Annotated in this window: 44 protein-coding genes (2 of these 44 cut by a window edge); 5 read left to right on the top strand and 39 right to left on the bottom strand. The window is 61.5% G+C overall.

Annotated elements, in window-relative coordinates; genetic code table 11:
• From B7E11_RS16490 to B7E11_RS16420, 15 genes are all read right to left on the bottom strand, one after another.
• A protein-coding gene (locus B7E11_RS16490; protein WP_080836590.1) for a four-carbon acid sugar kinase family protein crosses the window boundary here: on the bottom strand, positions 1–769 show its 5' portion. It extends 692 nt beyond the left edge of the window; only the first 769 of its 1,461 coding nucleotides appear in the window; it begins with the start codon at positions 767–769; its stop codon lies off the left edge, out of view.
• Positions 770–776: 7 nt separating this feature from the next.
• Entirely contained in the window at positions 777–2,036 is a 1,260-nt protein-coding gene (locus tag B7E11_RS16485) for a ribulose-bisphosphate carboxylase large subunit family protein (RefSeq protein ID WP_080836587.1), read from the bottom strand.
• Positions 2,037–2,986: 950 nt separating this feature from the next.
• Positions 2,987–3,775, bottom strand: coding sequence for an aspartate/glutamate racemase family protein (locus tag B7E11_RS16480; RefSeq protein ID WP_080836586.1), 789 nt, complete (start codon positions 3,773–3,775; stop codon positions 2,987–2,989).
• A 402-nt stretch (positions 3,776–4,177) separates the two neighbouring features.
• On the bottom strand, positions 4,178–5,902 hold the full coding sequence (locus tag B7E11_RS16475) for a glycoside hydrolase family protein (RefSeq protein ID WP_080836584.1): 1,725 nt from the start codon (positions 5,900–5,902) through the stop codon (positions 4,178–4,180).
• Positions 5,903–6,044: 142 nt separating this feature from the next.
• Positions 6,045–7,772, bottom strand: a complete 1,728-nt coding sequence (locus B7E11_RS16470) for a response regulator transcription factor (RefSeq protein WP_176220792.1) — start codon at positions 7,770–7,772, stop codon at positions 6,045–6,047.
• A gap of 150 nt (positions 7,773–7,922) precedes the next feature.
• Entirely contained in the window at positions 7,923–8,741 is an 819-nt protein-coding gene (locus B7E11_RS16465; RefSeq protein ID WP_080836581.1) for a carbohydrate ABC transporter permease, read from the bottom strand.
• Positions 8,741–9,610 carry a carbohydrate ABC transporter permease gene (locus B7E11_RS16460; protein WP_176220791.1) on the bottom strand — a complete coding sequence of 290 codons (870 nt, stop codon included), beginning with the start codon at positions 9,608–9,610 and terminating at the stop codon, positions 8,741–8,743. The genes B7E11_RS16465 and B7E11_RS16460 overlap by 1 nt, the downstream gene beginning before the upstream one ends.
• A gap of 99 nt (positions 9,611–9,709) precedes the next feature.
• The gene (locus tag B7E11_RS16455) at positions 9,710–11,053 is read right to left on the bottom strand and encodes an ABC transporter substrate-binding protein (RefSeq protein ID WP_080836578.1); all 1,344 of its coding nucleotides are present in this window, start codon (positions 11,051–11,053) and stop codon (positions 9,710–9,712) included.
• A 75-nt stretch (positions 11,054–11,128) separates the two neighbouring features.
• Positions 11,129–13,015, bottom strand: coding sequence for a cache domain-containing sensor histidine kinase (locus B7E11_RS16450; protein ID WP_080836576.1), 1,887 nt, complete (start codon positions 13,013–13,015; stop codon positions 11,129–11,131).
• 111 nt (positions 13,016–13,126) lie between these two features.
• Entirely contained in the window at positions 13,127–15,820 is a 2,694-nt protein-coding gene (locus B7E11_RS16445; protein WP_080836574.1) for a glycoside hydrolase family 78 protein, read from the bottom strand.
• 101 nt (positions 15,821–15,921) lie between these two features.
• Entirely contained in the window at positions 15,922–16,824 is a 903-nt protein-coding gene (locus B7E11_RS16440) for a nucleoside hydrolase (protein ID WP_080836572.1), read from the bottom strand.
• A gap of 126 nt (positions 16,825–16,950) precedes the next feature.
• The gene (locus B7E11_RS16435) at positions 16,951–18,444 is read right to left on the bottom strand and encodes an FGGY family carbohydrate kinase (RefSeq protein WP_080836570.1); all 1,494 of its coding nucleotides are present in this window, start codon (positions 18,442–18,444) and stop codon (positions 16,951–16,953) included.
• The gene (locus B7E11_RS16430) at positions 18,441–19,400 is read right to left on the bottom strand and encodes a transketolase family protein (protein ID WP_080836568.1); all 960 of its coding nucleotides are present in this window, start codon (positions 19,398–19,400) and stop codon (positions 18,441–18,443) included. Before B7E11_RS16430 ends, B7E11_RS16435 begins: the two co-directional genes overlap by 4 nt.
• Complete coding sequence (locus B7E11_RS16425; RefSeq protein ID WP_080836567.1) at positions 19,393–20,253, bottom strand: transketolase; 861 nt, start codon at positions 20,251–20,253, stop codon at positions 19,393–19,395. The genes B7E11_RS16430 and B7E11_RS16425 overlap by 8 nt, the downstream gene beginning before the upstream one ends.
• Before the next feature lies 1 nt (position 20,254).
• Complete coding sequence (locus tag B7E11_RS16420) at positions 20,255–21,685, bottom strand: L-fucose/L-arabinose isomerase family protein (protein WP_080836566.1); 1,431 nt, start codon at positions 21,683–21,685, stop codon at positions 20,255–20,257.
• A gap of 314 nt (positions 21,686–21,999) precedes the next feature.
• On the opposite strand from B7E11_RS16420, the gene B7E11_RS16415 reads away from it, so the two are divergent.
• Positions 22,000–23,136 carry a LacI family DNA-binding transcriptional regulator gene (locus B7E11_RS16415; protein WP_176220790.1) on the top strand — a complete coding sequence of 379 codons (1,137 nt, stop codon included), beginning with the start codon at positions 22,000–22,002 and terminating at the stop codon, positions 23,134–23,136.
• Between the two features lie 1,149 nt (positions 23,137–24,285).
• On the opposite strand, the gene B7E11_RS16410 is transcribed toward B7E11_RS16415, so the two are convergent.
• Both B7E11_RS16410 and B7E11_RS16405 read right to left on the bottom strand, forming a co-directional pair.
• On the bottom strand, positions 24,286–25,719 hold the full coding sequence (locus B7E11_RS16410; RefSeq protein WP_080836563.1) for a heterodisulfide reductase-related iron-sulfur binding cluster: 1,434 nt from the start codon (positions 25,717–25,719) through the stop codon (positions 24,286–24,288).
• Positions 25,712–27,127 carry an FAD-linked oxidase C-terminal domain-containing protein gene (locus B7E11_RS16405; RefSeq protein WP_080836561.1) on the bottom strand — a complete coding sequence of 472 codons (1,416 nt, stop codon included), beginning with the start codon at positions 27,125–27,127 and terminating at the stop codon, positions 25,712–25,714. Before B7E11_RS16405 ends, B7E11_RS16410 begins: the two co-directional genes overlap by 8 nt.
• 202 nt (positions 27,128–27,329) lie before the next feature.
• On the opposite strand from B7E11_RS16405, the gene B7E11_RS16400 reads away from it, so the two are divergent.
• Positions 27,330–28,052 (top strand): FadR/GntR family transcriptional regulator, encoded by a 723-nt coding sequence (locus B7E11_RS16400; protein ID WP_080836558.1) that lies wholly within the window; start codon positions 27,330–27,332, stop codon positions 28,050–28,052.
• A 143-nt stretch (positions 28,053–28,195) separates the two neighbouring features.
• Here the strand turns inward: B7E11_RS16400 and nrdF are convergent, their stop codons facing one another.
• The 4 genes from nrdF to B7E11_RS16380 form a co-directional block, all read right to left on the bottom strand.
• The gene (gene nrdF, locus B7E11_RS16395; RefSeq protein WP_080836556.1) at positions 28,196–29,149 is read right to left on the bottom strand and encodes a class 1b ribonucleoside-diphosphate reductase subunit beta; all 954 of its coding nucleotides are present in this window, start codon (positions 29,147–29,149) and stop codon (positions 28,196–28,198) included.
• 168 nt (positions 29,150–29,317) lie between these two features.
• Positions 29,318–31,402 (bottom strand): class 1b ribonucleoside-diphosphate reductase subunit alpha, encoded by a 2,085-nt coding sequence (nrdE, locus tag B7E11_RS16390; protein ID WP_080836554.1) that lies wholly within the window; start codon positions 31,400–31,402, stop codon positions 29,318–29,320.
• Positions 31,389–31,748, bottom strand: coding sequence for a class Ib ribonucleoside-diphosphate reductase assembly flavoprotein NrdI (gene nrdI / locus B7E11_RS16385; protein ID WP_080836552.1), 360 nt, complete (start codon positions 31,746–31,748; stop codon positions 31,389–31,391). The genes nrdE and nrdI overlap by 14 nt, the downstream gene beginning before the upstream one ends.
• 311 nt (positions 31,749–32,059) lie before the next feature.
• The gene (locus B7E11_RS16380; protein ID WP_080836549.1) at positions 32,060–32,968 is read right to left on the bottom strand and encodes a helix-turn-helix domain-containing protein; all 909 of its coding nucleotides are present in this window, start codon (positions 32,966–32,968) and stop codon (positions 32,060–32,062) included.
• Between the two features lie 150 nt (positions 32,969–33,118).
• On the opposite strand from B7E11_RS16380, the gene B7E11_RS16375 reads away from it, so the two are divergent.
• The 3 genes from B7E11_RS16375 (at position 33,119) to B7E11_RS16365 (ending at position 35,992) form a co-directional block, all read left to right on the top strand.
• Entirely contained in the window at positions 33,119–33,853 is a 735-nt protein-coding gene (locus B7E11_RS16375) for a ThuA domain-containing protein (protein WP_080836548.1), read from the top strand.
• 280 nt (positions 33,854–34,133) lie between these two features.
• Complete coding sequence (locus B7E11_RS16370) at positions 34,134–34,826, top strand: MBL fold metallo-hydrolase (RefSeq protein ID WP_245809746.1); 693 nt, start codon at positions 34,134–34,136, stop codon at positions 34,824–34,826.
• Positions 34,823–35,992 (top strand): AbrB family transcriptional regulator, encoded by a 1,170-nt coding sequence (locus B7E11_RS16365; RefSeq protein ID WP_245809745.1) that lies wholly within the window; start codon positions 34,823–34,825, stop codon positions 35,990–35,992. Before B7E11_RS16370 ends, B7E11_RS16365 begins: the two co-directional genes overlap by 4 nt.
• Before the next feature lie 431 nt (positions 35,993–36,423).
• Here the strand turns inward: B7E11_RS16365 and B7E11_RS16360 are convergent, their stop codons facing one another.
• From B7E11_RS16360 to B7E11_RS16275, 18 genes are all read right to left on the bottom strand, one after another.
• A complete protein-coding gene (locus tag B7E11_RS16360) occupies positions 36,424–38,136 on the bottom strand; it encodes a methyl-accepting chemotaxis protein (protein WP_080836545.1) in 1,713 nt (570 codons plus the stop codon).
• 33 nt (positions 38,137–38,169) lie between these two features.
• A complete protein-coding gene (locus B7E11_RS16355; RefSeq protein ID WP_080836542.1) occupies positions 38,170–39,036 on the bottom strand; it encodes a fumarylacetoacetate hydrolase family protein in 867 nt (288 codons plus the stop codon).
• A 16-nt stretch (positions 39,037–39,052) separates the two neighbouring features.
• Positions 39,053–40,051, bottom strand: coding sequence for a Gfo/Idh/MocA family protein (locus tag B7E11_RS16350; RefSeq protein ID WP_080836540.1), 999 nt, complete (start codon positions 40,049–40,051; stop codon positions 39,053–39,055).
• A 7-nt stretch (positions 40,052–40,058) separates the two neighbouring features.
• On the bottom strand, positions 40,059–41,087 hold the full coding sequence (locus B7E11_RS16345; RefSeq protein WP_080836538.1) for a zinc-dependent alcohol dehydrogenase: 1,029 nt from the start codon (positions 41,085–41,087) through the stop codon (positions 40,059–40,061).
• 21 nt (positions 41,088–41,108) lie between these two features.
• Positions 41,109–42,230, bottom strand: coding sequence for an aminotransferase class V-fold PLP-dependent enzyme (locus B7E11_RS16340; RefSeq protein WP_176220789.1), 1,122 nt, complete (start codon positions 42,228–42,230; stop codon positions 41,109–41,111).
• Between the two features lie 17 nt (positions 42,231–42,247).
• Positions 42,248–42,985: an MBL fold metallo-hydrolase gene (locus B7E11_RS16335; RefSeq protein ID WP_080836534.1), complete on the bottom strand. Its 738-nt coding sequence runs from the start codon at positions 42,983–42,985 to the stop codon at positions 42,248–42,250.
• A 25-nt stretch (positions 42,986–43,010) separates the two neighbouring features.
• Positions 43,011–43,400 carry a RidA family protein gene (locus tag B7E11_RS16330; RefSeq protein ID WP_080836533.1) on the bottom strand — a complete coding sequence of 130 codons (390 nt, stop codon included), beginning with the start codon at positions 43,398–43,400 and terminating at the stop codon, positions 43,011–43,013.
• A gap of 62 nt (positions 43,401–43,462) precedes the next feature.
• Positions 43,463–44,605 (bottom strand): M20 family metallopeptidase, encoded by a 1,143-nt coding sequence (locus tag B7E11_RS16325; protein WP_176220788.1) that lies wholly within the window; start codon positions 44,603–44,605, stop codon positions 43,463–43,465.
• Positions 44,602–46,827, bottom strand: coding sequence for a glycoside hydrolase family 20 zincin-like fold domain-containing protein (locus tag B7E11_RS16320; protein ID WP_080836530.1), 2,226 nt, complete (start codon positions 46,825–46,827; stop codon positions 44,602–44,604). Before B7E11_RS16320 ends, B7E11_RS16325 begins: the two co-directional genes overlap by 4 nt.
• A 37-nt stretch (positions 46,828–46,864) precedes the next feature.
• Positions 46,865–47,848, bottom strand: coding sequence for a substrate-binding domain-containing protein (locus tag B7E11_RS16315; protein ID WP_080836528.1), 984 nt, complete (start codon positions 47,846–47,848; stop codon positions 46,865–46,867).
• A gap of 88 nt (positions 47,849–47,936) precedes the next feature.
• Complete coding sequence (locus B7E11_RS16310; RefSeq protein WP_338026195.1) at positions 47,937–48,917, bottom strand: ABC transporter permease; 981 nt, start codon at positions 48,915–48,917, stop codon at positions 47,937–47,939.
• A complete protein-coding gene (locus B7E11_RS16305) occupies positions 48,910–50,409 on the bottom strand; it encodes a sugar ABC transporter ATP-binding protein (RefSeq protein WP_281256508.1) in 1,500 nt (499 codons plus the stop codon). The genes B7E11_RS16310 and B7E11_RS16305 overlap by 8 nt, the downstream gene beginning before the upstream one ends.
• Before the next feature lie 83 nt (positions 50,410–50,492).
• Positions 50,493–51,164, bottom strand: coding sequence for a GntR family transcriptional regulator (locus tag B7E11_RS16300; RefSeq protein WP_080836526.1), 672 nt, complete (start codon positions 51,162–51,164; stop codon positions 50,493–50,495).
• 313 nt (positions 51,165–51,477) lie between these two features.
• Positions 51,478–53,214: a methyl-accepting chemotaxis protein gene (locus B7E11_RS16295; protein WP_176220787.1), complete on the bottom strand. Its 1,737-nt coding sequence runs from the start codon at positions 53,212–53,214 to the stop codon at positions 51,478–51,480.
• Positions 53,215–53,271: 57 nt separating this feature from the next.
• A complete protein-coding gene (locus tag B7E11_RS16290; protein ID WP_080836522.1) occupies positions 53,272–54,699 on the bottom strand; it encodes an APC family permease in 1,428 nt (475 codons plus the stop codon).
• Between the two features lie 77 nt (positions 54,700–54,776).
• Positions 54,777–55,868 carry a Glu/Leu/Phe/Val family dehydrogenase gene (locus B7E11_RS16285; protein WP_080836520.1) on the bottom strand — a complete coding sequence of 364 codons (1,092 nt, stop codon included), beginning with the start codon at positions 55,866–55,868 and terminating at the stop codon, positions 54,777–54,779.
• Positions 55,869–55,871: 3 nt separating this feature from the next.
• Complete coding sequence (locus B7E11_RS16280; protein WP_080836518.1) at positions 55,872–57,281, bottom strand: MFS transporter; 1,410 nt, start codon at positions 57,279–57,281, stop codon at positions 55,872–55,874.
• Positions 57,282–57,330: 49 nt separating this feature from the next.
• Positions 57,331–57,671 carry the 3' portion of an ACT domain-containing protein gene (locus B7E11_RS16275; RefSeq protein WP_080836516.1) on the bottom strand. It continues 16 nt past the right edge of the window, so 341 of the gene's 357 nt are visible here — the last part of the coding sequence; the start codon falls outside the window, past its right edge; it ends in the stop codon at positions 57,331–57,333.

Here is a 57,671-nt window from a genome sequence, read left to right as displayed (position 1 = left end):
AACCGACGACGAACAAGGCGTCCGAACGTTCGGCCTCCTCCAGGATCAGGCGTCCCGCCGTCCGCAGGCGCTCCTCGTCGAAGGCGTCGAACAGGACGATGTCCGGCGATTCGGCTTTAAGCCGCGCTTCGAGGCGGGCGCGCACGTCTTCGACGGCCCCGTCCAACGCCAAAATGTCCATCAGCGCCGTCCTCAGCTTCGTCTGCCCGGACAGATGAAGGCGCAAATCCGACTCCGCCATCGGCGTCACCGGGTGGCGGGACATCGTCGGATGGCGGTCAAGCCGGTACACGGCCTCGCCCGCCGCCGCGAAATGGTGGCCGAACAGCGTATATCGGCCCAAGTACGGGACGCCCGCAAGCAGCGGAACATAACGGCCGCCGAAAATATCGCGCCCGATCTCCGCCGCCTTGCCGATGCTGCCCGTGCCGGGCGACGAATCGAACGTGGAGCAGATTTTGTAATGCACGATCGCCGCGCCCGAGCGCTTCAGCGTTTCGAAAATCGGCCGCAATTCGCGCTCCATCTCGTCCGTCGACATCGACCGGCCGACGCCGGCCACGCCGAAGGCTTCGGCATCGGCAAACGGCCCGGCAAGCTGTTCCTCGGTCGGCGGCTCCAAAAACAACACCGATTTCAGCCCGGACCGGAACAGCGCCTCCAGCACGTCCGTCGACCCGGTAAAATCGTCGCCGTAATAGCAAATCGGCCGCCGGCGACGCTTGCTTTCCGCACCCGGCCCCGGGCGTATCGCTTCGTTTTCTTCCATGGCGCGATCAGCCCTTTCCGTATTTTTCAATCGCCCGCCGCAGGCTTGGATGGCTGCGCGCGTATTCGTCCAGCGGGATGCCCTTGACCGCCGCCTCCCAGCCGAGCTTCATGCTCTCGAAGCCGGCGGCCGGCCCGTCCGGATGCGCCAGCATGCCGCCGCCGGCGAGGTGCATGACGTCGACGCTGCCGGTCGCCTCGTAGGTCGCCGGGGCCGTGCCCGCCCACTGGGCGGAAGAGACGACGGGCATCGCGAGATAATCGCCGAACAGCGGAGTCGTGCACGCCGCGATCGAACGAAGCACCGATTCGTTGCTTTCGTAAAACTTGCTGTTCAGGCCGTTGACGTGCAGCTGGTCCGCGCCGGCGAGCCGGCACAGCTTTTGATACGCGGTAAACTCGAAGCCGAGCAAAGGCGCACGCGTCATCATCCCCCATTGATTGCGGTGGCCGTGAATCGGAACCTCGCTATAGCCGTTCAAATGGGCCAGCCCGGCCAGCCCGACGCTCAAAATGCTCACCATGACGCACGTTCCGCCGGAGCTTACGACCAAATCGTGATTCGCCCGCAGCTCGTCGATGTCCCCCGTAATGTTGAACGCGTACATCAGCTTCCGTCCGGTGGCGTCGGCCGCGCGCTCCACCGCCTCCATCACCGTTTTGACCTTTTGTTCCAGCGGAAAATACGGCGGATTGGCGTTCAGCTCGTCATCCTTGATAAAATCCATGCCGGCGAGCGCCAAATCGTAGACGAGCTTGCCCAACTCCTCCGGCGACAAGCCGACGCTCGGCTTTACGATCGTTCCGAGAATCGGACGATCGTAAACGCCCGTCAGCCGCCGCGTGCCTTCGATGCCGAATTTCGGTCCCGGATAACGGGACGCGAACGCCGCGGGCAGCTCCAAATCGACGAGGCGAAGGCCGGACAGCTCCTGCAGCTCGTACAAATTGCCCGCTACCGCCGACATCAGGTTCGGAATCGACGGGCCGAAATTGCGCAGCGGGAACGAGACCGTGATTTTTCCCCGCCGGTACTTCCCGTCGTGCGCCTTCGGCAGCTTGGCGCCGGGCAGCGAAGGCGCGTCCGTCTCCTCCAGCGTCTCCACCGCTTCCACTCGGGCGGCATGCTTCTCCTTCAGCGCCTCCGTTTCGCCGGGCACCGCCGTAAACGTCCCGGTCGACTGCTCCCCGGCGATAATTTCCGCCGCCTTTTCCAGCGAAAAAGGCGTCTCCGCCAAATAAACCGCCTTTACGCGCTCCTCGCTCATTTTTTCGCTCCCCCTTTGACGCATCAACTTTTATCCTGAACGTGCACCGGGTGCATTACATCGGCTCATTTCCCGCCGCACCCTGCCCATGTAGCGCACTAGGTGCGCCACATCGGCTCATTCCCCGCCGCTGCTTGCCCATGTAGCGCACGGGGTGCGCCACATCGGCTCATTCCCCGCCGCTGCTTGCCCATGTAGCGCACGGGGTGCGCCACATCGGCTCATTCCCCGCCGCTGCCCGCCCATGTAGCGCACGGGGTGCGCCACATCGGCTCGTTTCTCGCCGCACCCCGCCATGTAGCGCACCGGGTGCGCCACATCGGCCTATTCCCCGCCGCTGCTTGCCCATGTAGCGCACGGGGTGCGCCACATCGGCTCATTCCCCGCCGCTGCCCGCCCATGTAGCGCACGGGGTGCACCACATCGGCTCATTCCCCGCCGCTGCTTGCCCATGTAGCGCACGGGGTGCACCACATCGGCTCATTCCCCGCCGCTGCTTGCCCATGTAGCGCACTAGGTGCGCCACATCGGCTCATTTCGCACAGCTCGCCGCCCATATAGCGCACGGGGTGCATCACATCGGCTCATTCCGCACAGCTGGCCGCCCATGTAGCGCACGGGGTGCGCCACATCGGCTCATTCCGCACAGCTGGCCGCCCATGTAGCGCACTAGGTGCGCCACATCGGCTCGTTTCTCGCCGCAGCCCGCCCATGTAGCGCACTAGGTGCACCACATCGGCTCATTCCGCACAGCTGGCCGCCCATGTAGCGCACGGGGTGCGCCACATCGGCTCGTTTCTCGCCGCAGCCCGCCATGTAGCGCACCGGGTGCGCCACATCGGCCTATTCCCGTATCGCCGTCACGCCATACAGGGGACTGGCTCCCCTTCTTGCGTTAACTCGGTCGCAAGGCGCCTGACCCGCGATCCGGTTGCTCCGCACCGAACCGATCAGCAAACCGGCGCCTGCCCGCCGCCGAGTTCGGCGCCGAAGCGCGGGGCGGCGCTGTCGGACGTCGCTTGCCGCTCCTCCTGTCCGCCGCCCCCTTCCGTGCCGCCTTGCCCGGCAGGCTCCCCCCGGCTCAGCCGTTCCAGCGTCTCTTTCACCTGCTCGACGCCGAGCCGCGGACTGGACAGCACCGGCTTGCCCGTCGCCTCGGCCAGCGCCTTCTCCATCCGCGCCATCGAGCCTTGCGCGAGCACGATCGCATCCGCATCCTGCGCGACGCGCAGCGCGGTCTCGAGCAAAATGCGGTCGTGCTCCTCCGGGTTCCCGCCGGTCAGCGCTTCGAACGCTCCCGCCGCAAGCCCGTTCACGAGCGCGACCTCGCGCCCCGCTTCGGCCGCTTTCCTCTCGATCAGGCGCATCGTCGGCCGAAGCGTCGACGGCAGCGTGGCCAAAACGGCGACTCGGCCGTACGCCGAGGCCGCTTTGGCGGCCATCGCGTCGTCGATTTTGACGATCGGGATGCCGATCAGCTTGCGCGCGTCGTCGGCCGCTTCGCCGACCGACGAGCACGTATTCAAGATCACGTCGGCGCCCAGCTCCTCGCCGTGATGAAAATATTGCACCAGCCTGCGCGCAACCCCAGGGGGAACGCTCCCTGCCTTGACGACGTCCCCGATGAGGGAATCGTCGATAATGTTGACCAGCCGCACGTCCGGCAGCACCTCTTTGAAAACGGCCTTCAACGGATCGGCCAACCCCTGGCCCGTATAGACGGCAACAACGGTTTTCATCGCAAAACTCCTCCTTCTGTGGATCTTTCCGCGATTCTCTGGCGATTGAGCCGAATCGTCTTTTCGTTATCCGTACGGCAACTCGTATGAAAACCTGCAAATCTGCATTCTTTTAAGCGGAAACGACCGGCGGAGGGTGAAATTCCTGCGAATGTGCAGGCATTGCCTGCGCAAACGTCTCATTCGAGCCTGTTCCGCCCATTTTGCGTCTAATCCGCAACCGGCCGGGCGACGTCCCGCCAATATATCCGCTGATGTATCCGCCTGAAGTACCCGCCGATATATCCGCTGATGCATCCGCCTGAAGTACCCGCCGATATATCCGCTGATGCATCCGCCTGAAATGCACGATACCGCGTCAAGACAGCCCAAAAGCAGCGGGCCTAAGCCCGCCGCCCGGCATTACCATACGATTTCGTTTTCCAGCCGCCGGTAGTCGCCTTCGCGCATCGGCGCCGTGTCGTACACCTTGCGTCCGCTGTAAAACGGATGGTGCCGCCCTTCCGGAGAAATGCCGACGACGTCGTCGCCGCGCCATTGCGTCAAAAACGTTTGGCCGATCGCCGTTTCGACGGTCGTCCGCTCGTCCAGCGGGAACGTGACGGTAATCGTTTCTCCCGCGCAGGCCCGGCCCAGCAGCAGGAAGTGTTCCTTCACCCAGCTGCTCGGATCCATGCCGCGGCCTTCCGTCACGCTGCCTCCCCGTTCGCGAACGATCCGTACCTTCGCATAGCCGGCCCATTCGGGAATACGGATTTGCAGCTCGGGAATGTCCCGATGAACGTGCAGCACGACTTTTCCTTCATGCGGCAAATAGCTGTCGACGTCGAGCCAGACGGAGCCGCGGTTCAGCAGAAAATTGACGCTGACCGTCCCCTTCGATTCCGTCACCGTGTTGCTCCAGCCCATGTACAGGCCGCGGGTGCCCGAGCCGAGACAGCAAATTTGCAAATCGTTCGTGTGGCCCCGGCCGTGATTGACGTCGCAGCAAAAATCGTTCGGCGCGGAATAGCCCGCAAAGGCGCCGCGCGTGCGCTTCGCCACGTCGGTATAGCTGATTTTGCCCGGGATGTTGCCGGACTTGTCGTCCGTCTCCTGCACCCAATCGAGATCGAGCAGCTGCGACTCGGCCAGATGGTTGCGCAGAAACCGCTCGACCGTTCCCCAATATTTCGAGTAGCCGCTCTTCGCCAGCGTAATGCCCGTCGCGATGAGGTCGACGAGCGAGCACGTTTCGTGCTCGTACGCCTGCTCCTTCAAGTCGCCCGGCGTCCACCCGAACGCGGTGCACTTGGTCAGCGCCCAGGCGTAGCTTTTCTCGACCCAGGCGATCAGCTTCGCGTCGCCCGTAAACGCGCCGAAGCGCGCGATCGCGTCCAGCGTGCCGAGGCGCGTATGGAAGTGGCCGCTCCGGTACGCCAGCGCGTCGTTGAAGCTGCCGTCCTCGTTGAACACGCCGCTGCGCTCGACGATGAGCGCCGTAAAGAACCGGCACAGTTCGAAAGCGTCCGGATTGCCCGTCACCTCGTGATATTTGAGCAGCGGCATGATGAGGCGCCCGCAAAAAGCGGCCGGATCGGGCGCAAGCCTGAGCAGCACCGCGTTTTTGGACGGCCAGCCGTCCTCCTTGTATTCGGACGCCGGGTAGTACCACACTTCGCGCTCCTTGATCGCGATCCGCTTCAGCGCGGCGACGTGGCGGTCGGCCGCCTCCTTGACCTTCGGGTCCCCGCTCGCCATGTACCAGGTCGTCAGCGACAGGATGACGGCGCGCTGGTCGATCAGGTTGGCGTTTTGCTCCCAGTCGTGGTTCGGATTGTGCTGACGGTAGCTGAGGCCGTCTTCCTTGAAAAACGAAAGCAGATTTTCGCGATATTTGGCCTCGATATCCTCGCCGAGCGTTTCGCCCGACATATGCCGGGCCAAAATCATGCCGTCGATCATCCGGCCGTGGGACGAGCCGAAGTCCCAATCTCCGTGCGTCATGTTCGCGGGACTCGACATCAGGTTGGCCGCAAAAAAAGGATAACCGTGAAAATCCGGATCGGACATGCCTGCCATCGCGTTCAGCGCGTGTCCCGCCCGTTCCTCCAGCATCAGCGTATCGGGAATAAGCCTTTTGGCCATTTTCCATCTCTCCTCTTCCGTAGTGGATTTGCATCGCTTGCCTTGCTTCCTGATGTTACGGCGAAAAAGTTCCGGCGCGGGCCGCATCCGTTTCGCAAAAGGCCGCCAAATGGCGTTAAGGCCGCCGGGCCCTGCTTTGCGTCTACGTTTTGCCGCAACCGGCGGCGCTTCGGAACTCTCCGATCGTCTTGCCGGTTTTCTTTTTGAAAATCTGGCTGAAATACCGGTAGTCCTCGTACCCGACCTTATGGGCGATTTCATAGTTTTTGTAGGTCGGCACCTTCATGAGCTCCATCGATTTCCGGATGCGGATATCCGCCAAATAATCGACGAAGGTGCTGCCGGTCGTCTTTTTGAACAGCCGGCTCAAATAGTCCGGATTGACGAACCGGCTCTCCGCGATATGCTGCAGCGAAAGCGGCTGGTCGTAATGCGTCTCGATCAGCTTCAGCACCTCGCGGACGATCTGCTCGCCTTGCGTCTCGCCCCGCCGCCCCGCCGCCTTCAGCACGGCGGGAATGATCTCGCCCGAGAACACCGCCCGCACCGATTCGGGGTCGACCCGCAGCCGCAGCGCTTCCGCAAGCGCCAGCGGGTGTTTGCCGCAGACGCTCTCCAGGCTCGTCTCGGCGGCGCGAAGCTGCCGCTCCAGCGCGTGAACGAGCAAAATCGCCCCCCGCTGCAGCTGGTCGACCGTCGCCGTTTCGCCGCTGATCGAAGCGAACAGCATGTCGAATTCGCGCTCGGCCTCCTCCTTGTTTCCCAGCTGCAGCGCGAGCAGAAACGCTTGTTCCCGCTTCTGCGGGTAGGGCTGCAAAGACGAACCCGGCGGATCGGCGGCCGCCGCGAACAGGATTTTCTCCCTTTCGCCAAGCTGTCGCCCGGCAAGGGCGGCTTGCGCCTGCGCGTAAGCCCGGCGCAGGCGGCTCGCCTCGGCCGGCCCGACCTCGCTTGCGCCGATGCTGCAGCCGGAGCCGCCCTGCCGCTTCAGCTCGGCCTGGATGTCCGCGAGCAGCCGCTTCAGCTCGGGGGCCGGCAGCTTGCCCGCGGCAACGGCGCCGACCGCTTCGGGGCGGCCGTCCGGCGCGGGCGACAGCGCGAGCTGCCAGTCGCCGCCGAAGTAGAACGCCCGCTCCCGGCCGAACTTCTCCCGCAGCGCCCGCAGCCAGGCGGCCCCCCCGCCGTCCGCCGGGTAGCGGTCGGCCTGCGCCGCGAAGACGACCGCTTCCTTGCCCGCCCAGGAGGACGGCACCTCCCCCTCTTCATCCGAAGCGGTGCTTTCCCGCCTTGCGGGCTCCGTCCGTTCCGGGCGGCCCTCCCCTCCGGACCGTTCCGCATTTTCGGGACGCCCGCCCTCTTTCGAACGCGCCTCGGCCTCCGCACGTCCGACACGGGGCGAAAACGCCGGATGCTCCGGCTCCCGCGCCAGCAGCAAATCGCGGAACCAGCCGTCGCCCCGCCGGCCCTCCTCGGCCGCAAGACGCTCGCCGTCCCGGCGGTCCAGCTCCTCCAGCGCCTTTTCCAGCACGCTCGCAAGCTCCTCCTTTTTGACGGGCTTGAGCAAATAATCGAAGGCGTGGTGACGGATCGCCTGCTTCGTGTATTCGAAATCCGAATAACCGCTGACGACGATCGTGACGAGGCCCGGCATGGCGCCGCCCAGCATGGCGAGCAGCTGCTTGCCGTCCAGCCCCGGCATCCGCATGTCGAGGAACATCAGATCGGGCTTTAGCTCGAGCGCCATTTCAAAGGCGTCCTGGCCGTCGGCCGCTTCGCCGGCAAGCCGCAGGCCGAGCCGATCCCACGGGATCGATTGAACGAGCCCGCGCCGCACCCATTTTTCATCGTCGACCACCATCACTTTGCGCATATCCGCACCTCCGCTCCGTTTGCCGCATCCGCCGGTTTTCGCCATGCCGACCTTCCGCGCCCCATGCCCGCCGCCTGTCCGCGCCTCCTCGCCTGCCGCCGCCGTCCGCGTCTCGCCTGCCGCCGTCCGGGTCGGCAGTTATCGCCCGCCTCAGCCTTTGACCGAGCCGGCCGTCAACCCGTCGATGATGTAGCGCTGCAGCAGCAGGTACACGATCAGCACCGGCAGCACGACGATGACCATGAACGCGAAAACGACGCCCCAGTTCGTGTTGTACAGCGAGACGAAATTGAAAATCTGGAGCACGATCGTCCATTTCGTGCTGTCCGTCACGAGATAAAACGGTCCGAAAAAGTCGTTCCACACCGAAACGATGACGACGATCGTGACCGTCACGAGCACGGTGACGAGCAGCGGCAGAATGATCCGGAAGTAAAGCCGGAAAAACCCCGCTCCCTCGATTTGCGCCGCCTCGTCCAGCTCGCGCGGGATCTGCTTCATGAAGCCGACGAGCAAAAAGACGGAGAACGGCAGCAGCACCGCCGTATAGTACATAATCATGCTGAAGTAGGTGCCCTTGATGCCCAACATGTCCATGAGCCGGATCGTCGGCACGATCGATACCGGCACGATCAGCCCGAGGATGAACATCATGTACAGGCCGCGCATGAGCCGGTCGTCGCGGCGCTGGATGACGAAGGCGGCCATCGAGGCGAACAGGTTGACGCAGACGACCGTGAGCCCCGCGAGCAGGAAGCTGTTTTTGAACCCGCGCAAAATGTTCCCCTGCTCGAACACTTTTTCGTAGTTTTCGAACAGCCACTCGGACGGCAGCCCCATCCCGAACAACGCCGACTCGCGGATGCCCTTGAACGAATTGACCAAAATCATGTAGAACGGAACGAGAATGACGAGAGCGCCCAAAACGACGACGAGGTGAAGCGCGAGCTTTTTTCCTCCTTGCCGCATCACATCTCCACCTCCCGTTTCTTGAGCGCCGTCAGCACCGGAATGCCGACGAGGGTGACGAGCGCGAAGAGCACCAGGTTGATCGCCGTCGAATAGCCCATCTGCCCCATGCTGAACGTGCTGCGGATGTACGTGTAGAACACTTCCGTCGTATACCCCGGCCCGCCGTCCGTCAGCACCATGACCATCTCGAACACCTTCATCGAGCCGATCAGCGACAGCAGGATGTTGACCGTCGTCGAAGACGCGATCAGCGGCAGCACGATGTTTTTAAGGCGATGCCAATAGCTCGCCCCGTCGATGGACGCGCTCTCGAGCAGGTCTTTCGGAATGAATTGCAGCCCGGCCAAATAGATGACCATCGTGAAGCCCGATACGCGCCACAGATCGGTGACGATAATGGAGAACAGCGCCCACTTCGGATCGTTCAGCCAGTCCTGGGCCATAAAGTCGAGGCCGATGCCGTTTAGAATCGTATTGACGATGCCGTGCTCGGGGTGATAAATGGCGCGGAACACGTAGCCGATGACGATCGGCGCGATGACGTACGGCATGAAAAACACCATGCGAAAAAAGTTCCGCATTTTGATCGACTCGTTCATGACGAGCGCGAGCGCGAGGCCGATTGCGTTTTGCAGGACGGTGACGGCCGCCGCGAAAATCAATGTATTGCTCAGCGCTTTTCCCAGTCTCGGTTCCTGGAAAAGAGCCGCGTAATTATCGAAGCCAATGAAGGTAACCGAATCGGCATTAATGTTCCAGTCCGTAAAGCTGTAATACACGCCGATCAATGTCGGGGCGATGAAAAACAGCAGAAAAACGGCAACTGCGGGGAAAGAAAAATAAAGCGGATATTTTCGCCTTTCCACGTCTCCCCCTCCTTCTCCCATGGTGGACGGGCCGTCCCGTTCGAACGCGCGAATCGCCTTCGAACGGGGGCAACCCGTTTTTTATCTAAGGCCGTCGGATCAGAAGCCTTCAAGCAGCTTCGCCTTGCCGTCTTTCTGATAGTTGGCGCTGAACTCCCCGATCGCCTTGTCGATGTCGCCGTCCAGGAAGAAGTTTTGCAGCGTCTTCGAGAAGTCGACGAACGACGCGGTGAGACGGTTCTGGATATTGACCTGGGATTTGCCGGCGTCGATAAACGCCTTGACGTCCTCCTGCACCGGATACAGCTCGCTGGTCGCGCCTTCGAAAATCGGAATGCCCGGTTTGTTCGCATAGAACAGATCGACGTTTTCCGGCTGCAGCATGAATTTCACGAGCTCGATCGCCGCGTCGCGGTTTTTCGCCTTTTCCGGCACCATCAGCTGGTTGGGAGGCGTAATCATCGCCGTGCCTTGGTCCGTTTCGGAAGGGAACGGGAAGAAGCCGAGGTTGTTCGCGACCCAGTCCTTGCCGAACTTTTGCTCCATTTGCGAAATGATCCCGTCCAGCATGAACGCCATCGCGACTTTGCCGTCGCCCATCTCGTTTTGCATTTCGTCGTACGTGCCGGCCATCACGTTTTTCTGATACAGGTCCAGCTCCTTCAGCTCTTTCTGCTTCGCGAACAGATCCTTCAGCTCCGGAATGTCCGTAAACTTCAGTTCGTTCCGGTTCAGCTTCGCGACGCCTTCTTCGCCGATCGCCGGATCGACTTGCGTCACCCAGCCCGTATAGTAGAACACTTGCGGCGGCCATGCGTCCTTGACGCCCTCGTAGAACGGCGTGAAGCCCGCGGCCTTGATTTTTTTCGCGATTTCGATCAGGTCCGCGTAGTTTTTCGGAACGTCCACGCCCGCCTGCTTGAACACTTCCTTGTTGTAAAACACGCCCATCATGCCGGTGGAGCCGTACGGAACGCCGTAAATTTTGTCGTTTTCCACCTGCGCCTGCTTGATCGAATCGATGACGTTGTCCCAAACGCCGGACTCGCCGGACCATTCGTGCAGCGTCTCTTCGGCTCTCAGCTTGACGTACTGCTTCGTGCCCGGCTGCATCAGGAACAAATCCGGAAAATCGCCCGTGGAAAACCGCGTTTTGATCAGGTTGTCGTAGTCGCCGCCGGGCAGCGCCTGCAGCTCGACCTTGTTGCCCGTTTGCTGCTCGTACGCCTCGAACACTTTCGTGAACGCCGTCGTATCCTCGGTGTTGGAAATGACGAACGTCAGCGTGACCGGGTCGCCGTTTTTGGCGCCTTCGGACGCCCCGGCCGATCCGGACGGGGACGCGCCGCCGCTGCCCTCGTTGTTTCCGCCTCCGCAGGCGGCAAGCAGAGTCGTGAGCAGGCCGAGAACGAGCACAATCGATACCGTTTTCATCTTTTTCATTCGGTGGAACCTCCCTTTGGTAATCGCTTTCTGGTGACGCTTTCATTATAAGGGAAGCGCTTTCCGTTGCCCCATTCACGATTTTGACCCGATTTGTTGAACATTCCGACTTTTCTTCTCGATGCCCGTCCGGACGGCGAAGCCGGCGTCTTCCGCCGGGAGCCCGATCGTCACGAGCGTTCCCGTCCCTTTGCGGCTGTCGACCGCAAACGCCAGCCGGTCGCCGAACCTGATGGCGTAGCGGGAATAGACGTTGCGGATGCCGATGCCGCCTTCGGCTACGGAGACGACCTCCTCCTCCCGGTGCAGCGACTGCTTCAGCTTCGCCCGAAGCTCGGCGAGCCGGCCCTCGGACATGCCGACGCCGTCGTCGGATACGGAAAGAACGAACCGGTCCCCTTCCGCCGCGGCGGAGATGCGGATCGTGCCCTTTCCCCGCTTTCGCTCCAGACCGTGGAAGACGGCGTTTTCGACCAGCGGCTGCAGCGTCATTTTCAAAATCGGAAAATTGTACAGCCTCTCTTCGACATCCACTTCCCAGGCGATTTTATCCTCGAAACGGATGCTTTGGATTTTCATGTAAGCCTCGATTTGATCCAGCTCCTCCTGCAGCGTGACCACCTCGTCCCTGCCCCGCGTATTGTAGCGGAACATGTCGGCAAGCGCCTGCGCCATCTCCCCGATTTCCTCTACCTTGTGGTAGTCGGCCATCGCGCGGATGATGTCGAGCGTGTTGTACAAAAAGTGCGGATTGATCTGCGAGTACAGCATCGCCAGCTCCACCTCGCGCAGCTTGATCTGGTTGACGTATTTGTGCTCGATCAACTGCTGCAGTTCGTCCTGCATCGCGTTGAAGTTCGCGGCGATGAGCCCGATTTCGTCGTTGCGCTTCACGGGAGCCCGTTCGGAAAAATCGCCCCGTTTAATCCGGTTCACGTTTTTGTAAAGGGCGAGGATCGGCTGCGTAATCCGGCGGCCGAACAGCACGGAGATCATAAAAGTCAGCGCGAAGGCAAGCAGCGCCGTCGCGATTACGGTCGTTTTGATGTTGTCGAGCGGTCCGACGATATCCCGGCGCGGCGTGACGAGCACCACTTTCCAGCCGGTGGAGGCGGACGCGATATACGAAACGAATTGCTCGTCGGTTTCGCCTTCCGTCCAGAACTTTCCTTCGGCGCCGTCGAGACGGTTGAGCAGCCTTTCGTCCGGCATCCTGACCGCCGCGCCCGACGAGTCGTACACGAGCGCGTTCCGCTCGTCCAGCACGAGAATCCGGCTGCCGGCGGACAGGTCGTCGTTTTGGCCGATCGCGCGGAACAGATCGTCGCCGTACTCGACGCGAACGACGATAAAGCGCTCCGGACTGGAAAAGTCCCGAATGAGAATCGAAGACGAATACGCCGTGTCGGCGGCGTCCGTCGTGCCGTCGCCCGAGCTCGGTCCGTTGAAGTACACTTCCCCGTCCTTCGCCGCCGTGCGCAGAAACCAGTCCGAATTGCGCACCTGGACCGGCGTCCAAGGCTTGTAATCGTCGGAAGCGGCCAAAAGCTCTCCCGTGCGGTAGTAGATTTGAAACCGAATGAAGCCGCGAATCGGCGTGGCGTTGAAGCTTTTCAGAAACAGGTTTTCCAGCTTTTGCTGGTACCGGAATTTTTCTTGATCGGTCATTTCCGGATAGGCGTTGATGCCGTCGATATACTCCTGATCGTAATACGGAGCGAGCAGCAGATTGCGCTTGCTTCGAAAGTCGTTGTTCAGGTTGTTTTCGATTTGCCGGACGATTTGCAGGTTGGCCGACTCGACCCGGTCTTTGATCGTGGAAGAGGAAATGGAAAAGGAAACGGTTCCAACAATCGCGATCGAGAGCAAAATGGTGACGGAATAACTGAAAAGCAGGACCGTGCGGATACGGGAAAAGAAGTCGCGAATTTTGCCGGCGATCGGCTTGCCGCCTGTTTTCATCTTCTTTCCCCTCCCCGCTGCGATCCTGCCTGTCCGTTTCTTCGAATTATAAACCGCTTGAAGCCGCCTAACCAGTCCGTGTTGCTGCCAATTGTCCTTCCGCCCGCGACGTTAGCGCGCGAACGCGGCCGCCCCGATGACGCTTTCGAATACGTATTCGCCCGAACCGATCTCGAACGTCGCCGCCGCTTCGGTCTGCCCGGCGAGCGTCCAGCCTGTCGGCGAAGCCGCGGCGTCCGCCGGCTCGCCGTCGACGCGCGCTCCGCTGCCCGGCACGACGACCGTCGCGGTCGCGCCGGCCGGCACGCGAACGGCGAGCCGGAACGCTCCGTCCGGCGACAGCTTCCAGTCCGTCGAAACGACGCCGTGCAGCGATTCGTACTCGGCCTTCGCCTCCGTCAGCCGGCCTCCCGGCTGCGGGCGGACGATCGCGTGGCGGAAGCCCGGCCGGTCCGGATCGGTTTCGATGCCGGCCATGTACCGGAACATCCATTCGCCGACGGAGCCGAGCGAGTAGTGGTTGAACGAGTTCATCGACGGCGTCTGGAAGCCGTTATGCTCGGTCCAGCCGTCCCAGCGTTCCCAGATCGTCGTCGCGCCGTGCTTGATCGAATACATCCACGACGGGAACGCCTCCTGGGTGAGCAGGGCGTAGGCGACGTCGAGCCGGCCGCTGTCCGTAAGCGCCGGGAGCAAATAGCCGACGCCGAGGAAGCCCGTCGACAGCCGGTCGCCTCTTCCGCGAATGTCGTCGACGAGGTGGCGGATCGCCGCGTCGCGCTGTTCGCCCTCCAGCAAGCCGAACTGCAGCGCCAGCACGTACACCGTCTGCGTCGCGCCGTGAATGCGCCCTTCGGCGTCGACGAAGGCGCGGCGGAACGCGGCGGCGATATCGCGGAACAGCCCGTCGTAATGCGCTTCGTCGCGCTTTTCGCCCAGGACGCCCGCAATGCGCGACAGCAGCTTCGCGCTGTAGGCGAAATAGGCGGTCGCCAGCACTTCGTTCGGCGTGTCGGCGTCGATCGACAGCCAGTCGCCGTAGTTGGCGTAGCTCGGACGCACGAGTTCGTCGCTGTTCGCCTTCAAATACTCGACCCAGCGGACCATCGCGCCGTAGTGCGTTTCGAGAATGCGGGTATCCCCGTACATCAGGTACAGCGTCCACGGAATGACGACGCCCGCGTCGCCCCAACCCGCATTGTCCGGCGCGAACCAGTTGAGGCGCGTGTTCCACATTTTGTGGCGGATCCAGCCGGCATCCGGCGCAACGTCGGTGAACGCCCCGGAAGGCTGCTGCGCGTCGATCATATCCCACATGAATTTGGTGAAAAACCGCGAAACGTCCATATTATAGGAAGCGGTTCTCGCGAAAATCTGCGCGTCTCCGGTCCAGCCGAGCCGCTCGTCCCGCTGCGGGCAGTCCGTCGGCACCGACAGAAAGTTGCCGCGCTGGCCCCAGACGATGTTCGAGTAAAGCCGGTTGACCATCGCGTCGTTCGTTTCCAGCCGGCCCGTGCGCGGCGTGTCGGAATGAACGACTTTGCCGACGATCGTGTCGAGATCCGCTTCGCCGGGGTAGCCGATCAGCTCCACGTAGCGGAAGCCGTGGAACGTGAAGCGCGGCTCGTAGCGCTCTTCGCCCTCGCCTTTCAAAATATAGTGATCCTGCTGAACGGCGACCCGCAAGTTGTCCAAATACAGCGAGCCGTCCGGATTCAGCATTTCGGCGTGGCTGAGCGTGATTTTGGCGCCGCGCGCTCCCCGCACCTTCACTTCCGTCCAGCCGACCATGTTCTGCCCCATATCGTAAATGAACGTGCCCGCATCCGTGCGGCGGACGGAAATCGGGCGGCGCGTCTCGGTAATCCGGACGGGCGGCTCGATCGAAGCGGTCAGCAGGCCGTTGTAGCCCGGCCGAACGTCCGGCTGCTCCCAGCCGGAATCGTCGAAGCCGGGACGATCCCATCCCGCAAGCTCGAGGCGCGCGTCGTACGCTTCGCCCTTGATCATGTCCGAGTACAGGATCGGCCCGCAGGCCGTGCGCCAGGTCGAGTCCGTTTTCACGATTTGCTTCGTGCCGTCCTCAAGCTCGATGTGCAGCTGCAGCAGGAAAAAAGGCCGCTCGCCGTACACTTTGCTGCCGAGGAAGCCGACGGTTCCGCAGTACCAGCCGTCCCCGAGCACGGCTCCGACCGCATTTTCGCCTTCCCGGACGAGAGGAGTGACGTCATAGGTTTGCACCTGCACGCGCTTGTCGTAATCGGTAAAGCCCGGCGCGAACAGATCGCCGACCTTCTCTCCGTTCACGCGCAGCTCGTACAAGCCGAGCGCCGTCGCGTAGGCGGTCGCCCGCTTCACTTTTCCGGCGATTCCGAACGACTTGCGTACATGGGGAGAAGGCTGCATGACGACGTTCGCTTCCGTTTTGCGGCCGATCCAGCCCGCCTTCCATTCGCCGCGATCCAGCAGCCCCATCGTCCAATAGGCCGTTTCGCTCCAGCCGGACGGATTTCCTTCGCCGTCCCAAGCCTGCACTTTCCAGAAATATTGCCCCTCGGACTGAAGCGGCTTGCCGCCGTATACGACCTGGATGGAGCTGGCGGATTCCACCTTGCCCGAATCCCACTGATCGCCCTCGTCGCGATCGAGCGCTTCCCGGCTCGAGGAGACGAGCACGCGGTAGGCGCTCTGCACCGTTCCCCGCTTTTCCGACTCCAGACGCCAAAACAGCCGGGGCTTCGATTCATCGAGCCCCAGCGGATTGACGACGTACTCCGTTTTCAAATGGACGACGCGAAAAGACATCGGCGTTTCCTCCGTTTTCGTTATATTGAGTCAAATCCCGGCACCCGCCGGACCGAAAAACCGGCTTGTCGGCTTCGCGTCCGGCCGGGCAGCGGCAGGATTCAAGCCTGCCCCGCGAACAAGGCCAGCTTGGCGTACATGTCCTCGAGGATGAACCGGGCATCCACCCGCTTGTAAACCCGGATTGTGCGGCTTCCGGGCCGCTGCTCGTAGGTCATGTCGCCGCGCACGTACGGCGCTTCCCGCCATTCGAAGTCGTACGGCTGATCGTCGATCAGCAGCGACACCGCCGGCGAGTCCCCGAGCGACCACATTTCGCCTTTCGGCCACTCCTGGCGGTGGGTCGGCAGCCGGTTGAACGCTTCCAGCTGCTCGAACAAATAGCGGCCGAGCTCGCCGTGCGGCCGGACTCTCGCCGCCAGCTCCGCGAGGCTGACGCGGACCGACGAGTACACGTCGCGCGGCACCTGCCACAGCGGGATCGGCGAGCCGAAAACGACGTTCGCCGCAGGAATGTCGTTTTGCAGGTTGAACTCCCGCTCTCCCGCCGGGTAGGCGCCGCCTCCGATCCAGACGGCCGTCAGCCGCGAGGCGATGCCCGGCTCCTTCAAATAGGCCGCGGCCAGGTCGGTAAGCGGTCCGAGAAAAATAACGAACAGCGGCAGCGGATCGTCCTTCATCGCCTCCTCGACAATCAGATCCGCCCCTTCCGAAGGCACCGGCGTCGTTTCGTCCGGAAGCGCTTTCGTTGCGCCCCTGACGAGGCGGATCTTCTCTTGCGAATGCGTGAGCTCCAGCATTTTTTCGATTTCCGCGTACGACTCCTCCATCGATTCGTTCGTCCGGAGCGTCCCGAAATGCGCGGCGATGATGCCCTCGATCTTGAATCTCGGCGTCAGTATGGCGTGCGCGATGGCGAATTGGTCGTCCGCCTCGTTTTTCGCGTCGGTATTCACGATCAGCCGAATGCGCTTCGCTTCCGGCACTTGATAAGGAAATTCCATAGGTTTCGCGCTCCTCCGTTCCGTAGTCGGCTGCGTTCCCGTTCACGTCCGGCAACCCGCCGGCCTCCGCATCCGTTTCATCCCGCCAGACGGCCCGGATGCTTCCCGGGAGCCCGGTCGGCCCCGTCAGCCGGTCCGGGCCGCTTCCTCCGCCGCGAGCACGGCCTTGACCGCCGCCCGCCAGCCCCGGTCGAGACGGTCCCGCGTCTTTCGATCCATCCCGGGCGAATACATTTTGTCTTTGCGATAAAAGGTAAAAAGCGTATCCCGATCCCACCATCCGAGGGCGAGTCCTCCCATGTAAGCGGAACCGAGCGCGGACAGCTCGGCCGCGTCCGAGCGGACGACGTCCGCTCCGAGCAAATCCGCCTGGAACTGCATGAGCAGCTCGTTCGCGGTGGCGCCGCCGTCGACGCGCAGCTCGGTCAGCGGCAGCCCGGTCTCCGCGGACAGGAGCCGAACCGCATCCGCCACCTGGAAGGCGATGCTTTCCAGCGCCGCCCGCAGCACATGGCGGCGGTCCGAGGCGCGGTTCAGGCCGATGACGGCCGCCCGGGCCCGGGCGTTCCAGTGCGGCGCGCCCAGGCCGACGAATGCGGGGACGAGGTAAACGCCGCCGGTGTCCTCGATTTCCGCGGCGGCCGCCTCCAATTCGGCATAATCGGCGAACAATCCCAGCTGGTTGCGCACCCAATTCAGGCAATCGCCGGTCGAATGGATGACGCCTTCCAGCGCATACTCCACCTTGCCGCCGATGCCCCAGGCGATCGCCGTCACGAGCCCGCTGCCCGCGCGGACCGGCTCGTCGCCCGCGAACATGAGCACGGACGTGCCCGTGCCGTACGTGCCCTTGGCCATGCCCGGCTTCACGCACTGCTGGCCGAACAGCGCCGATTGCGAATCGCCGATGACGCCCGCGATCGGCAGCGGATTCGGAAACAGCTCCGGTTCGTCGGTCATGCCGTACACGGCGTCGCTGTCCTTTACCTCGGGCAGCAGCGACAGCGGAATGCCGAATGTCTCGGCCAGTTCTTCGTCCCACCGCAGCGTGCGGATATTGAACAGCTGGGTCCGGCTCGCATTCGTGTAATCGGTTGCATGCACCTTGCCGCCGGTCAGCTTCCACAGCAGCCAGCTGTCGACGGTTCCCGCGGCCAGCCGCTCCGGCGGGATGCCGGCCGCCGCATGATCGAGCAGCCAGCGCCATTTGCCCGACGAAAAATACGGATCGAGCGGCAGCCCGGTTTTCTCCGCGACAAGCGGCTCCAGCCCTTCCCGCTTCAGCCGCTCGCACCAGTCGCTCGATCTCCGGCACTGCCAGACGATCGCGTTTCCGACCGGAAGGCCCGTCTCCCGGTCCCAGACGAGCGCCGTTTCGCGCTGGTTCGTGATCGTCATCGCCTCGACGGCGTCCGCGTCGAGGCCGGCTTCGGCCATGACGTTCCGGATGGCGGCTTTAACGTTATCATACAACTCGAGCGGATCGTGTTCCACCCATCCGTCCCGCGGATAGATTTGCCGGTGGCCGAGCGAGCTGCGGTGCCGGATCCGCCCGCTGCGGTCGGTCAGGACGGCTTTCGTTCCGGTCGTGCTCTGGTCTACGGTGAGCAGGTAGCTCATTTCGCCTTCACGCCCGTTTGCCGCAGCAGCTCGCCGGCGAGCTGCTTCACGTTTTCCGCGGAAATCCCGTAATGACGGAACACCTCGGCCGTTTTGCCCGCGATCGCCGGTTCGTCCGGAATGCCCAAAATCCGCAGCGGAACCGGGCAAGCCTGCGACGTCACCTCGGCCACGGCGGCGCCGAGCCCGCCGTAAACGCTGTGCTCCTCCAGCGTAATGATCGCGCCCGTCTCCTCGGCCGCCGCGACGATCGCTTCCGTATCGAGCGGCTTGATCGTGTGCATGTTCAGCACCCGCGCCGAGATGCCGTCCTGCGCCAGCAGCGCCGCCGCATCGAGCGCCACGCGCACCGTTTCGCCGCAGGCGATCAAAGTCAGGTCGCCGCCGTCTTTCAGGCGGACGGCTTTGCCGATGACGAGCTCGCGGCCGTCGTCTTCATCGTATACGTCCTCGACCGGATTGCGGCCGATCCGCATATAGGCGCCTCCGGGATAATTGGCGAGCGCCCGCGTCATTTTCTTCGTTTCGTGGCGGTCCGCCGGCAGCAGGACGGCGAGTCCGGGAATGGCCCGCGTGACGGCGATATCCTGTACCGAATGATGCGACATGCCGAGCGCGCCGTACGAGACGCCGCCGCTGATGCCGACCAGCTTGACGTTCGTTCCCGAATAGGCGACGTCCACCTTGATCTGCTCGATGCTCCGCATGCTTAAGAAGCAGGCCGGAGACGTGACGAACGGCGTCTTGCCGCTGTGCGCGAGACCCGCCGCGATGCCGACGATATTTTGCTCCGCGATGCCCGTCTCCACGAACTGCTCCGGAAACTTCTTCGCGAACGGGGCCATCGCGGCCGATCCGCGGGAGTCGCTCGTCAGCACCATAATGTCGCGGTTGTCCTCCGCGATTTCCAGCAGCGCTTCGCACATCGCCTGGCGGTTCGGTATCGTATTAGGCATGCGTCTCGCTCCTCTCCTCTTCGTCCGCGAGCGCCGCAAGCGCGGCGTCGAGCTCCTCGTGCGCCTGCTTCAGCTGCTCGTCGCTCGGCACATGGTGATGCCACTCCGGCTTATTTTCGGCAAATGATACGCCTTTGCCCTTGACCGTATTCGCCAGCAGCAGCGTCGGCTTCCCCGCGATCTCGGGCACGCCCGCGAACGCCTTCAGCAGCGCGTCGTAGTCGTGGCCGTCCACGGAGACGACGTGCCAGCCGAACGCTTCCCATTTCCGGTCGAGCGGCTCCAGCGCCATGACGTCCTCCGTGCTGCCGCTGATTTGCAGCCGGTTGCGGTCGATGATGCCGACGAGATTGTCCAGCTTGTAGTGCGCGCCCGCCATCGCGGCTTCCCAGACCGAGCCCTCGGCCTGCTCGCCGTCGCCCATCAGGCAAAAGACGCGGTACGACTTTCCGTCCTTTTTGGCCGCGAGCGCCATCCCGACGGAGACGGCCAGGCCGTGGCCGAGCGCGCCGGTGTTCATTTCGACGCCCGGCACCTTGTTGTTCGGATGCCCGATCAGCCTCGTGCCGAACTGGCTGTACGTGGACAGCTCTTCTTTCGGAAAATAGCCGAGATCGGCCAAAATGCACCAGAGCGATTCGACGCAGTGCCCTTTGCTCGCCACGAAGCGGTCGCGTTCGGGCCATTTCGGATTTGTCGCGTCATGGTTCATCACTTCGTAATAAAGGGCGGTCAAAATGTCGGCGTTGCTGAGCGAGCCCCCGGTGTGGCCGCCCTTGGCCGCATGGATGATCGTCAGCAGGTCCTTGCGGATTTGCAGCGATTTGCGCTTCAATTCCCGTACCGTCGCCATCTTACACACTTCCTCTCAGCCAAGCGCGGATTTGATCTTCCGTCGGATCGACCGGATCGGGCGTGAGGCCCGGAATGTATTGGCAAGCTTCGTAAAGCGCCGGAATGACGTTGGCATGAATGCCGACCGAGTGGTGGACGTACGGGCCTTTGACGAGTTTTTCTTCCCACAGCGGCCAATCGTTCACTTCGACCCATACGTAAGAGCCGCGGGTGTAGGGACCTTGAATGCCTTTCGCCTTGCCGAGGAAAAGCTGGTACTCGCCGTTGTCGCCGTCGAACCGGGCGATCGTCATGCTGCCGCCGCGGATTTCGCCTTCGTGCGTGCCCGGAGCGTGGTCGTCGAACAGAAAGTGCCGGCGCATTTTCGGCTTGTTTTCGACGCTGAGCGAAACCGGGAAGTTGCCGCAGTGGAACAGCAGCTCGCCGTTTTCGTTTTCCGGATGGCGAATCGTAATGTCGGCAAAAAAGGTCGGCGCTTCGTTCATCGCCGCCGCCTGCACCATGACGGACGTGATCGCCCCGTGAATGTCGGTTTCGCACGTGACCGGAATTTGCTCGTCGGTCAAAATCGCGTTGGCGAGGCACGGCATGATGCCGATCGCGTCCTGCAGCGCGGACCAGCACTGGATGGCGATCGCGGTGCTGCCGGAATCGACCGCCAGCTTCTTCATCGCGACTTTGAGCGCGGCCACCCGCTTGACGTCGTCTTCGGTCACCTCGGAAATGTCCAGCTTGTCGCGAATGTATTGGATCGCTTCCGCAAGTTCGGCGCCGCCGGACTTCTCGATCTTTTTCGCCGCGTTCGTTATATCGACCAGCGTAATCGGATGCAGTTCGATGCCGAACCGCTCCAGCAGCTCGCCTTCGTTGCAGATCATCGTCCAGAACGACGTCGGGCGCGGCCCGATTTGCAAAATCCGCAGGCTGCGGAATTGACGGACGACGTTGGCGGCCGCCACGAAGTTTTTGAAGCCGCGCTCGAACACCGGATCGTCGACCCGGCTATTGGTGACGTACGTAAACGGAACCTGAAAGCGGCGCAGCACCTTGCCCGTCGCGAACAGGCCGCATTGCGTGTCCCGCAGCCGCATGCCGTCCTCGAGCGGCGCCTCGTCGCGAGGCCCCCACAGCAGCACCGGCTTGCCGAGCGTTTTGGCGACCCGCGCCACCGTATCCTCGGTGCCGAAGTTGCAGTGCGGGAAAAACACCGCGTCGACCTTTTCCTTAAGCAGGTGCTCGGCGATTTGCTCCGCGCCGATCCGGTCGTCGTACAGCAGCCCTTCGGGATTCAAGCCCTCCAAGTCGACGATATCGATATCCATGCCGAATGAGTCCAGCTTCTGGCGGATTTGCACCTTGTACCTGAAGGCGTCTTCCGCGCTGAACGTAAACCGGCGCGTCGGCGCGTAACCCAATTTCAGCTTTTTCATGTCCCGGTCCCCCCCTGGTATCGGCTTTCAAGTCTCGCTCAACTAAACAAATTAACTAAACAAACCACACTTTTCAACCAAATCCCTAAACAAAACAACTAAACCAGCCCAAACTTAGTTGAATAATGGCGGCTTCACCCTCATCCTAACACCGTAAAACCGCTCCGTCAATCATTATTTAGTTTAGTTTAGTAAATTTAAGCGTTTTATTTTAATCAATTTAGTTTATTGGATTGCGCAAACGGAAAGATTAATAGTAAACTAAACTTATTCCAGCTATCCAAACATTTAGCTCATAGATCGGAGAAATTAGAATGAAAATGGAAGACATCGCCAAGATTGCGCAGGTGTCGAAGTCCGCCGTTTCGCTGGCGCTTAGCGGAAAGCCCGGCATCGGCAGCGAAACGCGGGAACGCATTTTGCGTATTGCCCGGGAAATGGGCTACAGCGCCAAGCCCCGCAGCACGGCCGCGCCGGACAAAACGTCGAAAACGCTCGTATTTCTGGTGATCACCAATTTGGGGATCGTGCTCGAGGAGTATTACCAACAGCCGTTTTTCCGGGAATTGATCCATTTTGTCGAAGACCGCTGTCGTACGAAAGGCTACTCCGTCATCTTCTCTTCCGTGGACATGGAGCATTTCGAGCGGGACGTTCGGGCCGCGGCCGAGGATTACCGCCACAGTCCCGTTATTTTGCTGGGCACCAATTTAAGCCGCGAGCAGATCGCCGTCATTTCCGCCAAGCTGCCGCAGCTCGTCGTACTGGACACTTGCTTCGACACGCTGCCCGTTCATTTTATCGAAATCAACAATGCGATGGGCGCTTATCAAGCCGGCTCGCACCTGTGCGACATCGGCCATCTGGATATCGGCTATGTCGCCTCCAACGTGCGAATTCACAACTTCGAGGAGCGCAAAGCGGGCTTTATGGGCGCCTTGCGGGAACGCGGCGTCGAGATTGCGCCGGGCCGAATGTTTTCGGTGGCCCCAACCATCCTCTCGTCCCAGGAATCGATGCGCCAGCAGCTCGAGGCCTGCCTTCATTCGGAAGGCAAGCTGCCGACGGCCTTGTTTTGCGAGTGCGATTACATCGCGATCAGCGCGATGAAGACTCTCGCCGAGCTCGGCTATCGCGTTCCGGAGGATATTTCCGTCATCGGCTTCGACAACATCAGCGAATCCGTCATCGTCACGCCCGAGCTGACGACGATCCACGTCGAAAAGGAGAAAATGGCCCAGCTGGCCGTCGATCTGCTGACCGATTCGGCGGAGTGGAGCTCCGATGCCCGGATTAAAACCCGCGTCGACACCCGGTTCGTCGAACGGCTTTCCACCAGCGCGCCGGCCGTCGCGGCCACAGGGACGGGAGCTACGGGAACGACGGGAGCTACAGGAGGTCACCTATACACATATGACTCTGCCGACGATATACAGATTTATGGTATCTGAAAGGTCCAATTCTACTTTTGGAAGCAGAAGACGGCATACGAGGTTGCGGCCTGTCTCGGGGGCTCGGAGATAGGTATAAGAGACAGGGCTACAGGGGCTACGGGGGCGGGGGCAACAGGAGTGACGGGAGCTATGGGGGTGAAACGGAGCTGAACCGGTTTTTCCGCCTCCGGGCAGTAAGAAAACGGTTCGTTAGCGGGCGTGCGGAGGCTGAGAGGTACGTTAGCGGGCGGCCGGAGGCGGCGAGATGAGTCATTTTTACTCAACTGCGTGCGGCCTTATCCGTTTGGCGGGTTAAAATGAGTCGCCACGACTCAACCGGTTCGTTAGTTGGCGTCCGGAGGCGGCGAGATGAGTCATTTTTACTCAACTGCGTGCGGCCGTATCCGTTTGGCGGGTTAAAATGAGTCGCCACGACTCAACCGGATCGTTAGCGGGCGGCCGGAGGCGGCGAGATGAGTCATTTTGACTCAACTGCGTGCGGCCGTATCCGTTTGGCGGGTTAAAATGAGTCGCCACGACTCAACCGGATCGTTAGCGGGCGGCCGGAGGCGGCGAAATGGGTCATTTTGACTCAACTGCGTGCGGCCGTATCCGTTTGGCAGGTTAAAATGAGTCGCCACGACTCAACCGAATCGTTAGTTGACGTGCGGAGGCGCAGCATGCGTGCCGAGCCGGCTTTCGGAGTGGATGAGAGAAATAGGGTCAGAAAAACGTACCGTCAGGGACAAGTGCCCTGACGGTTTTTGATTTGCGCGCCTGTTGCGAAGCTTCGTTGGATTCCATCCATTCAAAAACGGCTTTTTAGCGGCATCCGCCCGCTCTGTTGGAATTTTTGTCCCATCGGGCGAGGCCGGTTTGGACAATTCCGCGCGGTTTTTCCCGCTGCCCAGCGGTGGCGCTGCCCAGCGGTGGCGCTGCCCAGCGGTGGCGCCGCCCGCTCATCCGCTGCCGAGCGGCAGCGACGGTTTCCCGCTGCACGAGCGGCAGCGACGGTCTCCCGCTGCACGAGCGGCAGCGACGGTCTCCCGCTCTCCAAGCGGCGGCGATGGTCACTCGCTGCCCGGCGGCAGCGACGGTCTCCCGCTGCAAAACCTTTTTTCGCGAGTCCGTATGCGTTGTCTGTTCCGTCCGTGACGTCTTCCCGGGTCAATCCTTCGCCATCCGCTCATGCAAAAAGTCGACCACGTGCGCGACCTTCATATCCGTTCCGGCGCCGTGCCGCTGCACCCCGAGCTTCATTTGCAGCAGACACCCGGGGTTGCTCGTCAGCAAATAATGAGCTTGCGTCGCGTTGGCATGCTCCATTTTGTGCTCCAAAATTCGATTGGCCATCTCCGGCTGCGTCAAGTTGTAAATGCCGGCCGAGCCGCAGCACCGGTCCGATTCGAACATTTCCACGAACTCCGCGCCCGGCACCTGCCGCATCAGCTTCCGGGGCGCGTCCGACGAGCGCATGACGTTGCGCAAATGGCACGAGTCCTGGTACGTAATGCGCACCGAGCAAGCTTCTGGTTCGTTGGCAGGCGATCCGGCCACGGACGTTTGCGCGTCTGCCCGCGCGTTCGAACGCGCATGTTCCTCCGCTTGCGCAAACGCGGGAATCCGGCCGTGCGAAACGAGCATGTCGCTGATGTCCTTCACCCGTTTCGCAAACCATTCCGCGTCTTCGCGATACGCGGGATCGTCGTGCAGCAGATGATCGTATTCGACCAAAATCGCGCCGCACCCGCCCGCGTTGGACACGATGTAATCGACGTTCGCCTCCTTGAACGCCCGGATGTTGCGGCGGGCCAGCTCGCGCGCGTCCTCCGCCTCGCCGCTGTGGGCGTGGAGGGCGCCGCAGCAGTTTTGCGTTTTCGGAATGACGACCTCGAAGCCCGCTTCCGTCAGCAGCTCCACCGTATGCACGTTCGTTTCCGTGAACAGCGTATCCATCAGGCAGCCGCGGAACATGCCGACGGTGGCGATTTTCGTCCCCTTCGCCGGATGAAAATCCCCAATGAGCTCGACGACGCCGCGGCCGGACGCGCTCGGCAATATTTTTTCCATATCGGACAGCTGCTTCGGCAGCAGCTTCAACGCCCCGGTACCGCGCGCAAGCTTCTGCAGCCCGGACTTCTGATAGGCTTTCAGCGCGCCGCCGAGCAGCTTCATGCGGCCCTGCTTCGGAAACAGCTCCTTGAACACGAGGCGCCGTACGCCTTTGACCCAAACGCGATGGCTTTTCGTGTGGTCCTCGATCGCGTCGCGCGCCTGCTCGATCAGCTGCCCGTACTTCACGTCGGCCGGACACGCCGGTTCGCAGGCGCGGCAGCCAAGGCAATGGTTCATTTGCTCCTCGAACGCTTCGTCCGGGTCCATGAGGCCGTCGGCGACCGCCTTCATCAACGCGATCCGGCCGCGAGGAGACTCGGCTTCGATGCCCGTTTCGCGGAAGGTCGGGCAAGCCGGCAGACAAAATCCGCATCTCATGCAATTGGTCAATTGGTCCTCGTCCAGCCTGATTTTCAATTTGGCGGCGAGCGGACTCGCCGGAGGCTTGGCTTCCGGGCGATTGACCGCCGTCCGGGTCTCAGCCATGCTGGATCACCACCCTTTTCCGCGATGGCTTGGCGAACATTTTGCCGGGATTGAGCAGGCCCAGAGGGTCGAAAGCCGCCTTGATGCCCTTCAGCACTTCGATCCCCGGAGCGCCTACCTTCCATTCGAGAAACGGCGCCTTGACCATGCCGACGCCGTGCTCGCCGGTAATCGTGCCTCCCAGCGCGATCGCCGCTTCGAAAATTTCCGCGAACGCCTCCTCGACCCGGTGAACCTCGTCGCGATCGCGGGCGTCGGTCGTCGCCGTCGGATGCAAATTGCCGTCGCCGGCATGGCCGAACGTGCAGATGTTGACGTCGTACTTGCGGGCGATGCGGTTGATTTCAAGCACCATGTCGGCGATTTTGGAGCGCGGCACGGTGGCGTCTTCGAGAATCGTCGTCGGCCGCAGGCGGGCAAGCGCCGTAAACGCGCTGCGCCGCGCGGTCAGCAGCTTGAGCGCCTCCTCCGGCGACGAGGCCACGCTGACTCTCGCCGCTTTTTCCCCGATGCAGATGGCTTCGATCGTCGCGATATCCCGTTCGACCAGCTCCGGCTCGCCGTCCTGCTCGATCAGCAAAATCGCCGCCATGTCGAGCGGAAGGCCGAGCCCCGCGAAATCGTCCACGACCCGAATCGTCGGGTTGTCGAGAAATTCGAGCGTCGCGGGGATGATGCGGCTTTCGATAATTTTGGATACGGTGCGGGCCGCGTCGTACAGATCGTTGTACATCGCCAGCATCGTTTTTTTCGCTTTAGGCGGGGGAATCAGCTTCAGCGTCGCTTCGGTAACGATCGCGAGCGTCCCTTCCGAACCGACAAGCAGCTTCGTCAAATCGTACCCGGCGACGTCCTTCATCAGCTTGCCGCCCGTGCGGATGATGTCCCCGTTCGCCAGCACCGCTTCGAGTCCGATTACGTAATCCTTCGTCGTTCCGTATTTGAGGCCGCGCAAGCCGCCCGAATTTTCCGCGATATTGCCGCCGATCGTCGAAATCGCCATGCTGCTGGGATCCGGCGGGTAAAACAAGCCGAGGCTTTCGACATGCGCGCTGAACAGCTTCGTATTCAATCCCGGCTGAACGACGGCAACCAAATTTTCCAGATCGACCTCCAAAATCCGGTTCATCCGGTGCATGACCATGACGACGCCCCCCTGAACCGGAACGGTGCCGCCGCACAAATTCGTGCCCGACCCGCGGCTGACGACCGGAATGCGGTGCCTGTGCAGCACCTTCATCGTTTCTGACACCTGCCGGGTGTCGCGCGGATACACGACCGCGTCCGGCAGCGCCTGCTGCATCGGGGTACCGTCATACGAATGGGTGACGAGCGTCTGCATGTCGTCTCTAAAATCCTCGGCGCCTAAAACGGCGATTAATTCGCGTCTCGCTTGTTCGGGCAGCAAACCGGACACTTCCTCTCGATGGATGAAAATGGCGATGCATAGCTTAGACCCTAATCAGACAGGTGATCAGGTCATCTGATGACTTTTGTCGGATTGTAGTATACACTAAAATAGAAGAATTGGAAAGCGTTTAAGCGCGAAATTCGGCCTGCGGCGAACCGGCTTCCTGCCGGTCGCGCGACTGCCGGGCAAAGGAGCCGTCATGAACGAAAACCGACCGTTAAAAAGCCACGAGTGGGTCATGAACGATTTGCGAAAACAGCTTGAGGAAGGAGCGCTCTCCCCCGGCGACCGGCTCGCGTCGGTCGTCGAGCTTGCGGAGCGATACGGGGTCGGCCGGTCGACCGTCCGCGAAGCGCTGAGCGCCCTGAAGGCGATGGGGATGCTCGATATCCGGCAAGGCGGCGGCACGTTCGTGAAAGCGACGTTGCCGGCCGCCGCGCCGCCGCACCCCGGCATGCTGCAGCCCGAAGCCTGGGCCGACCGGGCCCTCACTCTGCGGCATATTCTCGAAGTGCGGCGCGTGCTGGAAACCGGCTGCGCCGCGCTTGCCGCCGCGAGCCGGTCGGCGGACGATTTGGCCAGGCTGGCGGGGACGCTGGCGGAAATGGAAGCGCACATGGACGACGAAGCGTTCAACGAGCAAGCGGACGTTCGGTTCCACGAGCAGATCGCCGCCGCCACCCATAATCCGCTGCTGATGCAGCTGATGGAGACGATGGCGGCACGTCTTCACGACAGCATGCGGGATACGCGGGCGTTGTGGTTTTACGCCGAGCGTTCGACCGCCGAGCGGCTGCTGGAGGAGCACCGCGCGATTTATGAGGCGATCGCGGAAGGCGATGCGGGCGCGGCGACGCTGCGCATGCAACTGCACATCGCCAAAGTCGAGCAGGTGCTGGGGGAGAAGGGCGCGGGCGCTTAAAGGCGGGTTATGGCCTGTTGAAAATCGAAAAGCAAAAAGAAAAAAGCCCCGAAAAACGGGGCTTTGCCAACAATCCGAATCAAGCAAGCGCGGCCTTAACCTTTCGCCTGAAGGTTTTAGGTTGATGCAGCGCTCCTGCCGTCTTAATCGAAAATAAAGTCCTCGTCCGAAAGCGGCTCGACGTTCGTAGCGCGGACATAGCCATTGCCTTTTTTGGAGAAAAAGTCGTGCTGCTTCGTCTTCGTGCTGAGGCCGTTCTGGACGATCGGGTTGATGTCCTCTTCCGGAAACGGCGGCTCGAAGCCGAGGTTCATGAACGCCTTGTTCGCGTTGTACCGCAGGAACGCCTTCACTTCCTCCTGCAGCCCGATTTGCGCGTACAGCTCGTCCGTGTACGCCTCTTCGTTCTGGTGGAGGAACTTGAACAAGCCGATCAGCGTCTCGTAAGCCGCCTGCTGCTCGTCCTCGTCCAGCTTCGCGTACACCTCTTGCGCGAGCACGCCGACGTACAGGCCGTGAATGCTCTCGTCGCGAAGAATCAGGTCGATGATTTCGCCGCAGCTCGTCATTTGACCCTGGCCCGCCAAATAAAGCGGATAGAAAAAGCCGCTGTAGAACAGGTAGCTTTCGAGCAGCACCGACGCGCCCATCGCCAGGAACAAGTCCTTCTGCGTATGGATGTTCTGATAGTACTGGGCGATCGTTTCCGCCTTCGTTTGCAAATGCTTGTTGTTCTCGACCCAGCGGAACACTTCGTCGATCTCTTCGTTCGTCGCAAGCGTCGTAAAAATGCTGCTGTACGACTTGGCGTGGATTTGCTCCATCATCCCCATGAACGACAGGACCGCCTTGCGCTGAAGCCCTTCGACGTGGTCGTTGATGCCCGGCATGCCGACGCCGCCTTGCAGCGTGTCGAGCAGCGTCAAACCGCCCAACACTTTGATGTATGTATCCTGTTCCGCCTCGCTCAGCTTGATCCACGTCATCTTGTCGTCGGACAGCGGAATTTCGTCGTCCGTCCAAAATTGCATGATGTTTTGTTTCCAGAACGTAATCGTATAATCGTCGTCGGGACGATTCCAGTTAACGGCTTTCATGAAAACTCTCCTCTCGCTGCCCCCTTCGGGGATAGAAAAGCCCGCTTCGCGGGCTTAACGGTTCTGACGCCGCCGGGACGCATGTTCAGAAGCTTGTCCCTCCCTGCTGAAGAGGAAGGGAAGCCCCGGCCGGCGGCGGCGCAGATATGAATCGGAATCGCGCGGATTTTACACGGCGCAGCTGACGCACTCTTCGACGCTCAGACGGTTCGTCCGCGTATAGTAGAGCGACTTCAGCCCTTTGCGCGCGGCGTAAATGTAGTAGCGGGCCAGCTGCCGCGTCGTCACGTCGCTGTTGACGTGGAGCACGGTCGAGATGCCTTGGTCGACATGCTCGGCGATTTCCGCGATCAGGTCGATGATTTTGAACTGGTTCATCTGATAGGCCGATTTATAATAGAAGAAATTCGACGCGTTCATGTAAGGCATCGGATAATACGTCGTCGAGTTGGCGTACGTGCGCGTTTCGATCGGCTCGACGATCGGCATGACGCTCGACGTCGCGTTCTGAATGTACGAAATGCTTTGCGTCGGCGCGATCGCCAGGCGATACGCGTGATACAGGCCGTGCTTCATGACGTTCCCCTTCAAAACGGCCCAGTCGGCCGGCGCGGGAATGTCGATGCCGGCGAACAGCTGCCGCACCCTTTCCGTGCGCGGGCGGTAGTCCGTTTCCAGATACTTGTCGAAGTAGGTGCCTTTCGCATATTCGGACTTCTCGAAGCCGGCGAACGTGATGCCGGTCTTTTCGGCGATTTCGCAGCTCTTCTCGATCGAATGGAAGTTCATCATCATGAAGAACGTACGGGCGAAATCCCTCGCTTCCTCGCTTTCGTAGGCGATCAGGTTTTTCGCCAGGTAGCCGTGCAGGTTCATGGCGCCGAGTCCGACCGAGTGAAGCTCGGCGTTCGCTTTCGCCACGCCCGGCGCGTTCATGACCGTCGTCATGTCGCTGACGGCCGTAAGCCCCGCGATCCCTTCGTGCACCGATTCCTTGATTTTGCCGCTTTCCATCACGTTCACGATATTGAGCGAAGCGAGGTTGCAACTGATGTCCCGGCGGATAATGTCCTCTTCGCCGTAATCGGTAATTTCCGACGTCTCCTGCAGTTGGAAAATTTCCGTGCACAGGTTGGACATTTTGATCGAGCCGATATCTTTAAGCGCATGCGCTTTGTTGGCGTTCGTCTTGTTCATGATGTACGGGTAGCCCGATTCGAGCTGAATGGACGCGATCTTCGTCAGCATGTCGCGGGCGCTGAGCGGCGATTTTTTGATGACGCGGTCGTCCGCCAGCAGCTTGTCGTACATCTCGTCGAGGTCCATGTCGTCCAGATGCTGGCCGTATGCGCGATACACCGAATACGGAGCGAACACGTGCAGCGGCTTGTTTTGCTCCGCCAGCTCATACAGCTTGTTCGGCACGATCAGGCCGATCGACAGCGTCTGCAGGCGCGTTTTCTCGTCGGCGTTGATTTTTTTGGAATCGAGGAATTCCATGACGTCCCAGCCGAAAATGTTATAGTACGCGGCGCCGGAGCCTTTGCGCTGTCCCATCTGGTCGGCGTAGGAGAAGGCGTCCTCCATCAGCTTCAGCACGGGCATGATCCCTTTGGCGGCGCCTTCCACGCCCTTGATCGCTTCGCCGCGGCCGCGCAGCTTCGACAGGTTGACCGCAACGCCGCCGCCGATCTTCGACAGCTGCATGCAGGTAGCCAGCACGTAATTGATCGAATTGAGCGCATCGTCCATTTCCAGCAGGAAGCAGGACACCATTTCGCCGCGGCGGCTCTTGCCCGCGTTCAGGAACGTCGGGGTTGCCGGCTGCAGCCGCTGCTCCATCATCGAAGCGGCCAGCGTGCGGGCGGTCGCGAAATCGCCTCTGCCGAGGTGAAGCGCCACGATGGCGACGCGATCCGGGTAATGCTCCAGGTACGTCTTCTTGTCGTTGCTTCTTACCGCGTAGTCGGAATAAAACTTGGAGGCGGCCATATATGAAGGAAATTGAAAATGATAGCTGTGCGTCAGTTCGTATACTTGCAGGACGTCGTTTTCGGAGTAGTGTTGAAAAACGTCTTCGTAGTAGTCGTTCTCGATCATGTAGCTTACTTTGGCCAAATGGCCGTCAAAGCGAAGGGATTTCGTTTCGACTTCGGCCATGAACGCCTTGATAGCCTCCTGGTCCTTGTCCAGTTGGAAAAATCCGTCGGCGCCTCGTTGCATCAATAGGTTGTTCAGCTCAATATGCTTCAATATCATTCACTCCCCGCACAAAATGCTCGACGTCTCGCGTCGTGCCCGAAAGCTCGAACTTGGTGATGACCGGAACTCCGTACAGCGACGAAATCGTATCCGCGCTCTTCGCAAATCCGTCGCCCCAATTGCGGTTGCCGCTGGCGGAAACGCCTTTGAGCTGACGATGGTTGCGATTCAGAAACTTCATGACCCGCTCGGGAGCTTGTCCGAATCCCGTCGTATAGGTCACGAGCACAAACGGTTCTTCCACGCTCATGTTCTCGTCGATCTGGACGGAAGGCATATTGAGCTTGGCGATAAACCGGCGGACGTTCCCCGTCTTGGAATCGTAGGCAATCAACATCTAGTTCGAGCTCCTTTCATTTTCCGAAAATGAACGGCGCATCCGGTTGTTCCTTGCCGGACACGCCGCTCAACATATTGCGGGGCGCGAACCCCCCGTTTCCCGCTGCGCCGCGGGACCAAGACTCTATTTCCGCGTTCCTATTCCTGCAATGCCGATGAGAGACTATGTATTTCATTTAACCCATATCTAGATCGCTTAATCAAATTTAAATCAATATATTGTGTTTGTCAATAATCCGTCCCGAAAATAGTCATGTCGTCCTTCATCAAAAACGGTACTTTGGACGCTTTTCCAAGGCGCGGCGCGGCTTAGCCGCGCATGCGCCGGCGAAACTCTTTCGGCGAATGAGAGTTATAGCGGCGGAACAATTTATAAAATTGGGCCATGTTCCAGATTCCGACCTCAAAACCGATCTCCAAAATGCTGAGGTCGCTCGTCGCCAGCAGCCTTTCCGCTTTTTTGATCCGGTTGTAATTGACGTAATCGACGAACGGAACGCCCACGGCCTTTTTGAACGATTTGATAAAATGGTGGTAGCTCATGCCCATCAGGGCGCGGACGTCGTCCACCGTTATTTTTTCCCCGAGGTGGCCGTCCACGTAGTCGAGAACGGGACGAAAGCGCTCGAGCTCCAGATCGTTGGCGCGCTGAAGCAGCCCGCGGCTGTCGCGGCGGAGCAGCAGGAGCAGCAGCCGTTTCAGCGACGATCCGATCGCGAGCTCGTAGCCGATTTCCTTGCGCGCCGTTTCCGAAAAAATATCCGAGACAAGCTTGAACGCTTCTTCCTTCGCCTCCGGCTGCTCGTCGAAAATATAATTCATCTTTTCCAGGGCGGCGAACCGCTCGGAGAACCCGTTCAAGTAAGGAAGCATGCTCGGATCGAAATGGCGTTCCAGCTCTACCTGCAGCACCGTATAGCGCAGCGGAGCGTCCGACCCGTTGCAGGTGCGGTGAAGCCCGTAAGAGCCGATCACCATCATATCGCCCGCCTCCAGCGTACGCGAGGCGGCGGGCGTCTGCACGCGCAGGCTGCCTTCCGAGATGGCCAAAAACTCGACTTCCTTGTGGTAATGCCAGGGCCACGTCTCCGGGACCGGGCGAATTCCGTCGGCGTCGCGAATTTCCCATACTTTTAAAAACAGCAGCGGATTTTGATAGACCACTTTTTCGTTGACGGCCTGTACGTCCGTATCGGGCCAAGGCTGGCGGTTCGACATGCGGACCCTACCTTTCGGCTGAAAAGTACATTTGCAAGTATACCACTTTTGAATAAAAAAGCGTTGAAATTCGGCATATCGAAAAAGCGGCCGGTTGCCTATACTGGGAAATAAGCGTTTACACGAACAACCGACGAGGAGAGAAGCGATATGACCGCCAAGCTTAAAGTAACCGTCTGGAACGAATTCAGACACGAGCAGCACAACGAAAAGGTGCGGAGCGTTTACCCCGGCGGCATTCACGCCGCGATCGGCGAAGGCCTCGCCGGGACGGCCGACGTCGCCTACGCCACGCTGGACCAGGACGAGGAGCACGGCTTGTCGGAAAGCCGTCTGGCCGAAACCGACGTTCTGATCTGGTGGGGCCATATGGCCCACGGCGACGTCAAGGACGAAATCGTGGAGCGCGTCAAGCGCCGCGTCCTGCAGGGAATGGGTCTGATCGTGCTTCACTCCGGGCATTTTTCGAAAATTTTCAAGACGCTCATGGGAACGTCGTGCGATTTGAAATGGCGCGAAGCGGACGAGAAGGAGCGGTTGTGGGTCGTATCGCCGGGCCATCCGATCGCGGAAGGAATCGGCGAATACATCGAGCTGCCGCAGGAGGAAATGTACGGCGAGCATTTCGACATTCCGCAGCCGGACGAGCTTGTATTCGTCAGCTGGTTCGAGGGCGGCGAAGTGTTCCGCAGCGGGTGCACGTTCCATCGCGGCCAGGGAAAAATTTTCTACTTCCGCCCCGGTCACGAAACGTACCCGACCTACTACAACGAGCAGGTTCGGACGGTCATCCGCAACGCCGTCAAGTGGGCCGCTCCGACGGGAAGGGACTATCCGACGTACGGCAACCACAAGCCGCTCGAAGCGATCGGGAACAAGGCGTAACGCCGCAAAAGGCAAGCCCGCAAGGCCGCGAAAGCGCGGCTTTGCGGGCTTGCTCTCTTTTTTTGCGATTGCCGCTGCGGCGTTCGGCCTCGCTGCATCCGTTTCTCGTCCGGCTCCTTCTTCCCGCGTTCGCCCGATTCCGCCGACGTCGCCGGCGGCGATTCGACCGCGAGGCTTCAAACGCCGGACCGTTTGGACTATAATTATCTTAGCACTAAACAAATCGCAGGAAAGGGTGGTTGCTATGCCCCTCCGGAAACTGGAACTAACGAAAAGCGTTATGGGGACTACGTCGACCTTCCACCCCGCGCTTATTTATGACGACAATGCGGCGGCTCTGGCGGATACGGGCCTGCCGGGCACCTTCGGCCAGCTGCGGGAGCAAGTCGAGCTCGCCGGCGTGCCGCTGGACCGCTTGAGCCAAGTTATTTTGACGCATCAGGATATCGATCATATCGGCGGTTTGCCCGAGCTTGCGCACGGGCGGGAAAAGCCCCTCGAAGTAAGGGCGCACGCGGCGGATAAACCTTATATCGACGGGACGAAGCCGCTGATCAAGCTGAACGCCCAGCGTCTCGCCGCCCTGACGCAAGGGCTGACGGACGGGGAGCTCGCCAGGTTCGAGCGAATGTTTTCCCCGGCGACCGCCCCCAACGTCAATCGGACGCTGGCGGACGGAGACACCCTGGACGTGGACGGAGGCGTTGTCGTCATTCATACGCCCGGCCATACGCCGGGGCATGTTTCCCTGTATCATCGCCGCACGAAGACGCTGATCGCCGGGGATGCGATGGTCGTGAGCGAAGGGCGGCTGATGGGACCGGTCCCGGCGATGACGCCGGACATGGACTCGGCGCTCCGGTCGCTGGGCAAGCTTGCGGCGTTCGACATCGAGCGCGTCCTGTGCTATCACGGCGGTTGGTTCGAAGGCAACGCGAACGACCGGATCGCGGAGCTTGCTTCCGGATCGTGAGGCGTCCCGGATCCAGGCCGTCGCCGTCCGCTTCTGCCGCCGTGGGTCCCGGGCCCGCCCTCCGGCTCGGCATCGCCCTCCTCGTCGCCTTCGCCGGAGGGCTGATCTGCTCGCTGGTCCGCCTGCCGGTTCCGTGGCTGCTCGGGCCAATGCTCGCGCTGCTTGCGGCCTCCAAGTTCATACGAATCCCGCTTCGCTGGTCCGGCTCGCTGCGAAACGCGGGCATGATCATCGTCGGCTATTCGATCGGCATGTCGTTTACGTATCCGCTGCTCGCCGAAATGGCGCGCCAACTGCCGGCCATGCTGCTCATGACCGTGCTGACCCTGCTTGTGTCCGTTCTTTTTGCCGTCGTTCTGTCCCGCATGGGCGGGCTTACGTTTCCGACCGCGCTGACCGGATGCATCCCCGGGGGCCTGTCGCAAATGATCGTGCTCGCGGAGGAAATGGACAACGCGGACTTGACCGCCGTGTCGCTGCTGCAGGTCACCCGGCTCATGATGATCGTCATTTGCGTGCCCCTGCTGGCGTTCAGTCCGCTGTTTCATTTCGGCGCGGGCAGCGCGGGCCCGGGCGCGCTTGAAGAGGCCGCAGCCGACGTCGCGAGCTGGAGCGGAATGTTTCCGAACATCTTCGTTTTCGCCGTCGTAGCGGTCATTTCCGCCTGGGGCGGGCAGAAAATCAAGCTGCCCACCGCCATGATGCTCGGTCCCGTCATCGGCGTGGCGGCCCTGCATCTTTCCGGCTTCGAAGCTCCGGCTTTGCCGTCTGTCTTGCTGAACGCCGCCCAGTTCATGATCGGGGGCTACGTGGGCTTGCTTCTGAGGCCGGACAGCCTGTCCCGCAAATCGCTGCGGACGCTCGCCCTCGCCGTCACGACCGGCGCCATGCTGATCGCCATAGCCGGAGGTTTGGCCTGGCTGCTCGCCAAGCTCCATCCGCTCAGCCCGCAAACGAGCTTCCTGAGCCTCGTGCCCGGCGGACTCGATCAAATGAGCCTGATCGCGCACGAGATCGGGGCGGACATGACGATCGTGGCCGGTTACCAGCTGTTCCGCGTGCTGTTTATCTTTTTCGCCGTTGCTCCGCTGCTCGGGTGGTACTTGCGCCGGCTGCAGCGCAAGGAGCGCTTGAGGTCGGACCGGGCCGGGCCGGCGAAGGCGTGATCGGGCCGGGCCGGCGAAGGCGTGACCGGGCAAGCAAGGCGCGCCGGCCTTGCCGCGTGGGCCGAGAGGCAGCATGGCGGCCCTGCAAGGGGCGCGTTGAGAAGTAAGCTTCGTCGAACCCGCAGGGTCGAGGCTGACTCCTCGCGCCGTTATTCGGGTGCGAAGCCCGGAATCGGGGGCGGGAAGAGCGAATAACGGCTCGCACCGGCCGTTATTTCGCAAAATGTGGGCACGCCACCGATTTAACGGCCTCCTCGCGCCGTTATTGCGTGGAAACCGGTGTCCGGGGGGCATAGAGCGAAGCTCGGGGAGCGCCGGAAGCGGCTGCCAACCTGCGGCGCATCTTTCCAGGAAAGCGCTGCGCGCAAAGCAAAGCAAAGAAGGCCCGCAAGCCGCAGCCCCTCGGGACTCGCGCGAGCCTTCTTCTTTTTTTATACCTTGAAATGCCCGGTCATATCCCGAAGCGTTCCGGACACCCCGTTCAGTCCGTCCGACGAAGCGGCGAACTCGCGCAGGGAGGCATTCTGCTCCTCCACCATCGCCGACATCTGCTCCGCGAACGCCGACGTTTCCTCGGTCACCCGGCTGATTTCCTCCGCCGAACGGACGACGTGCCGGCTGCCCGCCGCGATTTGCTCGATCGCCGACGCCGCTTCGATCACCCGCTCCGCCAGCGAGCCCACGCTTTCCACGACCGATTTGACGCTGCCGCCCGCTTCCTTGAGCGACGACGTGCCGTTGTATACGGCCTGCGCGCTGCCCGCCATCAACTCCACGATTTGCCCCACGCCCTCGTTCAGCTCGTCGAGCGTCGCGGTGATTTGCCGCGCGGATTCCGCCGTCTCGTCGGATAGCTTGCGAATTTCCGCCGACACGACCGTAAAGCCGCGCCCGTGCGCTCCCGCTCGCGCCGCCTCGATCGCCGCGTTGAGCGCGAGCAGGTTCGTTTGCTTCGACACTTCGGAAATGTAGACCGCGATGTCCTGGATCCGGCCGGCCCGCCGGGACAGATCGCCGACGCTGCCCTGGATCGTGCCGAAAATCGTTTCGATCCGCTCGATCTCCTGCTGAGACCGGTCGAGGCTGACGCTGCCGCTGTCGGCGTCCTCGCGCGTCGCGCGGGCAAGCTCCGACACGTCCTGCGTGCGGGCGGCGACCTGCTCCAACCCTTTCATCGTCTCCGCCATAATGGCGGAGATTTCCTGCGTCCGGGCCACCTGGCTCTCCGCGCCCTCCGCCACGCGCCGCACCGCCTCGTTCACCTGGCCGTTGATGTCGAGCGCGCCGGCGGTTCCCGTCCGGATCGTCTCCGAAACGTCGGCCAGCTTGCCCGCTTGCTCGCGGATTTCCCGCATCATCGTTTGCAGGGAGGCCAGCAAGCCGTTCGTTTCCCGGCCCAGCTCCATCGTCTCGTCCGTCGCGCGGACCTGGATCCGCTTCGTCAGATCGCCGCCGGACCGGGCGATGTCGGCCACCGCCGCCGTCACCCGGCGGATGTTGACCGAGACGCTGCGGGAAACGATCCACGAAAAGGCGATCGTGAGCACCGTCAGCGCGCCGGCGAACGCGAACAGCAGCGTTTGCAGCTCGGACGTTTGCTTATGAAGCGAACCGACCCGCTGCTCCATCGCGTACTTGTCGGCCTGGCGAAGCCGGGACAACTGCTCGCGCATGCCGTCCATCTGCTTTTGTCCGGCCGACTCCAAGGCGAACGCCCGGATATCCTCCAGACTTCGCGTGCCCGCCGGCACCTCCAGTTCCCGTTCCGCGATCGCGATCCACTGCTCGATGGACGCCGTCACGCTGTTCATCCGGCTAAGCTGGGCGTCTTCGCCCGCGAGCAGTCCCGCCAGCTGCTGCCCGTTCGCTTCCCACCTTGCGATCGCGGCCCGGACCGCCTCCTTGCTGCTCTCCTCGCCCGCGATCGCGTAGTCGCTCAAGCCCGCTTCCATGTCGGAGGCGTTTTTGTCGATTTGATAGCTCAGCTCCTGGATTTTCAGGTCGCGTTGGATCAACGTATCGATTTCCATCTGCAGGCTTTCGATCGTCCGGGACACGACGAGGAGCGCCGAAGCGATAAACACCAGCAGCACGAGGTAACCGATCGTAATTTTGTAGCCGATTTTGAAGCGGAATTTTTTCATCCGTTTGCCTTCCTTTCCGGTCACGGTGCCGGATTAGCGGTTTTCCTTCACGTACCGGTTCCGCAGCGTGCCGATATGCTCGACGTACGCTTCGGTCACGTCCCCGTCCTTCAGCCAGACGGGCGGCTCGAACCCCATGCCGACTCCGGGCGGCGTGCCGGTGCTGATCACGTCCCCGGGCGAAAGCGTAATCGTCCGCGACAGGAACGAGACGAGATACGGAATATCGAAAATCAGAAAACCGGTGTCGGAATCCTGCATCGTCTTGCCGTTGAGCACAAGCGACAGCCGCAGCTTGTGCGGATCGGGAATTTCGTCGCGCGTGGCGATGCAGGGCCCCATCGGCGCGAACGTGTCGATCGCCTTGCCCCGCGTCCATTGGCCTTCGGTCAGTTGCAGATCGCGGGCGCTGACGTCGTTGATGACGGTATAGCCGAAAACGTAGTCCATCGCGTCCTCCGCGGCAACGTTTTTGGCCGTGCGTCCGATGACGACGGCGAGCTCGACCTCGTAATCGCACTGCTCCACTTCGGCGGGAATGACGACGTCGTCCTCCGGCCCGACGATCGAGTTGGCGTATTTCGGGAAAAGGACCGGCACTTTCGGCACCGCCATGTTCGATTCGGCCGCGTGATCGCGGTAATTCAGCCCGATGAAAATCATTTTGTCGGGATTGTGAAGCGGCGCCTTTAGCCTCACCTCGTCAAGCGGCAGCGTTTCCTCCCGCTCGGCGAGCGCTTCAAGATGCAGCGCGTAATCCGGCGATTCCGCGCAGCGGGCGATCAAATGCTTCATGCTCGTACCTTCCGCGATCGGACGAACCCGGCCGTCGTCGGTAAAAGCTCCGAGCCATACGTTCTCTTCCGCGTCTCCGCGTTTGACGAATTGCACCCATTTCATCCGTTTTTCCTCCGTTTCATCCCCATGCGACCGGTTCGCCGGTCGCGGCCGACCGCACGATGGCTTTCGCCACCTCGATGCCGTGCGCCGCGTCCTCGAACGAGACGATGTCCGGCGTCCGGCCGAGCAGCGCGCATTGGCACAAGTAGTCCAGCTGCTCCTTCAGCGCCCCGAACACCCGGCCGCCCTGATTTTGATGCACCGACAGATCCGTCGTCGTTCTCCCCGCCGCTCCGAGCAGATGAACGCCCGCCGCATCCGTATCGAAGCGGGCGATGCCCTTGTCCCCGATCACTTCGGTATAATCGTGGATCGGGACGCCGGCGGCGTCGGGCGTCAGCCAATTGCTATGCAGCACGGCCACGATGCCGTTTTCGAACGTCAGCTGCGCCCACAGCACCTCGGGCGCCTCCGCCCCGGACAGAAAACGTCCGGACGCGTATACCCGCTTGACCCGGCTGTCCGCGTACCAGATCGCCTGGTCGAGGTCGTGCACCGTCAGCTCGTACACGGTGTGCGTGCGCTTATAGGTGGAAAAGAGCGAGCTCCGGCGGGATCGCTTCATATATAAGGAAGCGACTTCTCCCAATTCTCCCGTGCGAATCATATGGCGAACCTGCGCGTACTTCGGCTCGAAGCGCAGCAGGTGGCCGGGCGCAAGCCACGTCCCGGCTTTCGCGGCCGCCTCGAGCATCGTTTGCGCCTCGTCCGGGTCGGTCGTCACCGGCTTTTCGACGAGAACGTGCTTTCCGGCTTCCAGCGCCAGCAGCGTCGGCCGCAAATGGTTGCGCTCGAACGTGACGACGCTGACGAGCTTGATCTCCTCATGCCGAAGCAGCTCCTCCGGAAGCTCGTACGCCTGCGGGACGCCGTGCCGTTCGACGGCCTCGCGCCGCCGCCGCGGATCGGCGTCGCATACGGCAACCACTTCGACGAAAGGCAGCGCCCGATAAGCCTCCAAATGGCAAGCGCCCCAATCTCCGAAACCGATGATGCCGACTTTGAGTTTTTCCATGTCCGACTCAGCCCCCGTTCACCGACAGAAAAATTTTGCCGTTTCGGACTTTGCCGGACGTCAAATCCCGGAACGCTTCGTCCCCTTGCGAAAGAGGACGCACCTCGGTCCAGCCCTCCTCGGTCACGCGACCTTGCGCGAGCAGGTCGACCGCGTCGCGGAAGTCCTGGGCCGTGTAGCAGAACGAACCGAGCACTTCGATTTCGCTGCGGATCAAATGATTGATTTTCAAATTCGTCTCGTCGATGCCGAGGCCGATGTTCATGACGGTTCCCGCGGGGTTGACCAGGCCGAGCGCCGCCGCCCGCGTCGGCTGGAAGCCGGCCGCGTCGATGACGACGTCGATCCCCTTCTCTCCCGCTAGCTTCGCGACGGATGCGGCCAGGTCGGACGACGCCGGATTGACGACTTCGTCCGCCGCGACGCCAAGCGCGATCGCAAGCCGCTCGTCCTGCGTGTCCGCGACGATGATGCGATCCGCGCCGAGTTGCCTCGCGACTTTGGCGCACAGCAGCCCGATGCCGCCCGCGCCGAAGACGAGCACGTTCGGAGCAAAGTGCCGCTGCATGGCGCGGCGGGTCGCCCGCAGCGAGCAGGCGAGCGGCTCGGCCAGCGCGGCCCGATAAGCGTCAAGCTTCTCCGGCACGGGCACGACGCCCGAAGCGGGCACCACGACCCGTTCGCCGAAGGCGCCCGGCCGGTGAATGCCGACGATGCTGCGGGACGCGCACAGCTGCGTGTGCCCTTTGCGGCAGGACGCGCAGACGCCGCACGAGGAGAGCGGGTTTACGACGACCTTCTGTCCCGCCGCGAGCCCCGTCACCCGGGCGCCGAACGATACGACGCGCCCGCAAAACTCGTGCCCCATGACGAGCGGGGGCACGCGCAGGCTGTTGTGGCCGAGGTAGCCTTCCAGCTCGGAGCCGCAGATGCCGACCGCCTCCACCTGGATCAGCACTTCGTCTTCCTTGGGCGCCGTTTCCGGCAGTTCCGCATATTCCATCTTTTCCGGTTCGGTCCATACTAAAGCTTTCATCGCGTGCGCCTCCTCCTAGTTTTACAGACAGTCCGGAAGTTGGCCGATCAGCGTTTCCACGTCGGCCGAATCGTTGAAGGCGTGCACGGAAATGCGCACCCTGCCGTCTCCGCCCATGACGTAAATGCCCCGCTTCCTGAGCCTGGCGGCGACCGCTTCGGCCTCGTCGTGGCGGAAGGTGATATTGCCCGCGCGCCGCCCGGCGTCCGGCGGCGTCGTCACGTCCAGCTTGAGCGAAGCGAGAAACGGAATGAGCACGTCGCCGAGCGCGGCGACATGCCGCTCGACGTTGCCGATGCCGACGTCGAGAAGCAGCCGGGTCGAGCGCTCCAGCGCGTAAACCGTCGGATACGCCGGGTAGCCCAGCTCGAAGCGCCGCGCGTCCGGCTGGAAGGCGAACGTTTCGAACCGGTCGGAGCCGTCCGGATTGTCGGCCACGCTGCGCCAGCCGACGTAGGTCGGCATCATATGGGCCGTCCGCTTCGGGTTGACGGCCAGAATGCCGCCTCCGTGCACCGACAGCAGCCATTTGTAGGAGCTGGCGACGACGAAATCCGCCATCGACGCGTCGACGGGAACGACGCCGAGCGACTGCGTCGCGTCGAGCAGCAGCAGGGCATCGGTCTTCGCGATGCGCTCGTACAGCTTCCGGTAATCGAACCGAAAGCCGTTCAAGTAGCTGACGTGGCTCGTCATGACCAGCTTCGTGCGGCCGTCGACCCGGCTTAAAATATCGGCCTCGTCGACTTCCCAGTCGCGGTGCTGCACGACTCTGACCTCCACGCCGTCGCGTTTAAGCGCAAGCCAGGGGAGCACGCCGGACGGAAACTCGAGCACGTGAAGCACGACATTGTCCCCCGGCGCGAGCGCCAGCGCCCGCGAAATCATGGAGATCGCCTCCGAGGAACTGGACATGAGCGCAATGTGCTCCGGCCGGCTGCCGAGCAGCTCGGCCAGATTCCGCTTGCAGCTCCGTTCCGTCTCCGCGTTGCGGTCCCGTCCGCCGGGCCCGAGACTGCGGACGGTCATATACTCCGTCACCGCCTTGAGCACTTCGCGGTGGGTCGGCGTTTCCGCTCCGCTGTAAAACCAGGAACAGCGCTCCAGGCCGATAAAATCGTTTTTGTCGATCAATGCTTTCATCGGGGTTTGTCCCTCCGTTATAGGTTGGGCGGCACATCCAGCCGCTCGAAGCACAGGTGCGCCCGCTCGATATGCGCAAACGCCCGGGAGAGCAGAAACGGCCCGTGGCCGGGGAACAGCCGGTCGGCGCGAAGCCCGTGAAGCTTCGCCACCGTAGCGGCGTATTCGTCGATGATGCAATCCCATACGTTCTGAATGACGACTTTGCCGCCGGCGAATACGGTGTCGCCCGCAAACAGGCTGCGCCGCTCCCCTTCGTCCCACAGCAGGCAGATGTGGCCTCTGGAATGGCCCGGACTGTCGAGGACGCGAAGCGCAAGATCGCCGACGGCCACGAGGTCGCCCTCCCGGACTTTGCGCGAGATCCGGCAAGCGGGAAAGGCAAAATCCGGCGGATAGACGCCTCCCCGCTGCGCATGCCGGAGGCTCGTCTTGTCCATGTCGCCGCTCTCCAGCCATGCGGCCGCATCCGCGGCGGCAACGACCTCCATCCCGTACGTCCGTTCGAAATAAGCCGCCCCGGCGGCGTGGTCCGCATGCGCATGGGTCAAAATCAGCGTTTTAATCCGGTCCATGCCGAAGCCGGCGGCGGCGATGTTGGCCTCGATCCGTTCCGGATCGACGCCTCCGCCGGCGTCGATGAGGGCGCATTGCTCCCCGCCGTCCAGCAAATAGACGTTGCAGTCGGTCGGGTCGCTCAGCTCCATGCCGAACTTTCCGCTCCCGACCAAATAAACCCGATCGGCGATTTTCACCGTCGCTCCCCCCTTGCCGTCGCGTTCATTCCGGTATATAGGCTACGCATTCGATCTCCACGCGCATGCCGGGCGGAAACTTGCCGATCTCGACCGTGCTGCGGGCCGGCGGGTCCTGCTTGAAAAAGCTTGCGTATACCCGATCGTACTCCGCGAACGCGTCCAAGTCGTCCAGGAAAGCCGTCACTTTCAGCACGTGATCGAGGGAAGAGCCCGCTTCCCGCAAAATTTCCGCCATATATTCAAGCACCAGTTTCGTTTGGGCGGCCATATCGCCGGGGTGCTTGACGGTTTTGGACCCGAGCTCGAACGGACACGTTCCCGCTACGTACACCGTGTTGCCGAATTTGACCGCTTGCGAATAGCTGCCCGCCGGCTGCGGGGCTTTGTCGGTGCGGATGATTTCCTTGTTCATCGAAAAGCTCCTTTTTCATCGAAAAATTTCGGAAACGGCCTCCCGTTTCCCGCTCTTGGGCTTTAGCGGAACGTTCGCGCCAGCTCCATGTAAAACTCGGTCGCCCGCTCGACGTCGGACACGGCGACCCATTCCTCGCGGGAGTGGGCCTGGGCGATCGAGCCCGGTCCGTAGACGATGCTGGGGATGCCTTTGATTCCCTGCAGCTTGCTTGCATTGCTGCCGTACGTTTCTCCGAATACGCCGCTATTCAGGCCGAGCGCCGAAGCCGCGTCCCGCGCGCGCCGCACGAGCGGGTTGCCCGGCGGCGTATGGAGCGCCCAATCGAGCAGCAGCGGCTCGATCGCGCATTTGATTCCTTGCGCCGCGCACCATCCTTGCAGCTCCTCCTCGATATCCGCCAGCACCCGATGCGGATTTTCGCCGGGGACGATCCGGCGGTCCACCTCGATGACGCAGCTTTCGGGCACGATGTTGATTTGCTTTCCGCCGCGGATCGTCCCGATGGACAAGGTTGCCGGACCGCACAGGGCGTCGCTGAGGCGCCCGAGCTCCGGCGTCATTTTTTCCTGCAAATATTGAACGATTTTCGCCATCGACACGATGGCGTTTTCCCCCTCGTGAGGAACGGAGCTGTGCGCCGATTTGCCGAACGTCCGCACGGCGAAACGAACGCAGCCCTTGTGCGAGGCGACGATTTTCAGCTCGGTCGGCTCGCCGACGACCGCGGCCGATATCGGCATGTCCAGCTCCAGAAATTTAAGCAGTCCGGTAAACGCATGCTCCTCGTCGACGGACGCGCATAAGACGAGGTCGCACCTCAGCAGCTCGGGATAGCGCGCGCACTGCTCCATCGCGTACATCATCGCCGCAAGCGAACCCTTCGTATCGCAGGCTCCCCTGCCGAACAGCCGCCCGTCGCGGATGACCGGCACGAGCGGCCGCTCCATGCTGCCGAGCGAAACGGTGTCCATATGGGCCTCGTACAACAGCACGGAATCGGGGTGTCCCGTCCTCAGCTCGACGATCAGGTTGTCCCTTCCTTCGGCGACCGGCTGCCTTCGCACCGGCAGGCCGATCCGCCGAAAAAAACGCTCGATATAACGGGAAAGCTCCATTTCGCCGTTCGCCCCGTCCCCGTAGTGCGGGTTGACGCTCTGAATGCGGACGAGGTCCTCCAAAATATCGATGACCGGATGCTTCATCGTCCGCTTCCGCCCTCCCCGCGCAAGGCCGCAAGAGGCCTTGCGGCGGCGATGCGCGGTCCCCACTCGAGCAGCCATTCCCACGGCAGGCTTTCTCCGCCGACCATATACGGCACGCCGTCGTCCGGGGCGAATTCGTCGGTTCCGAGCGCCGCGTGGAACGTCTTTTTGTATTCGTTAATGACCATCGGAACGTAATATTCGCCGATCGGCACGCCCGTCCAATCGTGCGCCTTCGTATCGAAATAGTGCAGCTTGATCAGGCGGTAATCTTCCTCAGCGTGCCGGAGCGCTTGCGTCGCGTACTCGCGCAGCCTGCCGGCGTCCGCCTGTCCCGAATCCCGCTCGTCCAGAAACCGGTTAAAGAACAGCCCGGCCCGGATAACCTCGCGCATGCGCCTTGCCATCACGAGCGTCGCTTCGGCATTTTCCCGCCGGATCCGGCTCAAGCCCTCCGCCGCGGCGATCGCCGCAAGCTCTTCGATCGCCCGTTCGGCCGCCTCCGCGCATTGCGCCAAATAAGCGGCGCCTTCGTCGCCGACGTACTTGTTCGGCATGAACGGAAACGACGGCAGCGTCGGGCAAATTTGCGTCTCGTGGATGCACGGAAGCGTCCGAATGACCCGCTCGTACCGCTCCCCGTCCGCCTCGCCGTGCAGGTGGCGCGAGGCAAACGCCAAAAAGGCGTCGCGGTCGAACCTCCAGCAATCCCAGCCGTACTGGGCCGTCGCCATAAAAAACAGCTCGTGCCCGTACCATTCGAAGCCGTAGCCGTTGATCGCCGAGCAGTTTGTGTTGACCGCCCCCTGAAACTGGGCGATGTCGTTCCACAAGTGCTGGAACGCATAGTTGCGCAGCGATTCCGGGAACGTATCGGGAATCAGGTACGGAATTCGGCCGAGGCTGGCGGCGAAGCCGCTGCCCTCGCAGTTGCGCGACCAGATGCGATCCGGCCCGAACACCCGCGTCCATTTCAAAAATTCCCGGTCGTCATCCTCCAGTCCCGGCGCCCAAAACAGCTTCACGTCCTCCGGCAGCTTGTCCCGCCAGGCGGCGAGGTACGCTTCGTCCTTGACGATCGGCGGCTCCCGCAGCCAGCGAATGCCGATCAGCGTCTCGGGCTTCAGAACCTTGCGGTATTCGGCAAGCAGCTCGGCCGTTACGGTATGCTTCGCGTCGTTCGGCGGCAAATGGCCGTACTTGCGTTTGCATTCCGCGCATTGGCAAAACCACTGCACCTCTTCGCTCTCCTCGAAGACGAGGCCGTCAAACCCGAGCTCCTCGATCCGCTTGACGCTGGCGAGAAGATAATCGCGTACGTCGACCCGCGACGTGCACATCGAATCGTAATTGTTCACGTGCCCCGCGGCGATCAGTTCGGGCGACAGCACGCTCCGGCTTTCCGGGTGAACGACGGGGTACCCGCCGCTGTACGAGTTCATGCCGATATACGCATAGATCTCGATGCCCCGGTCGTTCGCGTACCGGATCAGCTCCTGAAGGAACGGCTTGCGCAAATTCGGGTGGGTGAACGAAACCTCGACCCAATCGCCGATCTCCTCGGACCACGTTTCCATTCGCAAGCCGCGAAGCTCCGTCTCCGGATACGCCGGGAATTCGAACGGCCAAAAACCGTACATGACGACGTTCAGCGCGTTGATTTTATGCCGGAAGCACCAGTCGACGAACGTCTTCCAACGTTCTCCGTCCCATAGCTGCGTGCCGAACCCCGCCCGGGCGAATCCCGCGTACCACGTCAGCGTCGGCGAGATGATCCGGCGGCCGATATCGGGGCCGTCGGCAATGGAAAGCTCCGGAACGCTGCCGTCCCCGGAGCTTTCGGCAAGCTCGAGCAGCGTCGCCGCCCCGTGCAGCGCCCCTTGGAGGTGCAGCGCGTAGACCGTCGCGCCGGACGCGTCGACTTCGAGCTTGTAAGACTGTTCGGGGAAAGCCTGCCCCCGCAGCTCTTCTTCCGCCTGCGAAGGCATCGTTTCCGGACCTTTGAATCGGATCGCGCGGGAGGAAGACGCGTCCTCCGCCGCGGCCGGCGCCGCTCCGAGCTTGACCAGCTCGGAGCGGACGACGTCGGCGGCTTCCCGCAAGGAAGGGTCCGCATGCAGCGCGATCGGCCCGGGAACGAGCGGAAAGCGCCCGTTCCGGAAAACCGCATGCTTTGGGGTTGGCAGCAGCTCGGCCGGCTGCCGTTCGTAGGTAACCCGCATTCGTGTCCGCTCCTTTTTTAAACCGAGTATTCAAACTTTACTGGATGTATTGGTCCACGTTGTCTTTATTGATCGGAACGTAGTCGACCAGTTCCTTCTTTTCGAACTTCTCGCCTTCGATCAGCCCGACGGCGACTTCGATCGCCCGCTTGCCTTCCTCCGTCACGTTGTCGAGCACGGTCGCGGCCATACGTCCTTCCTTGACGGCCTTGAGCGCGTCGGCGATGCCGTCGATGCCGACGACGAGAATGTCGGTGCGGCCGGCCGCCTCAACCGCTTGCAGCGCGCCCATCGCCATTTCGTCGTTTTGGGCGGCGATGGCGTTCAGCTCCGGAAACCGCTGCAGCCAGTCTTCCGTAATGCTCATCGCTTCGTCGCGGTTCCAGTTGGCGGTTTGCTCGGTCACGAGCTTGACGTCCGGATATTTGTCGAACAGCGCTTTCTGGAGCCCGGCGCCGCGAGTAATTTCCGCGGAATGGCCGATCTGGCCTTGAAGCAGCGCGACGTTCCCTTTGCCGTCCAGCAATTCGGCCAAAATTTCGCCCATCATTACCCCGGACTGCTCGGGATCGGTGCCGACGAACACGTCGTAATTTTCGTTTTCGGTGAAGGTGATCGCTTCGACGAGCGGAATGCCCGCTTCCTTCACGCGGTCGACCGCCGGACTCGAGCCGACCATGTCGACGGCGTTCAAAATGATCGCGTCCACCTTTTGCGAGATCAGGTTGTCGACCTGGTTCAGCTGTTCCTCGATTTTGTCCTGGCTGTCCATGACGAGCAGCTCGACGTTCAGTTCGTCGGCTTTTTCCTGCATCGATTCGACGAGCGATTTGATGAATTCGTGCGACAGACCCTGAGCGGCTACGCCGATCCGGTACTCCTTGCCCGCGGCTTCCCCCGAAGCTCCGCCCTCCGCGCTCGGCGAGGCGGTATTGCCTCCTTCGTTCCCCCCGCATGCCGCCAGCACCGTCGATGCCAGCGCAAGAGTCCCCAACCACTTCCAGCTTTTCATTTTTGCCATCTCTCGTTTCTCCTCTCGTCTATTCGGTTTTATGAAATCAGACGCGAGCGCCGCTTGCCGCGGCGGGCTCGGCCTCCGATTCTGGAGGTTAAGCGCGCTTTGCCCGTTGATCCAGAATGACCGCTCCCGCGATGATGACGCCCTTGATGATTTGCTGCCAATAGGAGGATACGTCGAGCAAATTCAACCCGTTGTTGATGACGCCGATAATGAGGACGCCGACGATCGTGCCGAGCATCGAGCCCCGCCCGCCGAACAGGCTCGTCCCGCCGATGACGACGGCGGCGATCGCGTCCAGCTCGTAGCCCATGCCGCTGTTCGGCTGTCCGGAGCTGATCCGCGAAGCGAGCAGTACGCCGGCAAGGCCGGCCAGCAGGCCGTTGATGACGTACACCCAGATTTTGACCCGGCTGACCCGGATTCCGGAAATGTGGGCCGCGTTTTCATTGCCGCCGACGGCAAATATATAGCGCCCGAACTTCGTTTTGTAGAGGATGATGCTCATGATGACGGTTACGAGGATGAACAAAACGACCGGGAACGGGATGGGTCCGAGATAGCCTTGGCCGAGAAATTTAAAGGAAGGAGAATCGATGACGATGGGACGTCCGTTCGTATAAATGAGCGCAATGCCCCGGGCGATCGTCATCATGGCGAGCGTGGCGACGAAGGGCGCGACGTTGAGCTTGGCGCTCATCGTGCCGCTGACCCCGCCGAGCGCGCCGCTTGCCAGCATGCCCGCGAGCAAAGCCACGATCGCCAGATCGGGATTATAGCTTACGATGCTAGCGGCGATGACGGCCGATACGGCCATCATCGAGCCGATGGACAAGTCGATGCCTGCCGTCAAAATAACGAACGTCATGCCGACGGCCAATATGCCGTTGATGGAGACTTGCCTCAGCACGTTCATCAGGTTCGTAAAGGTAAGGAAGGCGTCGGAAACGATGCTGAGGACGATGACGGCAAGCAGCAGAATGCCGATGAGGCCGTATTTGCGGAGCATGTCGGCCGGAATTCCGCCTCCGCCGGGCGGGGGCTGGCGTTTTAAGGAAAGACCGTTAAGCAATCCGCTCACCTCCGATGGCGCAGGCGAGAATTTGCTCCTGCGTCGCTTGTCCGCCCTGGAACTCGCCCTTGATTCTGCCTTGCCCCATGACCAAAATCCGGTCGCTCATCCCGATCACTTCGGGCAATTCCGATGAAACCATAATGATGGCCAACCCCTCTTTCGCCAGACTTGACATCAGTTTGTAAATTTCCGCTTTCGCTCCGACATCGATGCCTCGCGTCGGCTCGTCGAGAATGAGCACCTTGGGCCTCGTCATCAGCCATTTGGCGATGACGACCTTCTGTTGGTTGCCGCCGCTCAAATTTTGCACGTCCTGGTCGATGTCGCGCATTTTGATGCGGATTTTGCCGGTCATCTCCTCGACGTTGCGAACTTCGTTTTTGGCCGACAGGAACGGGCTTCCTCCGGAAATCGGCATGCTGGCCAGCGTCATGTTCTCGCGGATCGACCGGCAGAGCACGAGCCCGAGCTCCTTGCGGTCCTCCGTCACCATCGCAAGACCTTGGCGAATGGCGTCGGTCGGGTGCTTGATCGCGACCGGCTTCCCTTCCAGCCGCACCTCTCCGCCGTCCAGCCGGTCGATGCCGAACATCGCCCGCATCACTTCGCTGCGACCCGCTCCCATCAGGCCGGCGATGCCGAGAATTTCGCCCGCTCGGACCTGGAACGAAATGTCCTCGAACGCGGAATGCCGCCTTAAGCCCACCGCCTCCAGCACGACGTCGCCCCGGGTTGCCGCCTCCTTCGGATAGATCGCGTCCAGGGGACGCCCGACCATCATGGAAATGAGCCGGTCGGCGTCGAGGTTCGCGATGTCCTCCGAGCCGACGTACTCGCCGTCCCGAAGCACGGTTACGCGGTCGGTCTTGGAGAAAATCTCCTCCATCCGGTGGGAAATGTAAACGATCGGCACGCCTTTTTGCTTCAGATTGTCCATCGTCCGAAAAAGCGTTTTCACTTCGCTCTCCGACAGGGCCGACGTCGGCTCGTCCATGATGATCAGCTTGGCCCGGTACGATACCGCTTTGATGATTTCCAGCATCTGCTTTTCGGCGACGCTCAGGCGCCCGACCGATTGACCCGGCTCCAGCGGAAAATCGAACTCGTCCAGCAGCTCCCGGGTTTGGCGATAGAGCTCCTTGCGATTCAGAAAAATCCCGCCGCGCACCGGCTCCCGCCCGAGAAAAATATTTTCCGCGACCGTCATTTCCGGAATCGGATTGAGCTCCTGATGAATCATCGCGATGCCGAGGCCGAGCGCCGTCTGCGGCGAATCGATTTTGACGGGGTGCCCGTCGAAGACGATTTCGCCTTCGTCGGGCTTCACCAGGCCGGTCAATATTTTCATCAACGTCGACTTGCCCGCCCCGTTCTCGCCCATTAACGCATGCACTTCGCCCCGGCGAACTTCGAGGGATACCCGGTTTAACGCCTTCACGCCGAAAAAGGCTTTGGATATGCCCGTCATTTTTAAAACCGCGTCTCCCACTTATGCCCCTCCCTCTTCAACGAAATGGCAGGCTTCCCTTCCGATCCGCCAGGCGCCCGGAGGATCGGCGGAAGCGCGCCCGCTCAAAACCAGAGCGTCTCTCCGTCCTCCCAATGCTTGTCCTCGTCCAGCTCGATGAATTCGCGGTACGAGCGGTAAATGTGCTTGCGCATGATTTTTTCCGCGTTGTCGGGATTCCGCTCCTTGAGCGCCTCGATCAGCTCGAGATGCTGCTCGACTTCTTTTTCTTTGGTCGAATTCGAGCCGAGAATCCGGTTCACGAGCGAAATCTGGAACGAGATCGATTCGTAGGTATGGATCAGCCGCGCGTGATTGGACAGCTTGATGATCGACTGGTGAATGAACAGCGAGTCGGGCAGCAGCGTTTCGACGGAATCGTCGTCCAGCTTCGCCTTCATTTCCGAGTAAAAGCTCTCCAGGTCGTCGATCGCCGCCTGCGGCGCGATCTGGGTCGCGATGCGGATGGCCAGCCCCTCGATGGCCGCCCGAAGCGAATAGATTTCGAACACGTCGCTCCGCTGCAGTTCGTTCACGACCGGCCCTTTGTTCGGCACGATCGTCACGACGCCTTCTCCGGCCAGGATGTGCATCGCCTCCCGGACCGGCGTCTGGCTGATGCCGAGCTCGCGGGCAAACTTCGTTTCGACGATTCGGTCTCCCGGATTCAACTCCCCGCTTAAAATCAGCTGCTTGAAATATTCGACCAGATCGTGGCTGATGTTCTGCTTGTCCATAAAGGGCGGCCTCGTAACGATAGGCTTCACTCCTTATCACCTTCCCGTATTGGTTTGCCGTTCGGCCTCTTTTGGGATGTCATATTCTCTTACACCATATTCTATAATCTATATTATATATTATATATAATCTTGGCAAGACCGAATTTTTTATTTTTATTCCCGAAGCTCCGTTTTCTCGTTTTCGGGAACTTGTCTTCCGGTCAAGCGCTCCGCAAAGCTCCGCAAAGCGCAGCAAAGACGATGGGGCACCCGCATGTCGGGAGCCTTCATCGTCTTTGCCTTTGCGCTATCGCCTTAACCTGCGGTAAAGTCAAACCTGAAAACGGGATACGAGCCGGGTCAGCTCGGCGGACATTTCGTTAAGCTTGTCCGCCGACTCCGCCATAGCCCCCAGGCGGAGCATCTGCTCCTCCGTCCCCGCCGCCATCCGGGCCGCTCCGTCGGCGGAAACTTTCGCGATTGCGGCCAACTGCTGCACGGAAGCCGCCACCTCTTCGGACCCCGCCGACATCTGTTCCGTAATGGCGGACATATCCTCGGTCTGCGCGGATACGTCGCGGATCGCATCGAAGATGCCGTCAAACACCTCGCTGCTCTCTCTCGTCACCTGCATGCCGCCGTTTACCTCCTCAAGGCCCTGCCGCATCAAATGAACCGCTTCGCCGATTTCATGCGCAATCTGCGACGTGATGCTGGCGATGTCCCCGGCGGCGCTGGCGGACTGGTCGGCCAGCTTGCGGACTTCTCCCGAGACGACGGCAAAGCCCTTGCCGGCTTCGCCTGCGCGGGCGGCTTCGATGGCCGCATTCAGCGCGAGGAGTTCGGTCTGGGACGCGATGTCCGAAATCCCTTTTACGATATTCCCGATCTGGCGCGAACGCTCGTCGAGCATCCGGACGATATCGGACGATTCGTTGACGCTCCGGCTGATGCCGGTCATTTGCCGGACGACTCGCTCGATCGCATTTTGGCCTTCGCCCGCGTTTTCCTTCATCCCGCCGGCAGCCTCCATAACCTGGCCCGCAAGCCGCGCGATGTCCTGGATGCCTTGCGCCATCTCCTCCATCACCCGCGCGCTTTCGCCGGCCGCCTGGTTTTGGGCCTGCGCTCCGCCCAGCACCTCGCGGATAATCGCTGCATTCCGCTCGTAGTCGTTTTTGTCGCTGCGCACCCGATCGGCCAGATCGCGGGAAGCGTCCGCTGCCAGCACCGCCTTTTCCTGTACGCCCTTTATGATGCTTCGCATTTCTCCGACCATTTCCGAAAACTTGACGTTCAGTTCCCCGAAGTCGTCCTTCCGGTCGGTTCGCAGCGACACGTCCAGCCGGCCCTCGCTCACTTGTCCGATCGCCGCGAACAGCTCTCTGACCGGGGCGAGCGTGCGCCTCGTGAGGAAGAACTGGACGATCATCATGCCGAGCAGCGCGGCCGCCATCACAAGCAGCGACAACGTCTGAATCCGGCGGGCGTTCTCGCGGATGAGGGAGGCGCTCATATCGACCCCCAGTACGGCCGCGACGTTGCCTTCCTCGTCCAGCACAGGCTCGACGATGCTGATCCAGTCCCCGTATTGATCCTTGTAAATCGGGGTCTGCGACGCTTTCTTCGTCGCGACCACCGTATCGATCGCCTGTTGAACCGCCTCCGGATTTTCGTAGGTCGTCCCCGAAACGAGTCCCGCTTCCGCGATATGATCGGGCGTGGCGATTACTGTAACCTCTCCGTTCGCGTTGGTCGCGGCGGAAAAAAGATAAGCCTGGGCGACATTCGGATTGACCGCCGAAATGGTCGTCAGGCGCTCTGTCAGACGGCGTACCGGCTCGCGGTCCAAGCCGGGCTCCGCGATCGCCTTCGCAACGTCCTCCGCATTCAGCGGCAGCAGCGCCATGGCGGCAATCCCGTAGGCTTGCTCGTACAAATAGTCGGTCGTCATCCGCTTCTGCATCGCCACCCCCGACGCCGTCAGCACGGCGCCGACGATCGCGATGCTCAGGAAGGAAATCAGCAGGTTTTTTGCAAAAAAAGTTAAACGAATAGACTTCGCCATTTCGGACATCCTCTCCCCGAATCCGATTCCGCTTGACCGTGTGACGGACGATGACGATCAAACGTCGCCCAGTACGGGCGGCACCTCTTTATAACCTTTGGACTTGACAAAGCCGTAGACGACTCCGATCGCCAGCCAGGCGAAGCCGATATACAGAGTCTTCGAATCGAAGCCGCTCCAGATGAAAGCGATGACCGAGAAGCCGATCAGCGGCGAGATCAGATACCGGAAGGCGTCGAAGCCGCTTCTTTGCTTTTTGCGAAAGAAAAAGTGCGTCACGACGGCAAGATTCAGCAGCATGTAAGTCGTCATGGCCCCGAAATTGACGAGCCTGGCCAGGAAATCCAGCGAAAGAAACAAGGCGACGAGAATCGACACCGCCCCGACGAACAGGGTGGCATTGGCCGGGGTCTTGAACTTCGGATGAACCTTGGCCAGGAAACCGGAAAAAGGAAGCATTTTGTCCCGGCTCATCGAGAAAATGACGCGGGAGATGGCGGATTGGACGGTCAGCGCGTTGGCGATGCCGACCGAGACGACGCCGACGATGATAAAGGCGTAATACAGACCGTCGCCGCCTACCTCGCGCATGATGTCGAAATATCCCATTCCCGGGTCGAGATCGTCGTATTCGGGATGCGCCAGCGAGGCCATATAGGATTGCATGAGAAACAGCATGCCGATGAGCGCCAGCGAAGCGACGACGGACCGTCCGACCGTGCGGGTCGGATTTCGGGTTTCTTCGGACAGGGTGCTGATGCTGTCGAACCCGATAAACCCGAGCACCGCGATGGAAGCGGCCGTCGCGATAAGCTGCAGGTCGATTTTGCCCGGCTGATAAAACGGCGCGATGGAGAAATGCCCCATGCCGTTTCCGTCGATCAGGACGTATTTGAGCGCGCACAGGACAAAGATGGCGATCAGACCGAGCTGGCAGATCAGAAACAGATAGCTCGCCCATCGGGTCAGAGAGATGCCCCTGGCATTGACGATCGTGATAATGAGCGTAAAGACGAGGATCATCAACCAGTTCGGAACGCCGGGAAATGCGGCAGACAGCCAAAGATTGGAGAAAGCGATCAGCATTCCCGGGATAATCAGATAGTCCATAATAATAATCCAGCCGGTCAGAAACCCGATATGCGGATTCATTCCCCGCTGCACGAACGAGTACGCCGAGCCCGCGATCGGAAATTCCTTGCTCATGGATGCGTAGCTCATCGCGGTAAAGATCATGGCGACGACGCCGACCAGATAGACGAGCGGAGCCATGCCGCCGCTGGCTATGGAGGCGGAGGCATATACCTGCGTCGGCGCGATCGGCAGCATCGTGATCAGGCCGAAGACGACGAGATCCTTGAATGTTAGCGTTCGCTTCAACTCCTGGGCGTACCCGGTCGCCGGATCCCCTTCGGAAAGCCGGGACGAATCGGAAATCGGACGAATCGGAAGAGCGTTTTCCCTCGATTTGGACACTTCGGACATATACAGCGCCTCTCCTTCTCCTTCTATTTGTTGCCTGTCTCCCGTTCATGGTCGGTTCCCGCCGGGGGCAAGCCTGGTTACCGTCTGCCGAGCGCGTGCAGTTCTTTCCGCACGAAAATGCCTTTCGCGCTGCGAATCGCGGCGATCCGTTCTTCGGCAAGCCTGGCGGCCGCCTGATCGGTCGGGATTCCCAGCTCCTTCGAAATGGAAAAAATGCGGGCGATGCTGAATCGAATCTCCTCGATCTTCCGGAAAGCGCGCTCCCGATTGTAACCGTTCAGCTCGTCGGCGATGTTGATGACGCCGCCGGCATTGAGCACGTAATCCGGCGCATAGGCGATGCCAAGCTCGTACAGCATGCGGCCGTGGCGTTCTTCCTGCAATTGGTTGTTGGCAGACCCCGCGACGATTTTGGCTTTAAGCCGGGGAATCGTCTCATCGTTGATCGTGGCTCCGAGCGCGCAAGGCGCGTAGATATCGCATTCCGCATCGTAAATATCGGCCGTATCCACCGCTTTCGCCCCGAATTCCTCGACCGCCCGGCGAACCTGATGCTCGTAAATATCGCAGACGACGAGCCTCGCGCCCTCCTCGTGCAAATAGCGGCACAGATGGTAGGCGACATTCCCGACGCCTTGAACCGCGACGACCTTGCCCTCAAGCCGGTCGGAGCCGAAAACCTCGTGCGCCGCGGCCTTCATCCCGTGGTAGACGCCGAACGCCGTAGCCGGCGAAGGATTGCCGGACGAGCCGAAGGTCGGCGAGACGCCGGTGACATAGCTCGTTTCCAGACGGATCGTGTCCATATCCTCAACCGTCGTTCCGACGTCCTCGGCCGTTATATACCGCCCTCCCAAACCTTGAATATAGCGACCGAAAGCGCGGAACATCGCCTCGCTTTTGTCCCGGCGGGGATCCCCGATGATGACCGCCTTTCCGCCCCCCAGATCGAGTCCGGATACGGCATGCTTGTACGTCATCCCCTTCGCGAGGCGGAGCACGTCCTCAATCGCTTCGTCCTCGCTCGCGTAATTCCACATCCTTGTGCCGCCGAGCGCAGGTCCCAGCGTCGTATCGTGAATGGCGATGATCGCCTTCAGTCCCGAACGCCTGTCCTGGCAAAACAGCACCTGCTCGTAATCGTCCAACTCCATGCGTTCGAAAATCATTTTTCAATCCCTCCTGTACAAGTTGAACCAACCGCGCCCGGCCAGCGCGGCCAGCGCCGTCATCGCGCAAGCGAACGCCGCGGTAGCGGCCGTCAGCCCGATCCAAGACGTTGCATAGCCAAGACCGAGAACCGGAACGGCGACGCCGAGATACGTCATCGCGTAAAAAACGGAGACGAGATCGCCCCTCATGCCGTCGGGAGCCGCCGCATTGACGGCCGCCAGACTCGCGGCGTACAGCGGACCGTGACCGAGACCGACGCAAACGGTGGACAGCATCAGCATCCAAAGCGTCGGATGCGCCAACGCGACGATGAGCAGCGCCAATCCGGCCGCGATGCAGGCGAAGCCGATCATGACCCCTCGCAGAGGAGACAGAAACCGCAGCAGGGGCTGGCTCGCCGCCGAAACGCCCATCGCCAGGGCGGCCGCAACGCCTGCGGCCGACAGGCTGGACCTTCCCGTCCATGCCTCCATCGAAGATGGAATCACCGACATGTACAAGCTGATCACCCCCCAGGCGATGAAGGACGTCAGCGCCGCCGGATAGAAGGCGGGCTTCGCCTGCGCCGGAACCGCGGGCCAGCGCAGGCGATTCGCTTTCTGCCCGGCACCGTCCGGGCCGATGCGGACGAACAGCAAACCGGCAAAGCCGGGCAATGTCAGCAGAATATGAACGAAATAAGGCAGCTGCGTCGGCAGAGGACCGTATTGCGCCAAAGCGCCGCCCAAGACCGGTCCGAGCGCGTTGCCCGCCGTGACCGCGATCGCCGCCGTATAAGCCGCCTTGCTGCGGCTTCGCTCCCGGTGCAAAATCGTCATCGCCGCAATCGCCACGCCGTTGAACATGCCGGCCGACAACCCTTGAAACAACCGCGCGAACAGCAACGGCGCCAGACCGTCCGCCAGCGCCAGGAAGAGCGAGCCCAGCATCGCGGAGATCAGGCCGCCGATCAGAATGCCGCGCGATCCGAGCCGGTCGGATAACTGGCCGAACAGCACGATGGAGGGGATAACCGCAAAGGCGTAGGCCGCATAGACGAGCGTTACCGTCCCGGGCGTCAGCGCCCACATCTGCTTGTACACCGCATACAGCGGAGAAGCCACATTAATTCCTAAAATCGCGACGAACAAGCTGTAGGCGACAATCCAGTAAGCGGCGGAGCCGGTTCGTGCCGCCTTTGCCCGGATTCGTACGACATCCTTCAGCCCTTCCAGCCCCGCAAGCAACGAGTCTAACCGTTCTTGCTCGCCGCAGCAGGCGTCGAGCTTCAGGCGCGCATGACCGGGATTGCGCGAGCGCACGACGATCACGCGCTCGATGTTGCAGCCGAACGAAGCGATCACTTGCGAGATGGCCGCCAACGCCCCCGGCCGGTTGCGTACGATCGCGCGAATCGTGAGCGTTGCCATGTGTATCCCCTCCTGTACATCGAACCGGGCGGCAGGCCCCGGCCCTTTTTCAACCGCAGCCTGTATCGGACCCGCTTCGGGAACCGCTGCGCTCCGACAGGCCCACGCCGTCGCCGGGCGCGCCGCCTTCGGGTTCGCCGGCGTCTCCTTCTTCCGCGCCGAGCACCGAGATGAGCTTGCGCAGCCGTTCGCGGAGCAGCCGGCAGTCGCGCGCCGACAGCTTCATGCCCATTTCCAGTCTAAAGACGCCCGGTTCGGCCGCGGGTTGAAGTTCCATATTTACGAGCGCGATGCCGCTGCGGTTCAGCACTCCGACGATTCGCAGCAAGGCGTCCGGGGAGTTGCGGAACACCACTCTGAGCGTGCGGGCGGCCGCCTGTTCATCCGGGA

Origin of the sequence: Cohnella massiliensis (assembly GCF_900169535.1) — a bacterium.
GTDB classification, from domain to species: domain Bacteria; phylum Bacillota; class Bacilli; order Paenibacillales; family Paenibacillaceae; genus Cohnella; species Cohnella algarum.
Note: the sequence above shows the minus strand (reverse complement) of the source record. Positions and strands in the feature narration are given on the sequence as shown.

Coding starts and splice junctions, on each gene's coding strand:
- B7E11_RS16485 (WP_080836587.1), bottom strand. CDS start 2,036: ATGAGCGAGGAGCGCGTAAAGGCGGTTTATTTGGCGGAGACGCCTTTT.
- B7E11_RS16480 (WP_080836586.1), bottom strand. CDS start 3,775: ATGAAAACCGTTGTTGCCGTCTATACGGGCCAGGGGTTGGCCGATCCG.
- B7E11_RS16475 (WP_080836584.1), bottom strand. CDS start 5,902: ATGGCCAAAAGGCTTATTCCCGATACGCTGATGCTGGAGGAACGGGCG.
- B7E11_RS16470 (WP_176220792.1), bottom strand. CDS start 7,772: ATGCGCAAAGTGATGGTGGTCGACGATGAAAAATGGGTGCGGCGCGGG.
- B7E11_RS16465 (WP_080836581.1), bottom strand. CDS start 8,741: ATGCGGCAAGGAGGAAAAAAGCTCGCGCTTCACCTCGTCGTCGTTTTG.
- B7E11_RS16455 (WP_080836578.1), bottom strand. CDS start 11,053: ATGAAAAAGATGAAAACGGTATCGATTGTGCTCGTTCTCGGCCTGCTC.
- B7E11_RS16450 (WP_080836576.1), bottom strand. CDS start 13,015: ATGAAAACAGGCGGCAAGCCGATCGCCGGCAAAATTCGCGACTTCTTT.
- B7E11_RS16445 (WP_080836574.1), bottom strand. CDS start 15,820: ATGTCTTTTCGCGTCGTCCATTTGAAAACGGAGTACGTCGTCAATCCG.
- B7E11_RS16440 (WP_080836572.1), bottom strand. CDS start 16,824: ATGGAATTTCCTTATCAAGTGCCGGAAGCGAAGCGCATTCGGCTGATC.
- B7E11_RS16435 (WP_080836570.1), bottom strand. CDS start 18,444: ATGAGCTACCTGCTCACCGTAGACCAGAGCACGACCGGAACGAAAGCC.
- B7E11_RS16430 (WP_080836568.1), bottom strand. CDS start 19,400: ATGCCTAATACGATACCGAACCGCCAGGCGATGTGCGAAGCGCTGCTG.
- B7E11_RS16425 (WP_080836567.1), bottom strand. CDS start 20,253: ATGGCGACGGTACGGGAATTGAAGCGCAAATCGCTGCAAATCCGCAAG.
- B7E11_RS16420 (WP_080836566.1), bottom strand. CDS start 21,685: ATGAAAAAGCTGAAATTGGGTTACGCGCCGACGCGCCGGTTTACGTTC.
- B7E11_RS16415 (WP_176220790.1), top strand. CDS start 22,000: ATGAAAATGGAAGACATCGCCAAGATTGCGCAGGTGTCGAAGTCCGCC.
- B7E11_RS16410 (WP_080836563.1), bottom strand. CDS start 25,719: ATGGCTGAGACCCGGACGGCGGTCAATCGCCCGGAAGCCAAGCCTCCG.
- B7E11_RS16400 (WP_080836558.1), top strand. CDS start 27,330: ATGAACGAAAACCGACCGTTAAAAAGCCACGAGTGGGTCATGAACGAT.
- nrdF (WP_080836556.1), bottom strand. CDS start 29,149: ATGAAAGCCGTTAACTGGAATCGTCCCGACGACGATTATACGATTACG.
- nrdI (WP_080836552.1), bottom strand. CDS start 31,748: ATGTTGATTGCCTACGATTCCAAGACGGGGAACGTCCGCCGGTTTATC.
- B7E11_RS16380 (WP_080836549.1), bottom strand. CDS start 32,968: ATGTCGAACCGCCAGCCTTGGCCCGATACGGACGTACAGGCCGTCAAC.
- B7E11_RS16375 (WP_080836548.1), top strand. CDS start 33,119: ATGACCGCCAAGCTTAAAGTAACCGTCTGGAACGAATTCAGACACGAG.
- B7E11_RS16370 (WP_245809746.1), top strand. CDS start 34,134: ATGGGGACTACGTCGACCTTCCACCCCGCGCTTATTTATGACGACAAT.
- B7E11_RS16360 (WP_080836545.1), bottom strand. CDS start 38,136: ATGAAAAAATTCCGCTTCAAAATCGGCTACAAAATTACGATCGGTTAC.
- B7E11_RS16355 (WP_080836542.1), bottom strand. CDS start 39,036: ATGAAATGGGTGCAATTCGTCAAACGCGGAGACGCGGAAGAGAACGTA.
- B7E11_RS16350 (WP_080836540.1), bottom strand. CDS start 40,051: ATGGAAAAACTCAAAGTCGGCATCATCGGTTTCGGAGATTGGGGCGCT.
- B7E11_RS16345 (WP_080836538.1), bottom strand. CDS start 41,087: ATGAAAGCTTTAGTATGGACCGAACCGGAAAAGATGGAATATGCGGAA.
- B7E11_RS16340 (WP_176220789.1), bottom strand. CDS start 42,230: ATGAAAGCATTGATCGACAAAAACGATTTTATCGGCCTGGAGCGCTGT.
- B7E11_RS16330 (WP_080836533.1), bottom strand. CDS start 43,400: ATGAACAAGGAAATCATCCGCACCGACAAAGCCCCGCAGCCGGCGGGC.
- B7E11_RS16325 (WP_176220788.1), bottom strand. CDS start 44,605: ATGAAGCATCCGGTCATCGATATTTTGGAGGACCTCGTCCGCATTCAG.
- B7E11_RS16320 (WP_080836530.1), bottom strand. CDS start 46,827: ATGCGGGTTACCTACGAACGGCAGCCGGCCGAGCTGCTGCCAACCCCA.
- B7E11_RS16315 (WP_080836528.1), bottom strand. CDS start 47,848: ATGGCAAAAATGAAAAGCTGGAAGTGGTTGGGGACTCTTGCGCTGGCA.
- B7E11_RS16300 (WP_080836526.1), bottom strand. CDS start 51,164: ATGGACAAGCAGAACATCAGCCACGATCTGGTCGAATATTTCAAGCAG.
- B7E11_RS16295 (WP_176220787.1), bottom strand. CDS start 53,214: ATGGCGAAGTCTATTCGTTTAACTTTTTTTGCAAAAAACCTGCTGATT.
- B7E11_RS16290 (WP_080836522.1), bottom strand. CDS start 54,699: ATGTCCGAAGTGTCCAAATCGAGGGAAAACGCTCTTCCGATTCGTCCG.
- B7E11_RS16285 (WP_080836520.1), bottom strand. CDS start 55,868: ATGATTTTCGAACGCATGGAGTTGGACGATTACGAGCAGGTGCTGTTT.
- B7E11_RS16280 (WP_080836518.1), bottom strand. CDS start 57,281: ATGGCAACGCTCACGATTCGCGCGATCGTACGCAACCGGCCGGGGGCG.